Origin of the sequence: Amycolatopsis minnesotensis, assembly GCF_039529815.1 — a bacterium.
In the GTDB taxonomy this organism is placed as follows: Bacteria; Actinomycetota; Actinomycetes; order Mycobacteriales; family Pseudonocardiaceae; genus Amycolatopsis; species Amycolatopsis minnesotensis.
Genome location: NZ_BAAANN010000035.1, coordinates 1 through 54,565, shown reverse-complemented (window position 1 = coordinate 54,565; position 54,565 = coordinate 1). Strand labels below are relative to the sequence as shown.

The 54,565-nt window shown below is 64.9% G+C and carries 1 protein-coding gene; it reads left to right on the top strand.

From position 1 onward, the window contains the following. Positions 1-24: 24 nt before the first annotated feature. On the top strand, positions 25-54,565 hold a 54,541-nt coding region (locus ABD256_RS33955), incomplete at its 3' end, for a toxin glutamine deamidase domain-containing protein (protein WP_344428643.1).

The following is a 54,565-nucleotide window of genomic DNA, read 5'->3' as shown; positions in this document are numbered from 1 at the left end:
GCACAGCCGATCACGGGGGACGTGATGGACACGCTGAGCCACATCGCACGCCAAAGCGGACCCGCACTGGCCGGAGTGCTGGTGGTGGCGCAACCGAAGACGGGGACGGGCGCTGGTTCGGGTCGGGTCTGGCTGGTGAACGACGAGACGGACTTGTTCCTGATCGGGGAGAACGAGTGGCAGAACGAACTCGCGAGTTCATGGCGGGATCCCCGATTCGACTATTCCGTGCTCCCATTCGACGCGCAAGGCAACCCGCTCGAAGTCGACCTCGGCGGCCAGGTGCTGGGTGCCGTGGACGAGATGGTGCTCGACCAGTCCGACGAGGACGCGGTCGACAACGTCGAGTTGGTGTTGGGTGTGTTCAGTCGTCCGGTGCATGCTCCGGTTTCGGATGTGGTGTGGCACGAGTTGGTGAATTTTGTTCCTGCTGGGTTGTCGGGGGTTTCGCCTGGTGTTGGTGGTTATGCGACGTTGTTGGCGAAGGTGGATTCGGTGCGGGTTGAGCAGGGTGTGGTGGATACCGGGGGGAAGGTGCCGGCGGATGCGTTGAAGCGTGGGGTGTCTCGGGTGTTTTTGCCGGGTGAGCAGTGGCAGCGGGTTTTGGTGGAGAGTTGGGTTGCGGGTATGCGTGCGATGTTCCCGCATTTGAGTGATGAGCAGGTGGCGGCGTATTCGGGTGGTTTGATCGAGGCTGGTGCGGTGGGGAATGTGGATCAGGTGTCGCTGGGGAGGGAGTTCTTGGCGGCGCGTGGTGGTGTGCGTGCCGAGGTGCAGGCGTTCTTGGATGGGTTGTCGCCGTTGGCGCGCAGGGTGTTCGAGCGGCAGGTGCAGTTGGTGGAGTCGTTGTGGATGATGCCGGAGCCCCGGCTTGGTGGGGTTGAGCGGGATGATCGGCCCGCGGTGGTGGACGCGCTGGTGATGGATTTCGTGTGGCGCCAGTTCGCCGGGGGTGGCGAGGTGTGGGGATCGGTGGTCGACCTTCTGGGGGACGCGAAGTCCGCCAGGGAGTTGTGGCCCGATGTGGCACAGCCGATCACGGGGGACGTGATGGACACGCTGAGCCACATCGCACGCCAAAGCGGACCCGCACTGGCCGGAGTGCTGGTGGTGGCGCAACCGAAGCTTGGAACGGGCGCTGGCCCCGGCCGGGTATGGCTGGTGAACGACGAGACGGACGTGGTGTTAGCCGGGACGACGGTTCGGCACGAGGAGTTGGCGGAGTCTTGGCAGGACCCTCGGTTCGACTATTCGGTGCTCCCGTTCAACGCTCGGGGGCAGCGCATCGACGTGAACCTCGGTGACCGGGTGTTGGGTCTGGATTCGTTGCCGGGAGTTCCTGAAAGCGATCCCGCCAACGACGAATACACGAGCATGGTGGGAGGGCTCGGCGACTCGCGGCTGGCGACGATACCGGAACCGCAACCAGGGCCAGAGTCGATATCGCCGAACGATCCGGCTGGCAGATCGGCGAGTCCGGAGTCACCCACCCCACCGGGCCAGCCGGGCGCTACCGACCCGGATGATCCGCTGGGCTCCGAACCCGAGGCGCACGGTCCTCATGACACCGATCGAGGGCAAGCCACGCGCGATAACGACAATGAGACACTGAAGAACCACGTGCGTGAGTATTTGTCTGAAGCTCGTGTCAAGGGGTGGGCGCCTAATTATAGAGGTACTAACGGTCTTACGGCGTTCTTGAGGGGTCGGAAGAAGTTAACTATTGCCAATGCCAATACTCTTTGGCGCACGGTGCTGTATGAGCTCATGCCGGAATTTGGTTTTACTCGTCCCGGCATTCGGGCCCGGTCTGTTCCTCATGAGGTATTGAAGAGCTACGTGCGTGAGTATTTGTCTGAAGCCCGTGCTAAGAGGCGGACGCCTACAGATAATGGTCTTGTGGTGCACTTGAGGCGGAATAATCTACGTGGTGACAATAATTTTTGGGTTAAGGTGCTGTATGAGCTCATGTCGGAATTTGGTTTTACTCGTTCCGGCGTTCTGGTCCCGTTTGAGCTCGATGATGTGGTGGTGGCGCGTGCGGATGAGTACGTGTCCGCTGTTTTTGCTGAGGGGCGAATCCCGGTTCTTGAAGGTCCTGAAGGTTTTGCGGAGTTCTTGAAGACAGGTGACGTGCGGAATGAAGACGCGCTGGGCGCAGAAAGTTATTTGCATCGCATGCTGCGTGAGGCCGTGGAGAAACGAGAGGGGGCTGTGTCGGCTTCGGGGCAGGTCGGTCCGCACGAAGACCAGGATCTGAGCGAGTCGGATGAGCCGGTGGCGGGGCCGTCGGGTGCGGAGGCTTTCGCGGATCTGAGGCGTGGCCGGTTGCGCGGCAGCGGGGCGGTGGGGAATGAACCGGGGCTCGCGAACGTCCGGCCGGTCGCGGAAGGGAACGACACGCCGGAATCGAGGCAGGCGTGGTCATTGGATCGGCTGTTCGGAGTGGCTCGTGCGGTGGCGGACCTGTCGGAGGCCGAAGGGGCGAAGGCGGACGAGGTGATCGCTGCCGCGTTCGACGGTGGCCTGGTCAGTGATGCCGATCGGCAGCTCCACCCCGGCCTGGCCGAAGCGATCCGGGGGGTGATCGGCGATGCCGTGCGTGTTGTGGGAACGGCGACCGCGTTGCGGGTGGCCGATGAGATAGCGTTCGATCGGGGCAGTATGGCCCGGGAGTGGAATCCGCATCGGCTCGACATTTCGGGAGATGCGGCAGCCAAGGCCCTCGACTCGATGGAAGACACCGAGTACGTCACCGAACTGCGAGACGCCGTTTCCCCATTCGCGTCCTTGATCGACTCCGATCTCACGCAGGAGTCGGCGCGTGATGTTCTCGCGCTGGTGTTGCACCAGTACCACCAGCTGGAGCCCGGTTTACCGCTGTCCGAGAAGGTGCACGAGGTCGCGGAGCTCGCCGGCCGGATCGCTACCGGGCTCGACGAGTGGGCTTGGTTCAGGCTGGTGGGCGAGGCGCGGAAGTACCTGATCGAGAACGAACCGAGGTTTGACTCGGATCGTCGTGACGAATTGGCCCGGCAGGCGAACGAGCTGATGGCCGGCGGAGGCCGCTCGTCCCGCCGGACCCGCCCGATAACCGGGGTCGCGCCCGACGAGTTGCGAACCGTCCTGATGTCCCTGCTGGACAAAGGCCAGGAGGTCGAAGGCGCACTGCTGTTGGCCACCCGGATCGGAAATCCGGCTCGCCCGATCGAGGACGACGATCCTTCCGGTTATGGGCCATCCGCGAAGCGGTTGTCAACGATCCAAGAGGAGCCGGAACCAGGCGAGGAGGCACCGGCCAGCGACGTTGCCGCCGACTCCGCTCCAGCCGTGGCGGAGAAGCCTCGCGATCTCGGGCGGACCTTCCGGCCGGCCGAGACGCTGGGGGGTGCGAAGACGAATGGGCCGGTGGAAAACGTCAGCTCCGTGATCGACGGTCTAATGGAGTATCTGGAGCTCCATCTTCAGCGCTCTGTTGAGCCCAAGGACGTAACCGGTCTTGAAGAGATTCAGGACACCTTGACGAACAAGCCGGAAAGCCTGCAGGACGGTTCGGGCAAGTGGTTCCAAGTCACTGCTGACGGTCGGCGCTTCGAATTCCTGCTGCGGACGGAATTCGATCCGCGCAAGGCCGAGGGTGTCGAGTCCGCGGGGAAGATGTCGGCCGCCCGGGAGGCGGTGGGCAAATCCGAGTTGAGCAGGACGCACCACCGCAACCGCGCGGAGACGTTCCTGATCATGCTGGGCACCGCGGGCATCGGCTGGTTCGGCAGCTTCAAGGGCAAAGTCACCCTCACCCGGCCGAGTACGACGCGAGACGAGAAGGTGACGCGGGACTCCGCCCGCTCCCTCGAGTTCGAGGTACCCACGCGCGCGCGGGAGGCCCAGGTGCCGTTCCGGGTGGTGGCGTCCTTGTTCGACGCCAGGGCCAACGCGCTCGTGCGCGAGCGGATGGTGGGGCCGTACCTGCGGGCGCCGATGACCGTGCCGACGGACCTTCCCACGCCGAAACGGGACGGCTGGCGCCCCGCCGGTCCACACCTTCCGCACGCCGCGGTGCTGGACGCGAAGGTGCATCCGGAGGCGGAGGCGACCTACAAGGGGAAACCGCTGCGGGAGCGGGGGATCGTCCACAAGCTCACGGCCAGGTTGCCGAAGGGCATGTTCCGCCCCGGTCAGGCCGCGCTGGACGACCTGCGCCAGTTCGTCAGCGAGGACGACATAGCGAAGAACCTGTCGTCGATGGAGATCACGCCGCAGCAGAAGAAGGACGGGGTGGGCGGCTGGCAGGACGTGGGGCTGGACGAACCCGCCAAGTGGCTGAAGGGACAGCGCGCGAGGCGGGTGCGGTTGCAGAGGCGGGTCGTCGTCCGTGAAACCCAGCATCTGCGGGACGTCGACGACGTGCGGGTGCGGCGGGTGGCGGCTCGCGACACCGATGTCACGAACACGATGAGCACCAGCCACCACAAGGGCTTCGACGGCACGACCGGGCCTGTGCTGGAAGGCGGTGTGATCAGGCCGGCCGCCGGACCCTTGGCGGGGGTCGAAGGAGCGAACACCCACGAGCGGACGTCCTCGGCACGGGACACGGACCAGAACTCGACGGTGACCAAGGAGAAGGTCAGCGTCTACGCCGTCAAGTACGACCTGGAATTCCGCGAGGTGGGCAAACCGTCGACCATCTTCCGCGAGGGCCTCACCGCCTACCGCGTGGCCACCGCTGCGGACGCGCGGGCGGCCGGGATCCACCCGGACACCGACAGCCAGGAGCAGTCGCCTGCCGAAGAGCGGTCGCCCCCGCCCGCTGTGCTGGACCGCGCGACGCTCCAGCACAGCGGCGCGGGCACGGAGGTGGCGAAGCTGATCATCGGTGCCCTGCGGAAGAGCCGGGTGGGCGAGCGTTGGAAGTGGGGCGGCTCCGACTCCCCCGTCGACCTCGACGACACCGCGGCGTTCACCGGGCGCCTCACCCGCAAACTGGCGGAGCAGGCCGCCAAGATCAGCGAACTGCGCGAACAGGTGGGGGACGATCAACTCGGCCCCGGCCCGGTGACCCTGGACTTCAGCCACGAGGGAAAGCTGCACACCCACCACCTGCGGGTCACGGTGACCCGCGAAGTCGAGACCGCCATCGCCGGTGATCGGCTGGAAGGCGAGCCCGGCTCGGGAACCACCCACTCGACCGAGATCGGGTCCGAAGCCACCCGGGAAAAGGAGTTCTCCACCAGCTTGGGTGTCGTGGCCCGTGCTTATCCCGAGGGCGGTTTCGCCGAGTGGCACGCCCTGGCTACGAGAGCCACCCGCCGTTCGACCACCATCGGCAGATCGGCCAAGACGGGGGGCACGGAGGCCACGGGGCTCCCGGGTCCGGACGGCACACTGAAGAACGCGGCGTACCGCGAATACTCCGGAACGGTGCGCTACCGCGTCGAGGCCGTGCAATGGACCACGGCCAAGCCCGCCCTCACGACACTGCTGGGGCCTCAGCAGCCCGAAGAACAACAGCGGGTGGCCGTCGGCGATGGTTCCCCCGAGGGGGCCTCGGTCAAGGTCGGCTTCACCACCCTGGTTTCCGACCTCGACAGGCTGATCCCCGGAGGCCCACCACGAGAGGGGGAGGACAGCGCCTGGACCCGGCTCGACGAGGCCGCGATCAACCACCTCGTCCAGGGCCCCCGGCTGAACAACGTGAAGATCGCGGGCAAGGTCGATGACACGCACCTGGTGGCGCGGACCAAGGAACTGGTCAGGGAGGTCTCCTGGGGTCCGCTCGACGGGAGCCAGCACGCCCGGATCGAGGAGGCGTTCCCCGCCGAGTCCGACTATCCCCAGCACCACGGGTTCAACGCTTCTCCGCCGGAAGCCACACCCAGCTCCGGGCAGCGGATAGAGGTGGGAACGTCCACCGAGGTCATCGAGGTGGACCCACTGCCCATCAGTACCTGGTCGGATACCGCCGACGAGGTGACCGGTACCACGTTCGTCGAGGCCGGCGATGGGCGGACCTGGGCGATCGTTCCGAGCGAGTTCGAGGTGTTCGTGCTCCCGGGCATGAAGCACTACGGGATCCGTGTTTTCAGCATGGTCGGTGCCGGTCTGATCACTACCCAGATCACGGACGTGAACGGCAGGCGCGTGGAGGCCAGCGAAACCACGACCCGCACGTCTGCCGGGAAACGCCGGACGCTGGCGAGGGTGAAACTGCGGCGGCGCGTGGTGGTGGAAGGCCGACCCTACGGCAAGGCCGGGCGGCGCACGTTGACCCGGGAGTCGCCGCCCGCGTGGAAGCTCCTGTCCGATGGACCCGGCTCCCGGCCGCGGGATCACATCACCCGCGTGGCCGAGGAAAGGGAAGACTACGTCTACGCGTGGTTGACCGATGCCGATATCAAGGCGGTGAACGAGAGCGCTGCGGTAAATGAGGGCACCGAATCAGCGCAGCCGTCGCTCGAGCTGGCCGAACAAGCACCGTGGCGGCAGGGGCTGAACCACCTGGACACCTCGATCGACCTGACGGAAGCCATTCCGGCTCTCCACCAAAAGCTGGTCGACCACCCGGACATCGGCCCGGAGGTCGCCAACCAAATCTTCGAACCGTCGCCGACCAAAGGGGCGGGCAACTACGCCGAAGCGATGCGTTTTCTGCGCACCATGCGGAACCACCTCGGCGACGCGGGCAGCAGTAGCGTGGACACCTCGTTGTCGTTGGAAAACAGGGCATTCCGGCAGACGTACGAGCTACACGTCCAGGCTCGGCCGAAAGGACAGGTGGGCGTTCCCGTCCCCCTGCCCGACGGCTTGACCTTCGCCAACACGCTGCGCGACTTCGACAGCAAAGAACGGACGCTGAAGGGGTCGTATCTCAAGACGGCCCAGGCAGTCCTCATGTTCGCGTCGATGACCGGCGAGGACCCCAGCCTCGCTACTCCGGGTAACGCAGTCGCAGGCGTCAGCGTCCTCGGCGAGCAGGCCTTCGGGACCAAGACGAAGGGTGTCAAGGACAAGACCGAGACGTCGGGCGGACAGACCATGACGATGTCCGGCTCGGCGGAACAGGTTTCGTCCCTTTTCCGGTTCGAGATTTCCGTCCAGCGCGACGGCAAGGTGTTCGCCGCGGTCCAGCTCGACCGGACGATCGCTCTGTCTCGGGCGCTTGAGGACGGGCTGTCGTCGGGAATCCCCGCCGATCAACTCGGCATTGTGGGCAAACCCACGATGCGACGGGTGCAGGTGTCCCCCGAGAGCCTTCGACAGTGGCACGACGAGCCGGGGTACCTCGGCATTCCGAATCCGGAAATGTCCTTCGTGGAGGACGTTTACTTACCGATGGACCGTTTGGTGGGCATCGCCGCGCAGATGATCGCCAAAAAAGGCGGCACCGTGTCGAAACAGGTCCGCAGGGAGCTGCGCGCACTCTTCTCGCGTCGCCTGACGAAGAACGGGCTACTCGCCGCGCTGAAACGGGGCTTGTTGTTACCGGTGAAAGCCAAGCGGGATGTCACACTGGTGCTGCACGCTCGGCCTGGTGCTTCCGCGCGGCTGGGCGCGCCAAGCGAACGCTTCACTTTCGGCGACGAGTCGGCCAGCACCAGGACGCAGGAAGTCACGACCGCGTCAACCCGGTTCCAGCACGAGCTGGCCGGAGGCTGGGGACCCGTGGCCCCCGGGGTGCCCGTTTTGGGGATCTCCGTGCAACCGCTCCTGGAAGGCGGATCCTCCACCAAGAGCACGGCGGCCAGCCAACTGCTCAGCAGATCGCAGGTTGGGCCGAGCACCGCACCGGACGACTCCAAGCTCAGTAGCTCCTGGCTGGAAGACTTCGAGTTCCGGCTGGTGGCCATGCGCAGCTCGGAACTCCGCCGCATGCGTGCCGCACTGGCCGCGCTCCGGCCAGGGACTGCCGCGAAACACACCCCCAAACGCAGGGCCGTGGCCGCGTTGCGATCGGGGAAGCCCCGCGTGAGATTCATCGGCAAACAGCTCGACGTGATCGATTTCGAGGTCAAGAACGCGGCGCTGATCCGGCGCACCGACCGCAACGACCGGATTCCGGCCGAGCTCGTCGCGGCGACCAAGACCCTCGCCGAGCGGGACCGGGCATGGGTCGAAGCGGCGCGGCACCGCGACGCTGCCAAGTGGTGGCAGGACCAGGTGACCGAACTGAACGAGTTGCTGGCGCGGCCCCGCCCGCACAACGAGATCGATACCGTTGCCATCGACGTGTTGACCAGCCGGGGCGTTCGCGCCGAGGACGGCGCAGAGGCGGCACGGGCGGTGTCGGAAGCCGAAGAGGCGTTGAGGGAGCGTGCCGAGGCCAGGGAGCTGGCGAAGTCGGCGTACGAACGGGAACTCCGCTGGGCCCGCGAAGCCGTCGTGGCGAAGCTGGAGCCGGACGCGACGATCGAGGCAGGCCGGACCGGCCTGACACGGCTCGAGGACGAGAGTCGGCTGAACCGCATCGCTCAACGCCTGCTCGACTGGCACCGCGAAGGGTACGCGCCGCGGATGGAACTGCGCGGGCTCGGCCTTATCGAGGCAGCGGAAGCCGTCGAACAGCACATGCGAGAGCTCATCCGGCGGCTCGACCACCGGGTTGGTCTCGCCGGAGCCGAAGGCAGCCACCGCCCCACACTCCACCAGATCGGCGTGCGCACCCACGTCACCTTCACACACGGGACCGGACCGGTCGAGGCACAGATCTGGTTGGACAAGGGGGAAAAGGTCGCGCCGTCGGAAGACGAACGGTCGGATTCGGAGTTCGGCGACGAGTGGTTCGACGAAATGCGGGAGCGGTTGGAGCGGTTGTCGGGGCGGGAGCCGGGTGAGGATATTCCGGTCACGGTTGCCGGTTCGCGGCGGGGGCCGGTGTTGCCGGGTGATCCGGGTGTGGGCAGCAAGCCCGGCATCGAGCCGGTTCGTTCGGTGCCGCCGGCGGTGGCTGAAGGGGACGTGCTGGGCAAGTGGGCGCAGGACGTCGTTACCCACTGGGGTGACGTCGAGCGGTTGATGGCCGACGACGGGGCGCGGTACCGGGTGGTGGTCGAGTCGGCGGCCGAGGTGAAGCGGCGGGCGGGCGAAGACGAGGGTGAGGCCGTCGACAGCATGAAACGCGTCCTTCGGGGTGTCGGGGCGTTGCGCGTCGGGGCAGAGGTGCACGCGGAAATCAACTCGATGGCGAAACGCGCTAGCCGGGAGCCGCTGAGGTCAGCGAACGAGGTGATCGCCGAGTCGGGCCGGTTGGATTCGGTGCACGGCGTTGGCGACTGGGAGCGGCGGGAGGAGACCAGGCGCTACTTGGCCGAAGTGGAGCGTGCTCGCGAGGAAGTCGTCCAGGGCATCGTGCTCGACGAGCACGTCGAGGTCGTTTCCCGGCTCGTGGCCGACGAATACCTGACGTCGTTGCGACCGATCGACGAGTTGAAGCGGTACGCCACCGAACTCGCCCTGCTCCTGGGCGGCGTCGAGCCGAGCCGGATGCTCGCGGTGAAGTACCGGCCTATCGGGCGCGGTGGCGCGCCGTCGACCGGCCAGGCGGCCCTGTCGGCCGGAGACACGGCACAGCGGCAGCATCTCGCCGAGGAGTTCGCGAGGACGATCGCGCAGTTGAGCCGACATGCGCGAGCCTTGCCCGAGCACGCGTTCCCCGGTTTGCGGCAGCGAACCGCGCAGTGGTCGGATTCGGTGCGCAGAAACGATTTCGGTAGTTCGCCGTTGGATCTTTTTTCGGAGCGACTGGAAAAGGCACGCGAGTTGCTGGCCCAGGTGCGGGCGCGCAGGGCGCAGCAGATCGCTGGTATCGCCAACGCCTCGGCAGCCGCTGGTGAACCACGGTTCTATCGGGAAGGTATTCCTGATGGCGAAAGTTCTCGCGAAGATGTGAAAATGGGATTCGAGGTCGAACTTCAATTAATCGATGATTCTGACTCTATGTCGGATTTAGCGGAGTGGGAGGACGAGGAGCCGACGACTCCTGACTCGGTCGCCACACTTCCGGGGATCAGGAAGTTCATCCGGCGAGCCGACCTCCTGGGTCGGGAACTGCTTGCGGGCGGTCACATTATCGAATGGGAGCACGGGCTGCCGGAGGGGTTGCCGAATAGTACGGATCCGACGATTGCCATAGCGCGCTCCGCGCGCAAGTGGGCGTTGGTTTCGGAGGATGCGTATGACTTCGCCTTGGAACTGGTGTCGCATATCTTGCAGCCGGGCCGGAATTCGGAAGAGTGGGCGGAACTGGACGACGTGCTGGCCATCTGCCGGGATGCCGACGGCACCACCGACAAGGTGGGCGGACACGTCAACGTGAGTCTCGGATCGAATCTCACGCCTGGTGAGTACGCGCGGTTGGCGCGGTTGACCAAGGCGTACGAGTCAGTGCTGTATCGGCTCGGCAACTATCCAGGTGGCGGCCAGCGCAGAATCAAACTGGTGGGACCGAACCCGGTACCTCCGCATCCGTCGCAGGTCCGGACTTATGACGATGTGCGGAAGCTGAGTCGCAACAAGTACGACGCGGTGAATTACCAGCACGTCCACGGGACCGACGCGGACCGGGTCGAGTTCCGTTTCTGGGCAGGTGGTCTGGACGCGTGGATGTGGCAGGTGCACGCCGAGGTGAGCGTGGCGATGATGCGCGCGGCGAAGGATCCGACCATCGATCAGCGCCTGGATGAGCTGCTGGAGACGTTGCCGTTGGCGCTTGGCCAGGGTGATGTCGGGTTGCCGGCGCTGGTGGATTTCCTGAGCTTGCTGCCGATCGGGGAGAAGGCCCAGGAACTGGTGGTACAGCTGTTCACCAGAACGTGGACCTGGGCCGACGAAGATGGTAACGACGTCTTGTTCCGCGCGCAGACCGTGGCGCTGGCCGGTGGTGCGTTGTACTTCCCGGCTCCTGCGGTTCCTTCGAGCAGCGGCGTGCAGTTGTCGAGGGCTGTTCCGCACTACCCCGGCGCCGATATGGTCTTCGCCAGTTTGAACAGTGGCGGAAACGGGGTCGCGCTGCGGAACGGTTCAACGGTACCGGGGGAACAATTCCTGACGATTATTCGGCAGCAGCCGCATAAGATCGGTAGCGAGAAGCTACTGGTGCTTGCCATCCCCGGCGTGGACAAGACGAGCTGGTTCAATTCTGCGCTCGAGAGCTTTCCCGGCCATTCGGTGTTGGTCCCGGCGAACAACTGGGCCGTGTCGGACGGGCGTGTCCTGGCGACTCGGAGCGGTTTCGATCAGGAAGGTCGGATCCGGCACGAACCCGATCCGGCAGGGTGGATCCTCTTCTACCTCGATGACAACACGGAAGTCATCCGCAGTGAAACTCATGAGACGGATCTGGGTCGCGCCATCGAAGTGGCGACCGATGACGGCAGGATGGATATCGATGAGAAGTCGGATTCCGACGGTATGCCATCGTCCGCTCCGCGGTCGGCCGACGAGGAGGTCTTCGGGCCGCTGCGGCGGCGTGGCCCCGACGATAGTAGTGATGTCGAGATGGCCGATCGTGATTCTGAAGCCGAGATGCCAGAACTCGACATCTTCGATGCATTCGTCGTGGAGCCGGACGAGGGATACGAGAACCTTTTGCATATCCTGACAGGTTCGGCAGAGCCCCTTGATTTCCCGACGTTGTACCGGGTGATCCAAGGGTTGCGGAACTGGAACCCTTTAGCCGATGGCGACGTGAAGAACGCTGTGCGATCTGCCGTCGGCACGGGGCTGCTGGCCGAAGAGGAAGCCACCATGGTGGTGGACTTGCTGGACTTGATGCTCGGTGAGCAAGCAGCGAAGTCCCGTGCTCGTACCGGACGAGGTGGTGTCCGAGTCGTTGAGGTGTCCGAGGAGCGAGTGATCGAGACGTGGAACACTATAGAGCAGCCCACCCCTGAAAAGGTTTTCAGGTCTTTACGGAATGCCGAGGGCCTGTCTGGAGCGAACTTAACGAAAGGTTGGATCTTCTCTGTCCTTGCGAGAAACAGCAAGGGCTCGCCGCGTTATCTTGGTGATATGCCATCAAGGATGTCTGCACAAATTGTGCGTTCACGTAACAGAATGCAACAGGATTCGGAGGCTTCGCCCGGGTTGGCAAATATTCGCACCGAGCTGGGTCGCCGCGGCTGTACGCCGATTCCGTCAGAGCGAATGATCGATCTTGTTCTGAAATGGTATGACTCGCGTGCCGGTAACGCTTCCGTGTACGAGCGATGGGTTCACGGGAGGACGGAGAACGAGGTGGGGGTGGAGGAGGTGTTCCGGCTGTGGGCGGAGATGAAATCGGCGCATCCATCGGAAAGTGTGAACAGAATCTACAAAAGGATGATACAAAGTTTCCGAGACGCGGGTCGCGCGGCGCCATCCGTCACTCGGATGGACAGGGATATGCTCAAATATCGACAGTTATACAAGCGGCGAGAATCTGGGTCTGCGGGCGTCATGCGCCCGGTCGAACAGGCCGAAATTGCGCTCTGGGATTCTGTCTCGCCTGAAGTGGTGCGAAAGATCCTCGAAAAGAAAGAAGAAAATCCGCCGCGCATCATGGACGCATTGGTGTCGGATATATCTGAAAAAGGATTACCTGTCATTCATTACGAGGATGTCAAGTACATTTTGAGAATGGAAGAAATTGCTTCGGGATTGATGCGTAAGGTGGTAAATCTGCGCTCTTCTGGCTTTGAATCTGGTAAGATTGTTAGTGTTGCAAGTCTTGATCTGTATTTCCAGATGGAATCGTTTGACTGGTTGTCGAAAGCTGGCTGGAGCGCGCCTTCCAATCATATGATCGAGGCTGTGCTGAATCGTTTCAGCTTGCTGGAGTTTTCCGGCTATTGGTCGGTGTTGTACTTGTTGCGGAGAGCGGGGGAGGTTGATGTCGGGGATCTGCTCACCTCGCTGGCCCGTGCGCGATCGGCCGGTCACGACGAGGACAAGAAGCTGGCACTCGTGGAGACGGCGCTGGCCGCGGAGGAAGGACGATTGCCTCGGTGGGCTGGTGAGCGGGCCGCCGAGATCGCGGGCGAGGTGGTCGCGCCTACCAAGATCGTCTTCGGCGATGTGGCGGAGGGGACGGCGCGGTGGTTGCGTGCCGCTGTGGCGGCGGGAGACATCGACGGCGTGGTGGCGGCTTTGCGGGGGCTGGATCGTGATCCGATGGTGCTGGGGGCGGTGGAACGGGAGTACCACCGGCTGACTGGTGGGGCGAAACTCTACGACCGGATACGGGCCATGTACCCGGAACAAGAGGGGTTCGTCGACTACCTGTTCGCGTTGAACAGTGATGTTCCAGTGACGATGCGGCTGGCGCGCCGATTGGGTGTGGAGCTGGTGCGAACCACCTACGCCGATCCGCGGTCGGGTGAGCAACTCGTACCGGGTGCTTACCCGGATGGGGGCAGCGAGGTGCGCGTGCGGCTGTGGGCGGCGAAGCTGCGCCAGCTCGGAGTGAAGCCGTTCAAGATCTCCGTGGTCCGTGGTCATGACCCGCTGATGGGCCGATCCGGCCACGCCGCGTCGGCTGCCGCTTCCCGGCCGGGTGAGGTGCGGTTGGACGCGCACGCCGCGGTGGCCTTCCACGTCGCCGGGTCGTGGGGCGAGCCGGAGTTGCGCGTTCTGGACCTGGCGTTCGGGATGGACGAGCTGGGTGTGGTGGTGCCGTTGACCGTGGATGACTGGCTGGCTCGCTTCGGTGTCGGGAGCGAGCACCTCCGGGTCGAGGGTGACTTGGCCACGGTGAAGGCCGAAGTCACCCGGTACTGGCGAGGTCAGGGGGCGGGTGCGGACCTTCCGGTGGTGGCGGTGACCGAGCCGCAGGCCGGTCCGATCCGTCGTCGTGAGGAGTTCCCCGACGGTTGGGACGAGCGGACCTGGCAAGACGCGGTCGAGGACGCACGGCGGGAGACGGGATCACTGGCTCGAGAGTCCGCTGTGGTCAAGACCAGGGCCGGGGACCGTGTTGACGCGGCACTGAGGGCGCTGCTGGTTGCCGGCCACGAGGTCAAGGCCTTGACGGCGGAGTTGCGGAATCTCGCCGCTCGTGAGCCGGAGGGCGTAGCAGGGGCGTTGCGGCGTGTTCCCGGTCTCCGTGAGCGGTTCCCGGAGGAAGTGCGTGCGGAGTTGGACGAGTTGTTCCCGTCGCCGGACGAATCGGTTGTGCGGGGTGAGCCTTCGGCGGCGGAACGTGTCGTGGGTGCGGTGCTGCGGGAGGATCTGCTGCGGGATCGGGGGTTGTTCGACGAGGTGGTCGGGACTGTCGACGAGGCGTTGAGGAGTGGCTGGGATGAGGGGCGTGCGTTGCGGTTGGCGTTGCGGGTCGGGCGTGGGCTGGGCGTGCTGCTTCCGCAGGCGCGGTCGCGTCCGGGGGCCGCTGTTGAGGTTCTGGCGCCTGAGGGGGAGATCCGGCTGGGTTCGGAGGCTGATATCCGGGAGGCGGCGTCACGGCTTCCGCGGGCTGATTCGTCTTCCGCGCGCTGGGTGTTCGCGGACGCGTTGGTGGATTCGGTCTTCCTGCCGGGCGTGGTGAGCGAGGATCTTCGCCGGGCGGTGGTGTCGTTGGTCGCCACGAAGGATTCCGCGAGTGCGGCGCTCGGCTACGCGGAGGATCTGGGGATTGTCTTGGGGGTGGTCGATCCTCGTTGGCATGTCGATCGGGAGGTTCCCTTCACCTATGCCGACGGGTCGCTGAAAATGAAAGTGTTCCCCAGTAAACGGCGGGATGTGCCGGTGGCAAGGTTGATGGCCGCCCGGTTCGGCGAAGAGGGGCCGCGGAATTACGCGCGGATCGATCCGGAGACGGGCAAACCGGAGTTGCTGACCGGAGAATGGCCGGAAAGGACCGTGCTGGTGGACTTCCACGCCGGTGGTGATCCGGCTCGAGGAAACGGTGATCCCGTGCGGATGGCCAAACGGGTGTGGGTGAGTTTGCGGCTCGGCGGATGGAATCCCTCGGGCGACTTGATCTCGTTCGCCTGCGCGCCTCTTGGCTCGGGCTACGAGCGTACGTTCACCAGTACGCTGCGATCGCTGGGGCATCGGGGTGCTGTTTTCGTTCCCACGCAGATGCCCGCTACGAACCAGCATGGTGACCTGGTCGTGACCAAGGGCGGTGTTTTTGTCCGGTCCGGCACTGTTCTCCACGAAGGTTCCCCGCTGTTCGACACGAACCATGACGAGTTCGTCCGCGACCCGGTCCTCGGCCACCTCCGCCTCCGCGGCCCACCTGCCAATCGGGGCGTGAAATCGACCGAGGCGCTCGACGCGGCCATGTCCGATGTCGGTGCTGTGGAGGCTCCGTCCGCTGAGTCGATTGTCACAGCGATCTTCGGCGACCCCGCCCCGTTCCTGGCTCCCGACCACCCGCTGCGGCGCCAGGCGGCCGAGCTGTACAAGGCTCATCGGGATCTGTTGGAGGGCTGGCCTTCCGATGACGCCATCAGCCCTCGAGAGGAATTCACGCGGATCTGGAACACCCGGAGCCTCGTGGACCTGCGTGCGAACTTCGAAGCAAATCTGGATGGTGCTGTCCACGTGGTACCGGATACCGCGGTGGCCGAGTTCCGTGAACTGTCCGGTTTGCAAGCCGACCTGAAGGGACTCCGCCGGGATTCGGATGGTCCCGACGTTCTCCCCACTGCCTATCCGTTGATCGAGAGCTTGCTGATCCAGTACATCCCTGCTGACCGGCAGGGCGCTCAGGAGCGGGCACTCGCTCGTGACACGGCGATCGCGGTGGCCGGAAAATCTCGCGACCTGAACTGGAACGATCCGTCACCGGACGCGCTCAACTTCTTGGCATGGCTCGGCACCGATATCGGCCGGTTGCGATCCCGCTACGACCCGCCGATCTGGATGGCCGCCGTCAGGGCACTCGAACAGCGGTGGGAAAACCGGTTCGACGAAGCCGACGAGGTACTGGCGGATCTGGACGAAGATGCAAAGCGCCACGCACTGATGGCAGCCGAGGCCGCACTCGCAGAGTTGGGTACGTCGGAGCTGGGCAAGCGGGTACTCGCCGCGCACGCGGCTGCTCTGTCCGGGTGGCTCCGTGATCGCCTTAGTGGCGACGGTTCGGTAGAGGCGTTCCGCGCGGTGTGGAACGACCCGGTGCTCGCTGAAATGCGCGCGGTGTTCCCGGGTGGTGCCTACACCGAGGTCGAGGACGGCGTCACTGGTTACTACTCCCGGTCCGCACAGTGGGTTTCGACGCTGCGTACGGTGGCGCAACTGCCCGCGACCCACGTCGAAACGAGCCTGCTGGAGGACGCCGAGGAGGCATTGGGGCTCGATGAAGACCGCGAGGAACTGCCACACCAGGTCGCGCGGCGCGCCGTGGTGCTCCTCGATCAGATGATCGACGCGGTCGCGCGTGCCGTCGTGCTCGACCGACGGCTTGGCCGGGCGCCGGATCACCCCGATAGCGGGCCGTCGACCGCGGCACGGCTCGGTACGGCCTTCAAGGAGGCTCTCGGCAAGTGGGGTGACGGGAGCGACGCAGCTTGGAACAGCGTCGAGGACGCGTTCGACATGATCGAGATGGACCACGAGGCGGCGCTGCTCGCCGGGTCCGCCTTCCTGCGCCAGGAGTCCGACGAGACCGGGCTGGCGCGACAGTTGGTCGAGGAAGTGCATCCGGCGACGCATCAGGACGACATCGCGCGTGCCGTGCTCGCTGACATCACCGCTGTCGTCGGTGCCAGGCTGCGCGCCGGGATGTCCGAAGAGGACGCTCGGGAACTGGCGCGCGCGTTGCGCGAGGATTTCGAGGCGCTGCGAGCAGATCAGGCAGCCGCGCGGGCACTGCTGCTCGTCGAGCGGATGGTGCTCGACGAGGACATCGATTTCGCTCACCCGGGCGGTCCCGCCACCGCCTGGGAACTCGGAGTGGACGATGCCGAGCGGATCGAGGACTCCCGCGTCCAGCACCGCGACGAACTCGGCCGCCTGTGGGAGAGGGCTTGGACCTTGCCACTGGCGGACCGGCGTGTACGGTTCGCATTCGGTAATGCGGTGTTCGGCGAAGACATCAGCACCGGCTTGACCGACCTCGGTGAAGACATCGTGCGCGATGTCGTCTTCATGCACGGGTTCGCCGTCGGCACCTGGTTCGCCACGTTGCCGCTCGATGCCGACGACATGCCCGATCCGATAGCCAGCGCGGAAACGAACGAGAACCTCGAGCGGAATTGGAGGAGCTTGGAGTGGCTGCGGGAAGCCGCACCGATCCGGCCGAACCCGACTCGCGCGGACGTGCACAAGTCCTTGGAAACGCTGACCTCGACGAACCGGCTGGGGGCGCAACTGACCCGCGGACGCAACGCGATCGAGGCTCTGCGCGAGGAGGCGGCGAGATGGCGCGCGGACGCTCAGTCGATGCTCGACCTGCCCGATGCCTCTCGCGGGGACAGGGACCCGCGCGCTGACTTCATCGAGGTGATCCGGCACCAGGCGGGCAACACCGACGGGGTGGCCTTCTCGACCGAGCAAATCGAGTTCTCCGAAGAGGCCGAAGCGCGCTTCGATCGTGAGCACGCGGACCGGCGATTCGACGTCGCCGAGGCCGCGCTCACCGGTGAAGCGCGGAGGCGTGCCGACGCGCTGCGGGAAGCCATGACCGATCTCGTCGCGTACGAGGCGTCGAAGCTGCGTTCCGCCCCCGGTTTCGGGGCAGGCCTGACCGAGGAGGGTGACCGCGCGACGCGGCTGGCCCGTGGCCTGCGGGAGCAGTACCTGCGGTTGCTCGAACAAGGCGCTTTCGCCGCCGAGAACGACGAAAGGGTGCGCGCGGTCAACAGGATCGGGGATCGCCGATGGCTGACGCGAGCGGGCGCGGCGCTCGACCTTCCGGACACAACGGCGGACGACCAGGCGGAGCGCTTGGCCGAGCTCATGACCAACTTGGTCGCCTACGTCGACGCTTGGCGGCCGTCGTGGGCGGTGGAGCTGGTCAACGAGCTCAGGCTGGAGCGAAAGAACGCGGCGAACCCCGGCAGCCCGCTCCCGCTCGACGAGAACGAGCGGCTGCCCGAGGGCGCGGATCCGATCGAGCCGCTCGCCGAGGAGTTGCGGGGGAAGTTCCGCCCGATATCCCCCAGTGTCTTGAGCGGGCTGTACGAGCGGTACGGCCAATGGCTGCGACGCGTCGAGAACGTGTGGACCACGTTCTCGGAGGCGCAGCGGGCCATGGCCGAGATGCGGGCCACGGCCGACGCGCGGCTGAACGAATGGCGCGAAGCCGGAATGCTGCGGCTGAGCCTGGGCACCAGCGTTCGCCACGCCGCCGAGACCGAAGTGCTCGACGTTTTCGCGCAGATGATCGGCCAGCGCTGGTATTCCGGGAGTCGGGCCTTGAGCAGGGTGAAGACCATCGCGGAGGGCGAGAAACAGCCTCCGGACACCCGTTTGGAGTGGCGGGCCGATGGACGCAGGAAACTTGGCGGCGAGCTTCGGCGGATCGACGGCTCGGCGGCGCTGATGGCGGGTTGGCTCGTCTCCCGGATCCGGCGTGGGCCGGGGCAGGACCCGCGGAGTCTGCAGGGCAAGGTCGTCAGGGCCATCGACGAGGTGTCCGTGGCCACCGCCGAGCAGCTGGATCCCTGGCTCACGAAGGGATACAAATTCCTCCGGCCGCCGAATGAACTCACGGCGGGACCGCACAGGAGGGGCCTGCGCATGCTCGCCTTGACGGTCGGCAGGATGGCCGCCGGGACCGACGCTCCGCAGTATGAAGGCCGTCCCACCGAGCAGGAGCTGAGCGAGATCTCCGCCAAGCTCGACCAGGGCGGGCACGACGCCGCTCTCCTGCTCGCCGAACTGGCGGGAAACCCGAGTGGAGACCCCAGGTTCCTGCGCTTGGACCTCGAACGGGCCAACGACGCGATCGCGTCGGCGACCGAGGAGGACCGGCGGGAGTGGCGAAACGCGGCGATGCGGATCCTGGGTCACGTCGGCTTCGGTGCACCGACGAAACTGGCGGAGGTCATCGGATTCTGGGCGGTGGGCAACGCTGCCGAGCGCGCGGCGACCACAGCGTTCGTCAAGGATCTGGAAAGCCTCTTCCCGACCTTCACCGCGCCGTTTTCGCGGCCGCTGCAAGGTGTCCAAGAGGCGGCCCTCGCCGTGGCGGGAGAGCTCGGCCACCGCACGGCAAACCTGCGCGGCACGTATGAAGGCTTCTTCGGTCTGGACTCGGAGCAGCACCGACGTGACAACGAAGCCGCCGATCCACCCGTATCCGGTGACGTCGAGATGCCGGACGCTGGGCTGGACGCCCCGCACAGGGCGGCACCGGGAGAGGAACCGCTCGATCAGGAGATGACCGACGTCGGATCCGACGACATCCCCGACTCACCGTCCGCTCTGACCGCGATGGGGTCTCCGAGCGTCGCCGGTTCCGAGGTCGTCGCGGTCGACGATCGTGGCACCGGGATCGCCGCGGAAGAGCAGGCATTCCTCGAAAGCTGGCAGGAACACATCGCTCGCGGCCGGGAGTACCTGCGTTCCGGCGATCCCGGCGTGGGGCACGCGGTCGGGCGGGCGAAAGCCATCCTGGGCCTGCAGCCGCTGCCCGAACACGGACGTGGTCCGCTCGCCAGCAGGCAGCGTGACTTTTGGGAAGGCATAACGGCAGCCGTCGCTCGCGAAGCCGCCATCGCTGGCATCCTCGATTCCCCGGCCGAAGGCTTCATCAACGCCGCCCGTGCCCGGGACCTGACGCGGTTCACCGGACCTTGGATCAACGCGGACGGTGGGCTTCGGATCGTCAGTGCCCGGCGGCGGCTCGCGGCGCTGGCGATCAGTGGAGGCGAGATCGCCGTAAGAGCCCTACGCGAACGTGCGGCGCACGAGCTTCGGCAGCGTCTGTCCCACCATTTCCGCGAGCACACGCCGGAGGCTTCCGATCGGATCGCGCTGATCGACCGGATAATGGGTCAGCTGGACCTGGAGGTGCGAAATCACCTCATCACACTGCTCGCCGGTCAGCTACTCGCCGAGCAGGAGGTCCAGGCGCTGGCCGCCCGGATGCGGCTCGATTTCCTGGATCTTCACCAGACCGGGATCGGGGAAGTGCACAAGCGGTTCACGACGGCGGTCCAGAGCTTTGGTGACCAGCGCAGGTCTCTGGCGGGCATCGCGCGGCAGAGAGGTGAGGGCGCGGTGACAGCGTTGCGCCAGGCCGCGGAGAACTTCCTGTGGGACCAGAAGCCGGTATGGGCTCCGGGCGTCGGGCCGGACCGCGAGTCGCACGAGAAGGTGATCGACGAGCTCGTCACGCTCGTCGCCGGAGAGTTGGCGCGAAACCGGAATCGAGCGGAACTCCGGGACAAGCTGTCCGACGTGCTGCATGCCGCTCAGGAACTGCTCACCTGGACGAAGTACGGACAGGTGCCGCAGGATCCGGACGTGGACCTGACGCAAAAGGACGAGGGGCTCAGCAAGGTCGGGTACGACGCAGCGCAGCGGCACCTCGTCTCGCGGATCCAGCAGTTCCGCGAGAACTGGAAGGACGAATTCGCGCGGGGCCGGAGGATGCTCGACGGCTTGACCGAGCAGGATCGGAACGCGGTCCTGGAGATCGCGGTGGACCAGCTCAGGCTCACGGACGAGAACTGGTTCCCGGCGAGCACCGGGACGGTGGCGTGGGACGGGACCCACTGGCCGTCCGGCCTCGACGACGACGGGCTGGCCGAACTGCGGGAGGAGCTGACCTTGCTCGCCGTGCCGGGCAGCATCGCCTTGCACGCGATCCGCGGCGAAGACGCCATCGACGCCGCGAAGGATGCACTTGCCTGGCAGCAGGCCTTGTTTGACGGGGTCACGGAACCTCTGCGGGCCAGCCGTTCACCAGAAGACGAGCGCCGACATATCGAGGCGTGGAAAGAAGCGCTCAGACTGGACCGGGACTGGCTCGAAGAGGCAGACGAGATCATCGCGGACGCTGGGCGGCGGTACCCGAACGAGAGTATTGCGGCGGCTCCCCGGCTCGAAGCCGCACGGGACGAGCTGAACCGCCGAAACGCGGAACTGCAGCGCAGGCAGCGGGAAATCGATGCCGATCGCACGGCGACCGAACAAGAAAAGACCGAGCTTCAGTCGGAATGGGAGGAGCACAAAAAGGCCCGTGCGAAAAATGACGATGATGTGGCGTCGAACGCGTACCTGGCCGAACTGAATCGCTTCGGTATCGACCGTGTGCGGCAGGCCAGGGAAAGAAATTGGCTGGAGGAGGAAGAGCAGGAGACGACCGCACCGTCGCGATACGACGCACCGGAGCGTCTGGATCGTCTTGGCGCACATCTCGCGTACAGGAGGACCCGCATCGACGCCGAGTCGGACCGGCGTGCCAACGCCCTTGACCAACTCGCGGGTATCCGTGAAACGGTCTACGAGGGTTTCACGGACCGCCCAGACCTCCGTCTCGGCACCGTGGTCCACCATCGTGACGAGCACTGGCTCGAGCACAACTTCGACCCCGAGGCCAAGCCGAACTCTCACGGCCCGGAGTATTCCGGGACGCCGCGGAGCGAGCCACCTGCCTACGTCGGAAAACTTCCGGAGGACTCCAGCGACCCCGCGGGGGCACTGGCGTTGCTGAAACTTCGAGGCCAGCGCCACGAGCTGTTCGGCTGGGCAGGCAACGTGCTGACCGACCGCGAGGACGCTGAAGAACTGCGAAAGCAGGTTGTGCCGCTCCTCGACTTCCGATCGCTGCCCGCCGGGACGCATCCCCGGATCCTCGCCGAGTGGGAACTGCTGCGGAGCGGGATGACCGACCTGCTCGCCGCGCTGTACTCACGGCCTTCCGGAGCGAACGATGCCCGGCTCGCCGCGGCGCGGTTCTGGATCGATGTCTTCGCCGCGGAATTCCCGGGCGCGCTCGTTCCCTCGCTGAACGACCTGGCCGAGCGGATGCGGGAGAGCGTGCCCGTGACGGAAGCCCGATTCCACCGGCTGAAGATGCTGCCGTGGCTCACGCCTCGCGAGGGGCTGGCCCGCGTAGAGCTCGAAAACCAGCGGCCGATCTACCACACCGTGCTCGACGCGCTGGGTTATCTGTCCTATGTGGATCACGATCTGGTGGCGACGTCGTACGCGCCGTTGATCGCCGCCGAACTGCGTAACGATGGCAGCGACTTGAACCGCGACAGCGGCGCCTTGGCAGGGCAGGGGCCGGCGCCCCGCGACCTCGCGCACGACGCTCTCGACGACCTGTTCGACAACGCGATCGAAGACAGCGGTGATCAGCGACGCGAACGCCCTCCCCCGGTGAGCCCGAATGCGCGCGCGAGGGTCGTCCAGCAGCTTCTCGAAAGCATGGAGCCCGATCGGCGGCAGCAACTGGAGTCCGTGGTGGACGAACTCATGGCGCGGGAACGTGACCGGCCGACGTACGGAACTCCACGTGCGTCGATCGCGGCGATGGTCCGCACGCTCCTGATCGGCGGGCTGGACAAGCACGTGCGCCGGACCGGCGCGGATCCCCGTGAGTCCTTGAAGCCTTCGGACCCGTGGTACCGCGAAGCGGCCGGTGTGCTCGACGACCTGCTGCCCTTGGAACCGCACGCCCGCAACCGGCTGCGGGGCCGCTGGGGCCAGTTGGCGCTGATCAACCGTCAGAACTTCGTGGACCAGGTCCCAGAAGCCCTGACGAACTGCTACTCGGCCACGGTCTCGGGGTTCGAGACGCAGGGCGGCCACCCGAGCATCGCCACCTTGGAGGGACCGCGGCGGGCCTTGGAACTCGAGAACTACTTCCACGCGCGGTTCGCGCGCGTCGCCGGGATGGACCAGATCAGCAGGGCCATGCTCGACCACGACCGGGGCGCTAGCGCGCACGGTGTGCTGATGACCGTGCGGGTCAGGGGCGGACGTGGCCATCCGGTCCGCGTCGTGCGCGATCGCGGTGACCGCCATGTGCACTACATCGACGACCAGTCCGGTGAGATGAAGTACGTCGCGCACGTGGCGCAAGACGGGACAGTCACCTATGCGGACGGTGCGGGAGAGCCGATCCAGCCGGAGCGGCCGTTCCAGACCTGGTTCATGCCGACCCAAGCAGTGGGCATCCTCGAACCGGCGAGGGGGCGTCGTCCGGCCAGCAAGGTCGGCAACATCTGGATCGCGGGCACGTCGAGTGACCAGGAGTCGCGGCCGGACGCGAGGGGTGGTCCGTCGCGTCGTCGGCGCCCGCGTCCTGTGGAATCGGAGGCGGGCCCGGCTTCGGAGACCGCTGCTGTGGCGGCTCCGCCGGTGGGTGCTGGTTCGGCGTTCGACCGGGGTGTCCGGCCCGCTGAGGGGACAGAGCCGTTGATGCCGATCGAGTTCGCGTCCCAGAAGAAAGCCGTAGAAGCTGAGTTGAGTTGGAAGATCTCTTTCGTCAACCTTACTGCGAAAAAAGTCGAGCAGGCGATTGCGGATGCCGGCGGTCGAAATGTGTTGACCGAGTTGCTGCCGCGTGAGGATCAAGGGAAGCTGAACGAACTTCGGGAAGCGATTCATCAAAATGTTCCGGTGTTGCTGGCGGAGGGCCGCGAGTTGCCGGATATGCATTTGCACTTCGGTGCCGCGAAATCGGTGATAAACAAGTTTGATCGACCGTTGCGGGAAGCAGTGCTCAATTGGTTGCTAGATGGTTTAGAAGACGTGGTGGCGCAGTGTATCGAGCGCCCGGAGGGGGATCCAGGCAAGATTGCCAGCAAAGAAGAGTGGTACACCGAAGATGGTCGACTGATTTTGGAAAAACTAGGCGTAAAAATCGAGCTTGATGCACCCAGGGAAAACTCTCATACTCCCGGGTTCGAGTTCAAAGTCTATCATTCTGCGTATGGTCGAATTTCTGATTACCGTCTTGGTCGTGAGCATGGATGGATGTTCTTCACCAGAGATGGCGGGTTGACGGCGGGGTCGTTGCGGCGGTTGGAGTATTTGCTGGACGGGTGGGCTGAGCGGTATGTGGACCGCCCAATGAGTTTCGGGTTCCATGTCAACACGGGTTCGGTTGCCGACAAGCGAGAGTTGGTGAGTCGTGCGGTCACCGAGATTGCCGAGAAAGCTCTGGAACGTCACGAGCTGACAGCGCTCTCGAATCAGGAGGCGCGCGACCGGGCGATAAAAACCGGACTAAGTATATACACAGTGCTCCGTCGTGGTCCTAACCCGTTGTTCTATGGTCGCGCCGAGGGAGTGGTGGGGGATACCTTACGATTTCCGTCGGACCGGTGCCGAAGTGTGTTCTGGCCCAGGAAAACTGAGTCCAACACGGTTGTCCCGGGGGACAGTCCGGTGGAGCTGATAACGCTCGCACCCGGGAAACTGGTCGAACAGGCGCAGCTTTCCCGCGGGCGCGAATGGTCCTGGAAGGCAGACCTCAGCGCGCGTACGGCGACAGATATCAAGGCGGCTTTCGGCAAAGCCAGCCAGCGAAATGTGAATGTGCTTGTGCTACTCCTGTCTGCTGTGGAGCAGGAAAATCTGGATAACCTGCGAACTTTAATGCAGGCTAATGTGCTGACACTTCTGGCGGAAGATCGCGAGTTGCCAGATATGCAGCTGAGTTTCAGTGCTGGCACCAAGGCGATAAAAGATTACGGTCAGCGTCTGCAAGAAGCGATGTGTGAGTGGTTGATGGATGGATTGAAAGGTGCGATAGCGGAGCGCATAGGTCGCGCGAAGGGTGCACCGGGCAAGATTTCGGATAACAAAGAATGGTATGGGACAGACCGTGATTTGGATCTGGCAAAGCTGGGCGTGTCTATCTTTATCGACGAGCCCAAGTACTCGACGAAGCAGGCCGGTTTCGTGTTTACTGTCCACGCTTCCGCGTATCGGCGAATCGCTGATTATCAACATGAGGGCGATTATGGATGGATGTTCTTCGCCAGAGATGGTGGGTTGACGGCGGGTTCGCGGCGGCGGCTGGGGTATCTGCTGGAGGGGTGGGTGCAGGGTAATGCTGGGAAACCTTTGAAGAGGTGGGCCACCCTGGACTTTGACCTGAGGGCCAGGGAAAATACAGACCGACAGAAAATAGCGCGCGATGAGATTGCGACGATAGCCAATTTAGTCTTGTCGAAGCATGGGCTGGACGATTCTGAACGTGTCAATGCGATCACCAAAGCTCTCACCTTACACGTAGAAAGCAGTTCTTCTGTGAGGAGTTCGCTGCTTTATGGGAAGCTGGCGGGTGCGCGAAGGGAGAAGCCCGCGGAGGTCCGGGCTCGGCCGGTGATGTGGCCTGGTCAGATAGAGCGACCAGAGCCGTTGCGTTCCGGAGGGTATTTGATGCCCCTCTTTATTAGACGGCAAAAGTCGAAGGATAGCGAGGAGGTGTACAGGTGGGAGCCTATGGTTGCCGACCAGGACTTAAAAAAGCTGTTCGGCGAGGCGCGCCCTGGCGCCCAAAATGAGCTTCTAAGGAAGCTCCTCTCCGTGGAAGATCAACGCGTTCTAAATGAACTTCGATCGGCGATTCGGGAGAATGTGCTGAGGTTACTGCGTGCGGGTCGGGAACTTCCGGACATGCATCTAGGACTGCGAGTTAGGGATCCGATGCTGAAGGAGCAGGATCTTCTCGTGAGGTTGTGGGGATTGTTGCGGGATGAGTTGGTGGCAGGGCTGTTGGTGGAGGTGCAGGCTAAAATCGAACTTGCCGAAGGTCTGCCGGGGCGAATCGAGAAAAGGAACGAGTGGTACGCCGATAGCGGTGCTCTGGATCCAGGAAAAATTGGAATTGAGGTCCACTGCGATCCTTTTAAGATCGGTCCCGCTCTCGAGTTTGTGTTTAGAGTCTATCGTTCTCCGTATCGGATGATTGATGATTACGGTTCTGGTAATCGATACGGCTGGATGTTCTTTACCAAGGCTGGTGGGTTGACGGCGGGTTCGCGGCGGCGGCTGGGGTATCTGCTGGACGGATGGGCGCGGGAGAATAAGGCCACTTCAAAGCGCGACGCGCCGCGGACCCGGTTGGGTTTCGTGCTGAACCCGGCGACGATGCCCGAGCGCCAGGACGCGACGGAGGAGGTGATCCGCGCGACCGCGCATACGGCGTTGGAGAACTATGGACTGACTGACAAGGATGAGCGTGAAGCCATGATTATCGCCGCTCTTACCCTTCGAGTGGATACGACGCCTAGGAACGGTGCGTTGTTGTACGGCGTGGCCGCCGTGTGCTCGGAGGAGTCCGTGCGGGGTCCGGGCGTTCAAGAAATGGTGATCGACTGGCCCGATCGACGTGCCAAGGCGGTGCCACTTAACGCGGGCGTGCAGCGCAAGAGAGATTTTGTCGCGGGCGGCGTTCGTTTGGGTGTGGACGCGGGCGTGGAGGTGACTGTAGCGGACGAAGTACGGACTTCTTTGCCGGAGTTCGTAAATATGCTGGGGAACCGGATTCTGGGAAGTCTGCAATTGCCCGATTCTGGTAAGCAGGTGTGGCCAGACGTTCGCGCCAGAATTGCGTTGCAAAAAAAATATTTGAATCTGCTTGGCGAATTTTTTCCGGCGAAGGTGGACGGTAAACCGAAAAACATGACCTTGAGGGAGCACTTCCATCGTTTCTTGGATGGCCTGGTGCTGGACAAGGTGCGGTCTTTCCCGGTTCCCAAGGACTATGAGAAAGCTTACCGCGACGTGACCAGTGGTCTGAAAATGGAATTGATGTTCCGTGCTCCTCGTACGATGGTGAAGAGCTTAGATGACGGTTTCTTGGAATTAGGCCTGGTGGATGTCGTCACGGGTTCGTCGGTGAAACGTGATCTGGATTTCGTGTTCGACGAGGGCGGCGGTGAACGGTTGCCGTGGGCGGGCCGGGAGTATCTGTTGTGGCGGATGCGGGATTTCTATAGGGACTTCCTGGCTAAGTCGTCCGGTGATCGGTCGCAGTTGTTCCTGGGTATGGCAACCAGATCTCTGGGGCAGGCGGCGAAGACGGTGTCGGGCATAGATCGGCAGTGGCTCGATCGGGAGCGGAAACACGCTCGGTTCACCTTGTTGAAGAAGCTTGCTGCGGAGGCGGTCCCGGCCGCCAATCAAGCGTGGCTCAAGATCGGTTATGTCAATGGATTGCCGGCGAGGATGGGGGTGCGGGTCTCCACGGTGGTGCCGGAGGTGCCGGTGGTGTCCGAGAGGTCGTCGATGCCGCTTCGGCCCGCGCAGTCGGATCGGTTGAGGGATGCCGGACAGGAAGCGGATGAGGTGCTCGGTGTCTACGATGTTCCTTCCGTGACACCTGCGCAGTCGGCACAGACGCGGCAGGAGTCGTCGGGTCCGCAGGGGGTGAAGCGTAAGCACGACGGGACGGGGGGCGAGTCGTCGGCGAGTGGGCGGAGGGAGGTAGCGGGTCCGTCCGCGGCACCCGCTGGTGAGCAGGAGGATGTGTCTTGGGTAGATGATCTGCTGGGGCCGGATGGGCTCCCTGAGGGCTCGTTGTTTGTTGATGCCGACCCGGCCGATACGGCCGGTTTTGGGCAGCCGGGGAGCGACTATATGGATTCCTGGCTCGATATCGAGCCCGCTTTGTTCAATGAGCTGTTCGGTTCGGCCGTCGAGACGGGCGGTTCCGGTGATTCGGGTGTGACGGGGTTGCTGGAGGACTTCGACTTCGGGGAGGAGGACGGGTTCCGGTTCTCGGACGTGGACGATGCCGCTTCTGGTGCTGATGAGATGGAGGGTGTCGAGGCTGGTGCGCCGCCTGCTGGTTTGCGGTTGGGGCGGAAGTTGGATGGGTATTATGGGCCGCTTCGTGGGGTGAACGCGGATAATTATGACCGGCGTCTTAAGGGGTCCCTGACGAATTGTATTCCGGCGGCGGAGGCGTCGTTGGACACGCTGGCGACTGGGGAGGTGCACAAGGCACCGGGGAGTGCGCCTCAATCGGTGACCGAGTTGGAGAAGAAGTACAACTCCCGGTTCCGGAAGTCCGAGTTCGCGGCGATCCGCGGGTGGCTTGAATCGGAGGGTGCGAACGCGCATGCTTTCGTGCTCGTCCGGGCGACGAGCGGCGGGCTGGCGGATGTGTTCAACGCGCATGTGAGCCCGAACCGGCAGGTCAACTTCTTCAGCGGTCAGGTCGGTCGCTTCGTCGAGCCGGCGGTGGAGCACGGGTTGCTGGTGTGGTTCATGCCCACAAAGAAAGCGTCGCCGGAGGATGAGCTCCCCCGCGAGGGCTTGTTCGGCGGACTATCGGAAGTGGCCGGGATCGAGGCGGGCCAGCCGCCTACCTCCGAACCACAACCTCCGGCGGAGAACGCCTCCGATTCCGGCTCCGACCTGCAGCGAGCCAACGCACCACCAGCGGCGCACGGGCCGCCGTCCGGCGAGGACAAGGACACTTCGCGTCCGCATCCGACCGAGTGGACTCCGTACCTGCTGCGTCACGCGGACTGGTCCGCGCGCCAGCGACTGGCCGGGGCCGGGCTGGACGAGGACACGCTGGCCGGGCTGAAGCGGGACGCGAAGCGCCTGCTGGTTCGTACCCAGCACCCGGTGAAAGCCGGACCGTACGCCGAGGAACTGACCTCCGTACTGATGTGGGCGATGTACGCGAGCGGCGATCGGTCCGGATCGCCGGGAACCGCCGCTTTCGAACGGGCGCTGCGCATCGGCCGGGGTATCGGAACGACCTGGACGACGGCGGACTTCCGGTCCGCGCTCGAGGAAGCGCGGTCCGCGGGAAAGCGGAAGCGCGGGGAAGACAAGCACGAGGCTTTCGGCGAGTGGGTCCTGGCCGGTCTCCGGCGGCGGAACTTCGATCCGGTCGATGCTGAGCTGGTCGCGGCCAGGATGCAGGCCGAGCGCGGCATTCCCGTCGAAGACGTGGTAATGGGCATCGCGCTTTCTCCGTGGACGGAACGGGACCTCGCCGCACTGGGAACGACCGCACCGGACCACTCCGGCGGTACCGCGGAGCACCAGGCAAACGCCAAGCGCCACACCGGCCGGACTCTGCACCGGTTCTTCTCGTTGTCCCGCTTGAAGGATCGTGGTCTTGTCGGCAGCGTCGAGCAGGTCCTCACACAGATCTACGCGCGGGCACTGCGGTCCACGGACGACGCGCTGATGGCGCATGCGGCCGTGGTGGCGCAGGCCATCAAGGACGATCTGAGCTTAGGCCTGAGCCGTCAGGAAATCTACGACACCATGGCGGAGGCGGAACCCAGCGACCTCGAAGACCTGGATGGGGGGCTGTTCGAGCCGATAGCCGATGCGGACGAAGCCGGGAGACTGGATCGTGCGCTCGACGCGTTCAAGATGACTGTGGACGATATCGAGGACGTGATGGCGTACCTGATCGAGCAAGGGGACGAGGAGTACGCCCCGTTCCTGCAGCAGAACATCGTGGAAGTGCTGTGGAAGGCCGACGAAGCGGTGTCGGACGACGACGTGTCGGAGGTGGTGAACTACCTCGCCGCGTTCGGCGAGCAAGATCTCGTCCACCGGACGGCGGATGGCGAATTCGGTCCCGGAACAGGCAGGCGTCCACAATGGACACGGGAACTGCTCGACAAGGTGGCGGTAGCAAACCGCCTTGGCTTGTTCCAAGGTGCCCATTTCGCGAAGGACTACGTACGGAGACTGGCCGATCCCGATGTCCGGGACCAAGCGATTTCGGTGGTGGCGGCCGCGTTGAAGGCCCGGTACGACAACGTGGTTCCAGGACAGGTGGCCAGCACCATCGCCAATCTCATGGGGCTCGCCGACGCTATCGCGGGGCTGACCAACGACCTGGTCGCCGACCTCACCGGGATCGACCCGGCCGAGTTCGGCCATCTCGGCCCGCTCCAGGAGGCGGGCAGGCTCGAACCCCGGGCCGCACCGGCGCGTCAGGAGCAGCCGGAGGCGAGCCCCGAACGGAAGCGGTTCGACGCGGAACTGGAGCACCAGGCCCGTGCCGGGGTAACCTGGGAATCCTGGGTTTCGGTGTGGGCGCAGTTGGACAGGCTGGTCCACTTCGGCGCCGCGCGGATGATCGAAATCTCGAAGAACGACCTGGCCTTCGTCGCGGTCAACCGGCTGAGCCGGGACCCGTCGCGGACAGCGCCCGAGGTCGTGGACCAACTCGCCGAGGAACTCGCGCTCAAGGACGGGCGGGCCGATGCCGTGCAGGACGGAATACGGCTGGACTGGACCCCAGAGCGGGTGCTTCGGGAAGGCAAGGCCGCGGCGAGCGCTGTGCGAGCGCTTGGCGCGTTCGATGAGCGGCTGGCGGATGACCTGATCAAGCTGGCCGAAGGGATCGTCAACTATTCCCAGGCGTTCACTGATCCCTACCGGGCCGAAAGCTCGATGAGAAACGAAAGTCTGGCGTCATTGCTCAAGCGGAGGCCGCCGAATCTGCACTGGCGCGCGCCGATGGTCCGAATCGTCGCTCAGCGGCTCATCGAATCCGGCGTCACCGCGCGTGACCTCGAGCAGGCCACGGCCCTGGCGAACGAGATCGGCGCGAAACTCGGCGTGGCACGGAAACCAAGGTCGGCGCTCGGGGATCCGCCGTTGCCGAGCGGCTATCTGAAGGCTGAGCTGGGCAAGAGCATCGAACCGGGCGCGCGCCGTCCCTTCACGCCGGTACCGGTACCGGTGACGCCGGATGACGGGATGGCGTCCTATCTGGACTACTTCGTATCCGAAGAGCCTGCCGAGGAGCCCGCAACCGAGGACACCGGACCCGCGGAAGCGACCGAACCGCTGGCCCCGGACGGTCCCGACCACCGCGCGACCGCCGCCGAGATCCTGGCGGAAGTGGCCGATGTCGAGCGGCTGCAGGAGGAGAATCCCTTCGGTTACCTCGAAGCCCTCGGCGCGCTCATCGATCAGCTGGACCGCGACGCCTCCCGGGAGGTCGTGGTCGAGGACGCTCGGGACATTGCTTCCGGCCTTGGCGAAGCACAGGGTTCACCGGTGACCGGGCGTTCGGGGATCACGGTGGCCGGCATCGACGACATCGCCAGGGCGGCCGAGGGGCTCGGCGAGATCGACACCACCGGAGTGCGGGAACTGTTCGAGTCCATCGACCTGCGCGATGCCGGTGAAGATCCTCTTGCCCAGCAGGCGCTCCGGCTCGCGGCCGCCGAGGCACAACACCGCCGAGGCGAGGCATTGGCTCAGTACATCGAGCACCTGAGCCGTCTCTCCGGCACGGTCCGGCCGAACCGGGTGCTCCAGCGGAAGTACCGTGGCGAGGACGGCCAGGGCACGGCCGGGCCGTTGACCGGTGGCGCGGGGGTCGCGGACGAGGGCGGGCCGGGTACGGCGCTGCGCGGGAACTACGCCCGGTTGGAGGGGTTGAACCGCACCGAATCGCCAGAACCGGAGCGGCTCGCCGCTCGCATCGAATACGCGGTGCGGTCGCGGGAGTTCGAGTTGAGGCTGGGCGACTACCTCCTCGCGCATCCGGCCGTGGCCGCGGAAGTGGGCAAGCTCGCTGCCGCGGTACGGAAGATGGTGACACCGGAAATGGTCGAGCATTCCTTCGAGAACGTCGGGGACGATCCCGCCAACATGGGGCATGCCGGTCCGGGTGCGTACGAAGAGTTCATCCGCTCGGGCAACATTCGCGAGCGGATGAACTTCCTCAACGTGTTGGCGGACTCCAGTTGGTTCGAGGAGAAGCTCCCCGGATTGCACGATCGGCTTCCGCTGGACAAAGCGGATCGCAAGAGGTTCCGCAGGGACACCGGGCTTCTCGAATGGGTCAACGAACCCATCGACGGGAACGACCCCCTTTTGGCAGGCGTTTCCCACGACACGAGGTTCGAAATCCGCGCCGAGCGCGCGAAATTCCTGCGCACCGATCGTGATCCGGCAACGCTCCGTCCTCCTCTCTCCGCTCGGGAAGCCGAACACGTGCTGGACGACGGGCGGTTGACGTGGAAGCCCGTGGAAAAGCAGCTACACATCGGGATGGGCGGCATCGAGCAGCGCGAGGCCAAGGTCACGGGCGGGCTCATCAGCACGGGTGTGTCCAGGACCTCCTACAAGCTGATCCGCTTCGCCGGGCTGCTCAACGAAAACGGTATGGACTTCGATCTGCCGTTGGTGCGGCTGGCGATTCTCGGGTTCATGCTCGCGGGTGGGCACCACACCTTCCACGAATCCATGCTGGCGATCGAAACCGCGTACCCGAGCCTGGTCTACGTCAACGGCTGGGATCGCTACCGGCGGCTGGCCCCCTTGACGGAGGACGAACTCCGGGAGCACGTCGCCGTGGACGGGAAGTTCCCGGACGAGCACGCGGTCGAACTGGAGTTCCGTGGCACGGCCGGAGCGGCGATCGGCGCTCCGGACGAGCTGCCGGAGCCGGGGGGAACGCTCAGTTTCAGGCAGGCGTTGAACCTGCCTGCCGGGTCGGTGCTGTTCGAGAACAGCTTCCGGTCGGGAGCCGACGAACAGGCGTACTACGCGGAATTCTTCCACCACCTGCGCGGCATCGCGCCGTTCTCGGAACGCGACGACTGCTTCGAGGTGAACATCCACGGATCGTTCTCGCTGATGGACGGTGTCACGTACGTGGCTGGTCGCGGCGAGCGCACGCCCGTGGACTACGCGAGTGAGGTCGCGGGGGTGAAGTTCCGCGATGCCACGTTCGCGCAGATCGCGGAGCACATGCGCGGCCAGCCGATCGGGGCCGCGGGCATGGTGTTCCTCGGGGGTGGAAAGGCCAAGGGGCACTTCATCACGGTGTACAAGGACCGTCGCGGGGTCATCAATTTCCTCGACGTGAAGTTCGCGCGGATGGGTGCGCGGGAGAACTACCCGATCGTCCAGTTCACCCCGTTGCCCTGGACCGGCGCGACCGCGATGAGTGGCGAAGCACCCGAACGCCGGGCTTCCGATTCCCGGCTGATCGGCGGCGCGGGCGTGGTTGACGGCGAATCCGTCGGGGAACAAGAAGAGCACGAGGTACTCGCCTCTGCGGCGGAGCGGTATCTGACGGAAGGCCCGGAAAAAGAGGGCACGTGGCGCGGCGAGGATGGCAAGGAGCGACCGGGAACCGCCCAGGCGTGGAAGGAGTACATCGACCGGGGAGCCAGCCTCCGCGACCGGTCGGAGGAAGTGTGGGCCAGAGTCCCCGGTGGGGAGGGCCTGCGCCGCCAGGTGCTCGCGCGGTACGAGTGGGCGGAGGCCGAAAACAGCCTCGCCACCATGGGGAAGGAAGCACTTTACGACTACGTGAAGCTGCCGTGGACCGCTAGGCCGTCGCCGGTGGAAGCGAGCCCGCAAGCGCAGCGGGACTGGCTGGGAACGTCACTTGACGAGCTGATCGTGCAGGCGCCGGACGTCCGGGGCGACCGCGGCGGTGACGGTCTCGGCACCGTGGCCGGGGACGCCGGGGCACGGGCGGCGTGGCTGGAGTTGCAACGGGACATCAGGTGGCTGACGGGCCAGGTGCGCAGGCTGGAGGCCCTGTCCGCCGCGGCCCTCCTCATGGCGGATGTCGACGCGGTGGCGCGACGGCTGCTGGCCGCGCGGCGGATGTTCGAGCGGTACTACTTCCACTTCGCGCGGTTGGGCCGTTTCGATGCGCAGGTCGCGACGCGACAGATGGAGGAATCGTCGGACGCGGAATTCCACCAGCAGTCCGTCCTCGCCGACGTCCCGGGGCGGGAGGTATCGACGTTACCGCCGCTGGACGCCTTCGCCGCCGCGATCTTCACCGTCGATCCCAGCACGCTGAAGCCGTTCCTCCACTCCGCGGGGCCGTACGGTGTGCTGTGGCGGGTCGACCGCGAACTCCTGACCCGTGGGGACGACCGCGATCCGGACGAGATCTTCGAGCGCGGCATGGCGCCGTGGAAGACGACGATGACCGGCAGCCTGTACGACGTGCACGTCGACGCCGATTCAGGGAACGCGCTGGTGTCGACGAGCCGGGTGCGGGGGTTCTTCGGGGGAAAGCCCTACCAGTACCTGATCGACGCCCCTGGCGGAATCGACCTCGTCGCCACGCATGGCAGGCGTGCCGTGCCGGCGTTCCAGGAGGTGGTCTTCCCCGGCGGGATCAGGCGGGAGTTCATCAAGGGCGTCTACTCGCGGAATCCCGACGGCTCGATCTCCTTCCGGGAAAACCCGCATTACGAGGAATTCCCGAAGAGCCCTCCACCACCGCTGGGTGAAGCACCGAAGGGAGACCAGAACCAGGGGAGCACCGGTCCGGTCACCGGCGTGGAGTATCCCAACCCGCACCGTCCGGACCTCACCTCCGCGGTCGCACCGCAAGAAGGGCCGCTTCCGCCGCCGGTGCACCGCGGCGATTTCGAGGTGGAGATGCACGACGGCAAGCCACACGTGCGGCTTTACACGGTGGTGTCTCAAGCACAGGCTCCGCACGAGAGCACGGGAGAAACGGAGGCCGCCGAACTCGGTGACGTGCAACAGGAGCCGGGAACCGGACGGGTCGCCATCCTGCGAGGTGCGGCGGACAAGCCGCTGCCGGTGTTCGCGGGGCGGCCGCTCGAAGCGGTGAAGGTGTGGTCGGCGGCCGACCGGGAGCTGCGGAAGGCGTTGCCTTGGAGGTCGTCGACACCGCCGGTGATCCGGTCGTATCTGGTGCCGGTCGAGGTGGCCGTCGCGATCAGCGAGGACGCGCGAGCGGAGGAGGACTACCCCGAGCAGCACCAGGGACAGATCGGAAACATCCGGCCGGGGCTCGGGCCGAACCAGTTCACCGTGCCGCCGGGGCGCCTGCGGTGGCTGGAGGAGCAGGTGGTTCCGGGATCGTTGCGGACCTACACGGCGGGCGTCGGGCGAGACGGTCTGGTGCGCGGTGACTTGGCTGGTGCCGTCGAGCACGTGGACGGACTGCTGGAGAGGCTGGGCGTACCCGGGCTGGAGGCCATGGCACTGGTCTCCGCTCTGGACCCGTGGCCGTCCCTCGGCGAGCTCGACCGCGGCAACCCGATGCGGGTCAACCACGTCACGCGAGTGCTACGCACGCACTACGCGACGTGGCAGCAGTTCCGCTCGGGCGACACGGCCGGCGAGCACCCTGCCTTGCTTGACGATGACGACCCGGAACCGTTCGCGGATCGTCTCGGTCACTTGCGGGAGTTCCTTGCCGAGCACCTTCCCGAAGTGGACCTGCGACCGGATTCGGTGCGAGTCAATGACTTCATGGAGCGCACTGTCGCGCCGCTGGCGACGCAGGGCGCCATCGGCGATTTGCTGGCCACCGATTTCGTACGGCTCGGTGCTGACCTCGATGTCTCGGGGAAGGCCACGAAAACCTCGTTCGCCGAGTCACGGAGACGGCTTGCCGAAGAGCGCGAGCAGCATCAGCTGATCGGTGCGGAGATCACCCGGCTGTGGCGGGACGAGCACGCGTCCGCGAAGCAGATCATCGACTTCCTGCTTCGCGAGATCCCCGACCTGAGGCGCAAGTTCGACGAAATCACGGTGTGGAAAGAGCGTTACACCTACTACCAGCACGCGCAGATGGTGCTCGGGCAGTACCTCGAGTTGGTGCGGGCCGAGGGCTCGTCGGCCGAACGCCTGCTGCCGGTCGACGACGTGGTCAAGGCGATCCTGTTCCACGACATCGAGAAGGACAACGCCAAGCGGCAGCACGACGCAGTGGGAGCCTTCTACCGGACAGCGATATCGCGGCTGTCCGAACGTGAGAAGCGGGAGTACGAAAAGGAGCTCGACGACGTCGAGAACCGTTATGGGAAACGGCATCGGCATGACAGGGCGCCGGAACACGGACTCGGAGTGGCCGTGGTACGGCGCTATGGCGGCATCTTCTCCGGTAACGGTCTGGACGTCGCGGTCGCCCTGATCGACGCCGACCCGTTCGGTCACTACCTGCTCGGCCGCCTCGGCAAGGACGACGCCTTCGACTTCCTCAGCGCGACGGCACTGCGGCTGACCGGCCGTGGCGACCTTCCCGCGGGGCATCTCGACGACGAGGCCGTCACCGCCATCCAGCGGCTGTTCGCCGACTTCCACCAGTACTACCAAGCCGATTTTTCCTCGTACACAAGGCACAGCAGCTACCAGACCGGTGCCGGTGAAACTCGTCAAGGCTTGCCCACCTTCGACCGCTATTTCACGACGGACGAGGCCGGGCAGTTGGCCCGTACTCCCGACGGCCGCCACTTCGTCTACTCGGACCAGAAGGGGTATCGCGAGCGGTTCGCGGAGCTGCGGAAGATGTTCGCCACGCCGGAGGCGGTCCGGCGGAACTACGACTGGAATTCGCGGGTCCGGGAGGCCGTTTCGAAATTGGACCGGATGCCCGCCGCGGAACGCGCTTCGCTGCTGGATGACGCTTCGGATATTTTCGCCGAGCACAACGAGTGGGCCCCGAAGGACGACTCCCGGATGAGGCGCGACCTTCAGGTGAAGCAGATGATCGCGCACCGGCTCGGCACCGAGGGCAGTGCGGCGGCCGAACAGCTCGCCAGGAGCCTCGCGAGAAGCTTCGGCACCCACCGGCGCACGATCTCGGAGCGGTACCGGGACCTCTTCGCCGAGTCGTCAGCAGGCTTGGACGAGGCCGAGGTGGATACCCGGATCGCGCAGTTGCAAGCGGTCGCCGGCGACCAGACGAGCGACTTCTTGGCGGAGGTACTCGACGACGTCCAGGTGCGCGAGCTGGTGGCCGCGGTGGACCTGCGGCTGCGAGACCTGCCGGAGTCGCCCGCACAGGTGCGGAAAATACGTGCTTTGCTCGACGATGTGGTGCTGGGAGCCGCGCTGGTGCTGGCGGCTGACCGGGTCCCCGGGTTGCTGGAGGACGTCGCTGCGGCGTTGGCCGACGGGAGGGACCCCTTCGCGACCACGCGGCTGTCGGGCTACCGGCCGGACGCGCCGCTGGAGGACAGGCTGGAGGCGTTGGCGGTGGCCGCGGAGCCCGGCTCCCCGGCCTTCGGCACCGGTCACGACGAGTTCGTGCACGATCCCGCCCCTCAGCTCCGCGTCACTGACGAGCCAGACGACGGTGACGCCGGGCAGGATCTGACGGAACCGGAGCGTGGCAGGACCAGGGAGCGCGATGGTGACGCGCGGCTGCTCGGGGTGAACCCCGGGTATTCCGGTCTGGCAGTGCCGTCGTTGCAGTTGGACCCCAGCGCATTCCGCAGTTTCGCGTCGGACCTGCTGGACGGTCTCCAACGTTCCGTTCCGGTCAGCCGCGAGCCTTCGCCGCGTCCGGCGTCCCGTGCGTCGATCCGGGTGAACGACGACCGGGAGTTGACGCCGGAGCGGCTGGTGAAGGAGTTCGGGATTCCGCTCGCCTTCCAGGAACGGATCCGCTATTTCGTGGACTTATTCGATATCGCGCTGGACATCCGGCCTTCCAACCCGGCCTCGGTGAAGTGGTTGGAGCAGGGCGCGCTTCCCAAGCCGCTCGAGATCAAGGCGAAGACGATCGGTCCGCTCGACGTGCCCCTCGGCGCGCGGGAGGACCGCATCGGCCTGGTCGGCTACTTCCGTCCGGAAATGCCATCGGATGCGGTCCTCGCCAGTTTTGATCCGGATCATCGTGCCGCCGTTCTGCGTCGATACCATTCGCGGCTCGAGGAGTTCGACGCGCTGGCCGAGAGTATGGCTTCTTATGCTCGATCCGAAAGGTTCAAGGTGATCGACGGTATCGTGCACGAGAAGGACAGGTACCAAGAATTCAGATTCAACGCTGGTGACGTGGACATCTTCGACGCCTGGGATCCGGATACCGGCGAGCGCTTTTCGGAACAGGCGTACGCGGATATCATCTGGTGGCTGACCCACCATGAGGTCGGTATGAAACACGGCGCACACATGTACTGGAATCCGATAGGCGACTTCCAGAAGAAGATCTATTCCACCATCGTCGAAAAACATCAACTGGGCGCACCCGGCGCCGAGCCGTTGGTCCAGTTCAGGCCCGGCGAACCGCCTGAGCTGACGTACGCGGGCAGGTCGACCAGGACCCCGGGTAATGCCGAACTGAAACTCGTGGAGAAGACCGAAGCTACCGGGCAACCGGGGAACGGTGACGTGCACGAGGCAGAGCAGGTGCGGGGCAGGGGAGGAATGCCGCACTCCGATGGGCCGGGTACCGAGTGGGTTTCCCCGTACCACCGGGGCCCTGCCGTCCGTGTGGTGTCGGCTGGAAGCTTCCAGTCCGAGACCGGCAGGCGCGGGTACCTTGTGCAGGAGTTCCCGATTTTCGCGGATATCCTGAACCATCTTGATTATTCTCCGGCTTATCTGATGGCCTGTCCGGAAGCTGTGGTCGCGACGTACAATGCGATGGCTTTCGGAATTCCTTTCTCGGTCAGTCCCGATGACTGGGGCCGTTACTATCAAGATCTTGAAGAAGCGTTCAATTCTCGGTTCAACTGGTGTATAAACAGCAATCTCGACCGCGTGGCTCATTTCATGCTCTCGTTGCGGGGTGAGGCGCACGGCGTGCTGTGGATCGAGTCCAACCAGAAAGGATTCACGCACTACGTCAACGTGTATCGCCGGAGCGACGGCGTGGTCTTCTTCCTGGACATGCATCCGCAGTCTCTCAACATCGCGTCGTTTTCGTCCCGCACGCTGGTTCGTGGGTTGATGATCATCCCGGACCGGTCGGACCCGGTGGCTTACCCGGATGGGGAGCAAGCGGTAGCCGAGGCGAACGCCGCGGCTGTCTCGCACGGCCTGACCGAAGACTCGTCGGACTGGGATTCGGGCGGTGGGACCGACCAGGCCGCAGCGTTGCCCGCGCGGGGGTTCTGGGTGCCGGATGCGGCCGGTCGGGCCGTGGCGGGGGGCGGCGCGGTCGCGGTGACGGGGAACAGCGGTGGCGATCCTCACGATGCGCCGCGTGGGCGGGGTGGCGCGCTTCGTCGTGGGCCTCCGCGCGGCACGGAGTCCGAGGCGGGACCTGCGCCCCGGGAAACCACCACACCGATTACCGAGCGACAGGACACCGGAACCACTGAGGAAAACGAGGATCCGGCGCTAGCTGAAACAGAACTGACGACCGAAGACGTTCTCTCGCGGTTGCCCGAGGAATTGCGGGAAAGCCGTTCGCTCGCCGGGGGCGAGATCATCAGCACGAACCACCGCCGAAGCCACACCGAGGAAGGTTCGGCGGTCGGGCAGGTGTCGGTCGCACGCGCGCTGGGACGGATCCTTCCCGCGGTGGAGTGGAAGCGGCTGGCCGAACTGGAGCGGCAGATCATCACCAACCCCGGCCCCCTCGTCGGTGACTGGAAGGAGCGGCTCCTCACCACCACGAGCGGTGGCAAGTACCTCCTGAAGTCGCGGATGTACTTCGATTTCGACCACCCGGACATGAAGTTGCTCGGGCCGGGTTCCCGGGACGTCATGACGGCGGTCGCCAAGGGCAAGCGGAAGTTCGAGTCGGAACACGCCACCTGGCACGACAACACGTTCGCGCCGACGTTCACCTCGGCGTCGCTGCCCGGCGCCGTGTTCACGATCCAGCCCAAGGGCGGGGTGGAACCGGATCGGGAACTGGTCACGAAGTCCGTCGACGAGCACGGCAACAGCCGCGTCGCCAAGGGGGGCAAGGGCCATCTCATCCAGGTGCCGGTCCGGTACGAGTTCTTCCTCACCGACGCCGAGGGCAGGGCGCTCCTCTCGCCGGAAACCGACGAGAAGGGCCGCGTCACCGAACTCGGGGAAGTGAACCTCAAGACCTCGCTGGAGCCGATCGAGCCGGATCCGGCCCCGCTGGCGCTCGAACACGCGCACGGCGGCAGGATCGACCAGGTAGCCCAGCGAGGTCGCGCCGCACTGGCGGCGGCGGGCGTGCACCGGCTGGAGCCCGGGATGTCCCTGCCAGCCAAGCCGGTCGTTCGTGACGTGATCCTCCACGCCCCAGAAGACGGTCCGGACTTCTTCGACCAGATCGCCGCGCTGCTGTCCCAGGAGTTCGGTGGAAAGCTGGACAAGGCGCTGGGGAGGCTGTCGCACGGCAGGCAGTTCCTCCACCAGTTCCTCAGCCGGGACGAGATGCGCGCGCACTTCTCCGAAATGGCCATGACGACCTCGGAGCCCGCGGCGCACCAGGGCGGGCGGCGCACGCCGGAGCTGTACCGGGGCACCAACCACGGCGGGGTCGAGGTCTTCACGCACGTGACCGTGCTCGAAATGCGTCTCGTGCCGGTGTACTACGTGGTCGCGCCCGAGTCGTCGGTACAGATCACCGAGGCGGCGCGGTCGCACGCCGAGACGGTGGACGAGTCAGGCGTCGAATACCGGAAGGGGCTCAAGATCACCGCGGGTGTCGGCGGTGACGCCGGAGCGCTCACGGTGGTCGGCGGAACTGTGGTCGGCGTGGAGCACGCGAGCCAGCATTCGAGCAAGCTGTCCCGTTCGGTCGCGGTGAAGGACAAGCTGGAGACCACCGGACCCACTCGCCCCTATTCGGTCGCCTACAAGATGCAGGTGCGGGTGCTCGGCCGGGATTGGCGGACCCTGCGGGGCGCGGTCACCGGTCGCCTGCGGCAGCAGGCGAATCAGCACGACGGCGCCGGCACCGAACTCGCCCCACCGGTTTTCGAGTTCAGGAGGGGAGACCAGCGGGAGTTCTTCGCGCACTCGGAAAGGTGGTCGGGCCCCGTCGCCGACCGCGGGGTGTACTTCCCGGAGGCGGACACCGCCGAGTGGTTCTACGACACGGTGATGCCCCTGATGCGCCAGATACCGCTCCGGCGTCCGTGGTATCTGGGCCGGAAGCGTTTCCTCCGCCAGTTCGACGATCCGTCGTTCAAGGGGGGCTTGTCCCCGCGCTCGAAGAGCCTGACCGCCAACAACGACGAACTGGGGCAGCGGCTGGACCCGGACGAGCTGTTGCGCGAACTCTTCTCGTCCGGCGAATACCGCTTCTCGATCACGCATCGGGGCCTCTTGCACGTTTACCAGTACCAGGTGGTGGTCGGCCGCGAATCCGGAGAAGTGCGCGACGGGCCGCTGGTCACCGCCGAGGAGATCAACCGCGTGCTGCGGATCAAGGACGGCGAGAAGTCCGTGCAGCGCACCGGCACGGATACCGGCTTCCTGCTCGGTTTCCAGGCCAGGGTCTATTCGAGCTGGGGAATCGTGCCGGTGTACCTGCTCTTCGGTCCCACCTGGGAGTACAAGTTCGGCAGGTCGCTGGAATTCTCCCGGGAGTCGGGTGTCAACGTCGATCACGGGCTGGCCGCGTTCCTGCGGAAGGACGGCAAGCTCGGCAAGCAGGACCTGCGCCTGTTCGAGCAGGACAACACCTTCTCGATCGATGTGCTCGCCGCACGGAAGCGGAACGCCGGTTTCCGCAAGGCACTCCCCGGCCTGCCGGGGAGAGGCGTCCCGGTCTGGCGGGACATGACCGCGGACATGGAGCGGAGCCTGCTGACCAAGACAGCCCCGGTGCGTTTCCTCGTGCCCGCGCATCGTGCCGGCCGCGAGCGACCGGAACACGAGGAACCCTTCGCGGGGAGCCACGAAATACTCGACGTCGCGCCTGCCGCGCTGAAACCGGGTGCCGGGCACGATCTCGACCTGGTGCGGATCACCAGGTTCTCCGGTGACGAGCAGGTGCGGGCCATGGTGCTGGACCTGTTCGAGCGGTTGAGCGAGAACGATCCGATCGTGCGTTTCGAGATGGGACGGATACGGCAGATCGTGACCGGCCAGCTCTCCCGGAGCAGCCTGGAGAACGACCCGCACCTGTTCTCCAGGGTCATGACGGTCACCGGCGCGGCGCACAAGCGCCGCCAGGGTATCCAGGAGTTCTCCGCCGAGTTGTCGTACCGGCCGACGAAGGTGCTGCGCTGGAGTGCCGTGCCGACGGAGTTCGAGCAGCTCACCGTGGAGCGGGAGCGCGGCGGCGGGGTCAAGGCGGAGAAGAAGTGGGGCAACGTCTACCGGCCGCTGCAGGCCACGCTCGTGTTCGCGCCGAGCGGGAAGGGCGCCTCGGTACTCGGCGACGCCGACGGGACACCGGCGAGCACACAAGCGGGGTTCTTCGGCTCCGTGGTCGCCGCGGTCTCCCCGTTCACGTTCGGCGGCAGCAGGTCGGCGGCACTCGGCTCGAAGGCCGGCGAGATGGTGTCGGCCGCCGGACCGGTCGAGCCGGTGTACTCCGCGAGCATCGAGGTCGAAGTGCTCGGCACTCCGCAGCGCGAGCACACCAGGCCCTGGACCTTCGGCTTGACCCGGCCCAAGCTGACCAGGGTCGCGGGCCGCCTCATCGCACAGGCGGAGGTGGAACTGACCCGGCGGCAGCTATCCGCGTTGCTGACCGAGGAACAGCGGGAAGCCGCCCGAACCGGGCCGGAAAAGTGGGCTCTGGCCACCGGCTCCGACTTCGACGCGCTGCTCGGAACGGTGGACCACGAGGAACCGCGGCTGACCCTGCCGACACCGGCTTCCCTGGCGGACGGCGGCGCGGCCCGGCCGTCGATCGGCTACGGCTGGATCGCGGACCGCATCGACGCGAACGTCATCATCCTGCTGCGCAGGCAACTGGAGGCCACGCTCGGCACGGAGAAGGCGCACCGGCTGCTCCCGCCGCATCCCATGGTGCGGGGGAATCAGAACCAGATCACGGTCACCCGCCTGTTGTCCGCGCTGAACCAGTCGAGCACGAACGTACTCAACGGCGGTGACCACAAGCCGATCCGGCTCACGGACTGGCTGAGCGGTGAAACCTACGACGTCGTGGTGACGGGTGAGCTGTCCGGGGTCGCCTTCGATCGCATCGAGCACCACGGGCCGAGCAAGATCGAGCGCCAGGCGTCGCCGGAGCACAAGACCACCCGGGGGGTGCTCCGGACGTTGCTGAACCTGTTCCTGGCCACGCGATGGGGCGCGCGGTTCACCGAGCAGGACGCGCACGAACCGGGTGAGCCGCCGCACACGACCGGCCACGGACCCCGCATCGGCGCGTTCGGGTTCGGCGGTGCCTCGCTGGCGCAGTTCGGGAACCGGGCGAGGAAGAAGGCATATCCCTTGGTCGAGGAACACCTCGAGAGCGCGAAGGCGTCCAGCGCGATGGCCGTCTACACCGGACGGTTCGACCAGCGGCTCCGGATCCTCCGGCACGGCGAGGAATACGCCTCGATCAGGGATGTGCGCCGGGTGTCGATCAAGCACCATCCCACGACGTCCGACCCGGCGCCCAAACAGGATCGTCTCGGGCAGGCCGACGAACGCGGCAAGACCGTCGTGAATCACGGCTGGAACCGTGCGCGACTGGACGAATGGCGCCGGGCGAACGAAAGCAGTGGCCCGGTGCTGTCGCTGCCGGACGGCGGTTCGTGGACCGAGAGCCTGTTCGCCGACGTGAACGAGCTGAAGCAGTCGGCGATCGAGATGCTGACGTCCCTCTGGGGCGAGAAGGCGATCACTTCGAACGTGCGACGGGCGATCGACTGGGGTTTCAGCCCGTTGAGGCTCGCGCCGTTGCTGAAAGCGAGTTCGGACGCCGGTATCCCGATCGAGATCCCCGGTATGCACCTCGAACTGCACACGCGCATGTTCGGCAGCAGGTTCGCGAACCTGGCGCAGATCGAGGTCAGCCGGACCACCAAGATCAAGGACAAGGCCGAGTCCGAGGTGGCGACCGGGAACAGGCACGAGCAGAACCGGCCCGGGTTCAACGCCTACGGCGGGACCCTGCACCCGGAGGGTGCCGACAGCCGTGCCGAAGGCAGGCACTACTTCGGCAGCGACATCGTCAACACCGTCAACGACAACAAGGCGATCCAGGCGCCGGAAGCGTCGACGCTCGTCCAGTACGGCGTCCGGCGGGACGACCGGTCGAAGGCGCCGATGTCGAAGGAAACGGTGGGAAAGAGGGAAAAGCTCTCCCAGGCCAGGCACGTGGACATCGGCTGGGCGCTGGTCGCGGCGAAGACGGACGGTGCCAGGAACCCCCGGCCCGAAAAGGTCGACGTGTGGCGGCTGCCGACCGTCACGGACGCGGCGCGCGTCCGGATCCGCAACGACGTCGCGGAGGAGCTGACCGGGCAGCGGCTGCCCGATTCCCTCAAGGACGCGGCGAAGGACCTGCACGACAAGAACGAGAAGTGGACCGCCGCGATCGAATCGCGCACCGGCGCCGAAGAGGCACTGCGCGACGCGGGGAAGGCGATGGAGGCGGCCCAGGAGGCAGAGCGCGGGGCCAACGCGAAGGCGCTGCGAGCGCGGAAGACCGAGCTGAAGGCCAGGAAAGCGCGCGGCGCGGTGGTCGCCGGGACGCGGGAAGCCAGAGCGGCGGCGAGCATGGCACGCGAGGCCATCGTGCGGGCTCGCCGGACACGGAACGTCCAGACCGAGGCCAGGGCCGAGCGTGCACGCAAGACCGAGGCGTTCGAGGAAGCGCTCGAAGCTTGGTCCACGGCCAAGAAGACGGAACACGAGGCGGTTCAGGCTTACCACGAGGCGTTGCGGAAGCACGCCTTGGAAACCGTCAAGCAGTACGAGCGGGACCGGGAAGACGGCGTGTACGCCGCGATCGATCGGACGACCGGCGAGATCGAGAAGCTGACGACGGAAGCCGACCGGATCGAACAGCGGGTCGAGGCGGCTGGGCGCGCGGCGGAGCTCCTGGTCGAGCGCGGTGGCGTGACCAGGGGTGAAGCGCTCGCACAGTTCGGCGAACCGAGGCTTCGCGCCGAACGTCGCGCGGTCACCGCCCGGATCCGCCGGGCCAATCGGCAACTGGTCAAACTCGGTATCGAGCGGGACCTCGTCGAGAAGACGCCGCTGGAGGGGCATGATCCCGGGCGTCGCGCGCAATTGGACGAAGTGCGGCGGCTGCGTGCCGAGTTCGAGGTGAGTTCGCGACGGCTGGCGGCCAGGGAACTGTCCGAGTCCGAGGCGAAGCGGCGCGTGCTCGCCGACGTCTCCGAGCGGGTGCGGTCGGGCGCGAGCGCGGAGGCACGGTCGACCGAATGGCACCGCGCCGAAGAACTCGCGAACGAACACCGTGCCGAGTACGACCGGCTGTACGCACGGCTCGTCGAGGCGGAGCGCCGGGTGGACGAACTCCGCGAGCGGATGACCGCCGAACCGGCCCTCCCGGCGGAGGCCATCGCGAGCGTCCGGGAGCACGTCGGTGCCGGGGGCTGGGACCGGGCCGTGGGTTCCGCCGCCGCGAAGGCCGTCGCCCCCGATGAGTGGCGGGATAGGGCGCGGCGGTTGCTGAACCTGACCGACCTGCCGCGGCCGGACACCGGCGAGGCGCTGCAGTCGGCCCTGCGGCTGGCCGAAACGATGACCGACGTGCTCGCCCACCAGCTCGCGCGGGACGCGATGGCCGCGAAGTACTCGGAAAACGAGAGTCCGGCCGCGCGGCTCGCGGCCATTCTGCGCGAGCGGTACCGGGAGCGGCTCGACAGCGGAGCCTTCCACGATGCCTTGTCGATGATGCTGTTCTACGACCAGCACGACGGCGGCGATCACCTGTTCACCGAGGCGCGCTCGCGCCTGGAACGGCTGGGCGCGGATAGCTGGCACGCGTTCCGGACGGCGCGGACGCAGGCGCGGAAGCTGTTCGGTGCGGACTTCCTCGCCCAGGCGCGTGACGAAGCCGAAGAGCGCCTGCTGAAGGACATGGTCGACATCGTCGCGGACCGGATCGAGACCACGGGCGAGGCCGGTGATCTGGTCCGGCGGTTGAAGGAGGAGTTCGAGCGGCTACGCGGCGAGGCCACCACGGCGAGCGAGAACCAGCGTGCTCAGCGGGCGGACGAGCTGGCCGCGGCGATCGAGGACCAGGCGGAGCGGCGCCGGCGGGTCGAACTGAGGCAGCCGAACCTGCTGCGTGCGGAGAAGCGGGAAGCCGACGCGCGGGATGCCGTGCTCGCCGGAGTGCGCGACGGCACGCTCGTCCCGGGCGTCGAACTGCCCGGTGAAACGCGCTGGATCCTCGCCGAGACCGGGCTGGCCGAATTCCGCGTGTCGCATGAGGACAAGTACGACGAGTTGATCGCGGCTCAGGCGAAGCTGCGCGGCCCGCCCGAGACGATCGCGGAAGACGACGAGGGTGTGCGCGGGGATCGGTTGTCGGCGGGTCGGGTGCGGATCGATGACGAGGTCCAGCCCAGTATGAAGCTGCGCGGGGGCTACGCCCGGCTGGGCGGGGTCAACCCGGCCTATGCCGAGCGTGCCGCCGTGGGCGAATCGCCGCGAGGGTTCCGGAAGCTGGTCGCGAAGCTGACCCGGTTCGGCAGGCGGATCTTCCCGCGGGCGGCTCTGGCCGGGCGTCCGCTGGACAACTGCGTGGCCGTGGTGATCGCTATGTTCGAGAGCTTGGCGGATGGCGCGATCCACATCGCCGAGCTGACCGGTGTTCAGGACGCGACGGTGCTGGAGCGGTGGTTCCGATCGCGGTTCAGGCAGGCGGACGGTTATGAGCAGATTCGTGCGGAGCTGGAGGCCGCGGGTCCGAACGCGCACGGTGTGGTTCTGGTGCGGCGAGGTGACGCGGTCGCGCACGCGTTCACCGCGCACGTGGATCCGGCGGATAGGCAGGCGTACTTCCTCGATGGTCAGTCCGGCCGGTACTCGGACCTGCCCACCGGTGAGGACGTGCTGATCTGGTTCATGCGGACGGCCGACGTGGGCGAGGTGCTTCCGGAGCGGGATACGGACGAGCCTTCGGAGGTGGAAGGCATCGCTGTCGGGTCGGGACGTGGCGCGGCGAGGCGTAAGCGCCCGGCCGCGTCGACCAGTACCGACGGCGGTGCGGAACAGCGCAAGCGCCCGACCACATCCCGCGGCACGGGTAGTCCCCAAGACAGCGACGCTTCGAGGGCTGACGGCTTCGTCACGCTAGGCACGGCGCAGCAGCACACAGAGGTGTACGGGCTTCCGGAGTTTGCTGCGGGGGATGACGGGCCGTGGCTGGGAAAGACTGATGTGTTGGCCTTCGTGAGGTCGCAGAAAAAAGATAATGAAAAGGTGTGGGAGGCGAATTTTTCGTTTTCCCACGGTCGGCTTGAGCGGTGGGGAGGCGATGCGGAGACGAAGTTGGGCGAGTTTGTGGAGAAGGCGGTGGATGTTGTTGAGTCGTTGGTGCGGGCTGGGTGGCAGCATCTGCCGGAGTTTCGGATTCATTTCGTTGCGAGCAAGGCTGGGTTCAAGCATTGGGATGAGGTGGTGGGGGGTGTTCGGCAGAGGTTGTTGTCGGTTCTTGCGGATCGGCTTGGTGGGCATGAGGGGTTGATTCGCGATGAGTCCGCGGATGAGTGGAGTGTTGACACGGGTAAGCTTCCGCTGTGGATCGACTCCACCGACGTAATGAGCAGAAGATCTGGTGCGCGGAATTATGTTTCCTTTTATCGTTATGATTCGCCGTATTCGCTGGATGTGGCGAGTTCGTCGGATGACAAGATGGGGCAGGTTCTCACCGGCGAGGGCGTGTACCTGGCCTACCGTGACAGGGGTGGGCTAATGCCGTCGGCGCACAGGCGTGTCAGGGAAGCGCTGGATCAACTGCTCAAGTTGGTGAAGGATGGTGCGGCCGACGGCGGAAGGCAGCCTTTCCTGTGGATTGAAGGACGTGCTCAGCAAAAATCGTCCCTGCATGTCGACAAGGTGGCCGAGTTGATCGCAAAGGTGTTCAGCGAGGCGTTGCGGGCTGCGGGAATTGATTTGCCATTGAGTCAGGCGATCGGCCGCTACATCAAATTTGGGATCAAGCCTCAGGCTTCGATCGAAAGATTTCTTCGCCTCAAAGTTGTCTCCTCGGCCGCGGAGCTGGTGGTTCAAAAGCTGCCCAGGATTGATGGTCCTTTGCTGGGGAGGCCTGCGGTGTGGAGCATCGTAAAGTCAAGTGTGAAAAAGGCGGAGGCGGACTTTTCGATTTCTGAGGGTCGGGTTTCCTGGATGGATGGCAGGAGTGGGGAGTTGGAGGAGTTCGTGGTGAAAGCGGTGGATGTTGTTGAGTCGTTGGTGCGGGCTGGGTGGCGGCATCTACCGGATTTTCGGATCTATTTCCATGCGGGCAATGCTGAGTTCAAGTATCGGGATGAGGTGGTGGGGGGTGTTCGGCAGAGGTTGTTGTCGGTTCTTGCGGATCGGCTTGGTGGGCATGAGGGGTTGATTCGCGATGAGTCCGCGGATGAATGGAGTGTTGACACGGGTAAGCTTCCGCTGTGGATCGACTCCACCGACGTAATGAGCAGAAGATCTGGTGCGCGGAATTATGTTTCCTTTTATCGTTATGATTCGCCGTATTCGCTGGATGTGGCGAGTTCGTCGGATGACAAGATGGGGCAGGTTCTCACCGGTGAGGGCGTGTACCTGGCCTACCATGACCAGGGTGGGTTGGTGCCGTCGGCGCACAGGCGTGTCAGGGAAGCGCTGGATCAACTACTCAAGTTGGTGAAGGATGGTGTGGCCGACAGTGGGCGGCAGCCTTTCCTGCAAATTGAAGGCCATGCTAACCAAGAGTCGTACCTGCACGTCGATGAGCTAACCGAGTTGGTCCACAAGAGCTTCGGTGAGGCGTTGCGGGTCGCGGGCGTTGATTTGTCACCGAGTGAGGCTGTCAAGCGCTACGTCAAATTCGGAACCAAGATAGACCGAAAACTATCTAGATTTCTTTATCTCAAGGTTGTATCCCTGGTTGGCGATCCGGTAATGCACGAGCTTCCCAGGATTGATGGCCAGTTGCCGAGGAGGTTTGGTGTCGCGGCTCTCGTAAGGTCGCAGTGGAAGGCGCATCTTTCGTTATCCCATGGTCGGCTTGAGTGGCAGGGGGGCGATGTCGAGGCGGAGTTGGATGCGTGCGTGGAGAAAGCGGTGGATGTTGTTGAGTCGTTGGTGCGGGCTGGGTGGCGGCATCTACCGGAGTTTCGGATCCATTTCGGTGCGAACGCGGCTGGGTTCAAGTATCGAGATGAGGTGATGGGTCGTGTTCGTCAGAGGTTGTTATCGGCTCTCGTGGAGCGGCTTGGCGACCATGGGGGGCTGATTTACGATGAGTCCGAGGGGGAGTGGAGGGTCGACACGCGCAAGCTTCCGCTGTTGATCGAATTCACCAGCGGAACGAGCAAAAAATCTGGCGCGCGGAACTATGTTTCCTTTTATTGTTATGATTCGCCGTATTCGATGGATGGGACGATTTCGTCGGATGACAAGCTGGCGCAGGTTCTCACCGGTGAGGGTGTGTACCTGGACTACTCTGAGGGGAGTGGGTTGGTGCCGTCGGCGCACAGGCGGGTCGGAGAAGCGCTGGATCAGCTGCTCAAGTTGGTGGAGGACGCTGCGGTCGACGGTGGGCGGCGCCTTTTCCTGCAGATTGAAGGCCATGCTCGCCAAGAGTCGGCCCTGAATGTCGATGGCGTGACCGAGATGGTCAACAAGACGATCCGCGCGGCGCTGCCTGCGGGCTCCGGACTCACGGTGGAGCAGGTGATCCGGGACCACGTGAAATTCGGAACCAGGATCGAGCAAGACGTCCGTAGGTTCCTTTACCTGAAGATTGTCGATTCCAGTAGGTCGCCGATCGACATTTCTGGGCGGCAGTCCACGGAAGTCTACCCGCTTCCTGTGATTGATGTGGAGGTTGACGGGCCGTTGCTGGCGAAGCCGGGTGGGGGTCCGGTGGCGGCGGCTGAGTGGCGAGCGGTTGTGTCGGCTTCGGATGGCCGGTTGAAGTGGTCAGATTACGCTGAGAAGGAGCTGGGGGCGTTTGTGGATGGTGTGGTGGACGAGTTGGTTCCGTTGGTGCAGAGTGGTCGTGCTCTGCCGGAATTCCGGATTCACGCACGACTGAATCATTTGTCACCCGAGTATCGAACTGAGCTGGATAGTAGTTTTGGCCAGCGGCTGTTGTCGGCTCTCGCGGGGCGGCTACGCGAGCACGATGGGCTGATTTACGATACCGCGAAAAAGAAGTGGCAGGTCGATACGGATAAGCTCCCGTTGTGGATCGACACAACTCTGGCGGCCATCAATGGCAAAACTAAAAATAGTATTTCGTTTTATCGTTATGGTTCTCCGTATGTGGCGGGGGATGTGGCTGGGGTTCTTGCCGGTGCGGGTGTGTATCTGGGCTACCTCGATCGAGGTGGGTTGTTGCCTTCGGTGGCGAGGCGTGTTCGTGATGCGGTGGGGGTGTTGTTGCGGCGCATCGGTGAGGCTGGTGAAGGGCGAAAGCCTGTTCTCTGGCTCGAGGCCCACGTTACTAGCGCTGTGGCTGTGCGTGTTGATGAGGTGGCGAAATTGGTCAACGAGGCGATCCGTGCGGCGCTGCCTACGGGCTCTGGACTCACGGTGGAGCAAGTGATCCGACACCACGTGAAATTCGGAACCAAAACCTCTGGCGGGAGCACTAGGTTCCTTTATCTCAAGGTTATCGATTCTGGTAATGGGGTGCCGGGTGAGGCGGAGGCTGTGCTGGATACCGGTGTTGACTGGGGTGTGAAGCTGGCTGTCGACGCTGATTTCGGGTGGGGTATGGATGGTGTTTTCAGGTCTTGGGATGATGATAGCCAGAAGTGGCAAGACTTCGATAATGACGAGGCAGTGAAGAACTTTGGGAAAAGGTTGGCGATTCGGATTGCCGGTTCGGGTGTTCCCGTGGGTGGGAGTATGGGGATGGAGTATCCGGATGTTGCTGTGCGGGTCGTTTTTGAAGACAGGAATCGTTATCAGGACAAGCGCGTTCAGGATCATGTGAAGAGTGTCTTGAAAGACGCCATTTTCGCTTCGTTCAGGGAGCCGGTGGAGGTGCTTGCGGCGGCGGCGGTGTGGTTGCGGGAGGGGGACAGGGTTGCGGAGGCGGTCGAGTTGGAGGAGCTCGCGGACAAGTTGAGTGGGGTGGAGGGTCTTGATCAGCGGGTGGAGGACCTTAAGGGGGAGGGGCGGTTTGGGGACGCGATGCGGCTTGCCAGGCGGGCGCACCGGGTTCGGCAGGAGGCCGAGAATGCGGTGGCGGTGCGGAATATTCGGAAGGCAGCGGATGATCTCGAGTTGACTTGGATCTTCTCTTGTGCAGAGTGTGTGTCTGATGGCAAGTTCACGATAACGATGAGCGAGTCGTCGGCGCGGACCGCTGAGTTTTATCGGAACTCGCGTGAGCCGTTGCGGGGTGAGTTCGCCGATCCTGCTTCGGGCGAGCTGTCGGTGGTGGGTCGGGCGCGTGTGGTGTTGCGGATGGCGGGGTTCGCTGGTCGGTGGCTGGCGGGTGGTGAGGGGGCGAGGCGGATTCTGGACGTTTTTGTTGTCGGCTGGGGTGGGCCGGGTGAGCGGCGTCGGCTGGCGGTGGAGGAGGCGGTGCAGGATGGTGTGCGGGAGGCGCTTCGGTCCGCGGGCCGGAGTCTTCTGTCGGAGGAATCGCAGGCGCTTCTTCGTCGCGTCTCGAATCGCGATGACGATTTCGTGCGCATCCGTGAGGTCACCCGGGGCAGTGGCGATCTGAAGTCCGGCTTTGAGCTGCGGGAGCGGGATGTTGCCGAGGAGGTGATCGACTCCCCGCTCGCCGGGGCTGTCGAGCCGCCCGTCGGCGAGGATGTGTTCGCCCAGTTGGACGAGATGGACCTGGGGTCGGAGGAGGAGTTCGACTGGCGGGCGATGCCGGGTGAGCCCGCGGAGCCATCGGATATGTCGGTGGTGTCTGAGGGGGAGCACACCGGTCCCGGGATGGAGCTGGCCGATGTCCTGAACCTTCCAGAGGACGACGTGCAGGGGCCGGTCGTCGACTGGACGGCTGGGGACCAGATCCCGGACTGGACGAACTTCGACGACGACACGTGGCGGGATGAGCAGTTTGGCTTCGAGTCTGGCCCCATGGACCAGCAGGATGTGGAATCCACTGGTCTCGCTGTCGAGGACCTGGACGGTTTCGCTCTGAACCTGCTTGATCCGGCGCTGTTCGCTTCCGACCAGGGCGAGCAGTCGGGGCAAGAGGATGCTGCGAGTGTCGGTGGGGGTTCGGACTCTGATGTGTCGGAGATGGACGGTGTGAAGGCGGGGGCGCCGCCCCAGGTCCTGGTGCGTTCGGGGACTCCGCTGACCGGGCATTACGCGGTTATTGATGGGGTGAACAGGGAAAATTACGAGCAGAGCCCGGATGAGGGGTTCCGGACGAACTGTGTGCTGGCGGCGTTGGCGACGTTCCGGACCCTGGTGAGTGGGGTACTGCACCGGGCGGAACCGAGCGCACCCCAGCCGGTGACCGAGCTGAAGAGGATGTTCCGGTCCCGGTTCAGGGAAACCGGATTCGACACCATCCGGACGCAACTGAAAGAACAAGGGCCGCACGCACACGGCTTCGTCCTCGTCCAAGAAAAGAAAAACGGGCCCACCGATCTGTTCAACGCGCACGTCAGTCCCGACGACGGCATGGCCCGCTTCATCAGCGGTGAGAACGGTCTTGAATTCGATCCGCCCGCCGATCACGGGCTGCGGGTGTGGTTCATGCCCACCGCCAAAACACTCCCCGACAGCACACCACCCGAGCGGGACACGGACGATCCTTCAGAAGTCACCGGCATCAAGGCAGGCCAACCCGACGTCGGATCGAGGCGTGGCGCGGCGGGGCGCAAGCGCCAAGCGCCTATGGGTGCAGAAAGTGTTACGGCGCAGCGCAAGCGCCCTGCGGTGCCCCTCGGTTCGGGCGGTGCCCGAGCCAGCGGTGCTTCGCCGGCTCGGAGTGTCGCTCCGGGGGGTGCTGGCTCCGCTCGGGCGAGCGCCGGGCAACAGCCCGCAGAGATCGAACCGCTTCCCGAGATCGACGTAGAGGTTGATGGGCGGTTGGTGGGGGTTCCGGGTAGTGAGCCGATGGCGGTGGCCATGTGGCGGGCGGATGTTTCGTTTTCGGGGGGCCGGTTGGAGTGGTCGGCGGGTGCTGAGGAGGAGTTGGGAAGGTTTGTGGGTTTGGCGGTGGATGAGCTGGTGCCGTTGGTGCGGGGTGGTCGCGTTCTGTCGGAATTCCTGATTGTCGCGCGGTTGAATACGGTAAAGGCCGAGGGGCGGGCTGAGGTGGAGTCGCGTGTTCGTCAGCGGTTGTTGTCGGTTCTTGCGGAGAAGATTGGTGGGCATGCGGGGTTGGTGCGTGATGATTTCACGGGGCAGTGGAGTGTTGACACGGGTAAGCTCGCACTGTGGATCGACACCACTGTCGCTGCGGCCGGGGGGAATAGTAAGTCTCGTATCTCGTTTTATCGTTATGGTTCTCCTTATTCGGCCAGTGGTGATGTGGAGAGTGTTCTTACTGGTGCGGGCGTGTACCTGGGCTACTTCGATCGGGGCGGCTTGTCGTTTTCGGCGGCGAGGCGTGTTGCTGAGGCGGTGGAGGTGTTGTTGCGGCGCATCGATCAGGCCGGCGAGAGGCGGCGGCCCGTTCTCTGGCTTGAGGGCCATGCTTCCGAAAAGGCGTTCGTGCGTGTCATTGAGGTGGCAGCACTGGTGAAAAACGCGATCCGTGCAGCGTTGCCCTCGGACTCGACGTTGACTGTCCAGCAGGTGATCCAGAACCATGTGAAATTCAGGACAAGAATATATGACGAAGTTAACAGATTTCTTTACCTCAAGATTGTCGATCTGGAAAAAAGAGTGGAAATCGGGGCGACGGCTGCGCGGAACGACGACGTTCAAGGGGGTGCGGCGCTGACTGTCACTGGTGATTTCAGTTTTGGGAGTGATGGTGTTTTGAGGTTATGGCGAGATGATGTTGAGGAATGGCAAGACGTTGATAATAACGAGGCGCTGAAGAATTTCGGGGAAGAGGTGGCAATCCGCGTTGTCGTCGCCGATCACGCTGTTGGTGGGAGCGTGGGCGTGGAGTATCCGGATATTGTGATTCGGGTCGCCTTTGATCACCTGAGCAATCGCTGGGATGAGCGGAGTCGGGGTCGAGTTAAAAGTGCTTTGAAGGATGCCATTTTTGCCTCATTTAGGGAGCCGATGAGAGTGTGTGTTGCAGCGGCGGCGCGGTTGCGGGAGGGGGGCAGGGTTGCGGAGGCGGTCGAGTTGGAGGAGCTCGCGGACAAGTTGAGTGGGGTGGAGGGTCTTGATCAGCGGGTGGAGGACCTTAAGGGGGAGGGGCGGTTTGGGGACGCGATGCGGCTTGCCAGGCGGGCGCACCAGGTTCGGCAGGAGGTCGAGAATGCGGTGGCGGTGCGGAATATTCGGAAGGCAGCGGATGATCTCGAGTTGACTTGGATCTTCTCTCGTGCAGAGTGTGTGTCTGATGGCAAGTTCACGATAACGATGAGCGAGTCGTCGGCGCGGACCGCTGAGTTCTATCGGAACTCGCATGAGCCGTTGCGGGGTGAGTTCGCCGATCCTGCTTCGGGCGAGCTGTCGGTGGTGGGTCGGGCGCGTGTGGTGTTGCGGGTGGCGGGGTTCGCTGGTCGGTGGCTGGCGGGTGGTGAGGGGGCGAGGCGGATTCTGGACGTTTTTGTTGTCGGCTGGGGTGGGCCGGGTGAGCGGCGTCGGCTGGCGGTGGAGGAGGCGGTGCAGGATGGTGTGAAGGAGGCGTTGCTGGCCGCGGGCCGGAGTCTTTTGTCGGAGGAATCGCAGGCGCTTCTTCGCCGCGTTTCACATCTCGATGACGATTTCGTGCGTATTCGTGAGGTCTTCCGGGGTGGCGATCTGAAGTCCGGCTTTGTGCTGCGGGAGCGGGATGTTGTCGAGGATGTCACCG